Origin of the sequence: Streptomyces sp. H27-D2 (genome assembly GCF_035828615.1) — a bacterium.
Lineage (GTDB): Bacteria > Actinomycetota > Actinomycetes > Streptomycetales > Streptomycetaceae > Streptomyces.
The window spans coordinates 1-54894 of record NZ_JAYMZR010000044.1; the positions used below are offsets into that span (position 1 = coordinate 1).

Genomic DNA, 54894 nt, shown 5'->3' on the forward strand with positions numbered 1-54894 from the left:
TCCCTCAGGTCGGGAAGCGCACCGGAATGCTCCGCCGCACCGGCATCGCTGCCGCCGCGGGACCACGTCCACCGCCCCCGGAGGGGCTGCCCCGTAAGGGCTGGGACCGGGCCGCCTGATGACCCCTCATCAGGTCGGCGGCCCGGACCCGGCGCGCGGCGCGGACCTCCCGTCCACCCCGCGCGCGGTCTCTCGTCGGGTCGGTCAGTTGTCGCGCAGCGCGCGGACAGCCGCCTCGACCCGCTTGCCGTAGTCCTGGTCGGCCGCGTGGAAGTGGGCGAGGTTTTTCTCGACCACGTCGTCGCGGGTGACCTGGGAGAGCCCGCCCGCGATGTTCGCGACCAGCCGGCCCTTCTCGTCCTCCGACATGAGCCGGAACAGCTCGCCGGCCTGGAAGAAGTCGTCGTCCTTGGTGTGCGCCGGCGCCTCGTGGGTGCCGGTGTGGCCGTTGACGGCGTACGGCGACGCGAGCGGCCGGTCGCTCTGCACCGGACCGTCGTAGGAGTTCGGCTCGTAGTTCTTCGCCGCGCGGCCGCCGGTGCGGGTGGCCATCAGACCGTCCCGGCCGTAGTTGAGGGCCTCGGTCGCCTTCGGCGCGTTGACGGGGAGCAGCGTGTGGTTGACGCCCAGCCGGTAGCGCTGCGCGTCGGCGTAGGCGAACAGCCGGCCCTGGAGCATCTTGTCCGGCGAGGGGCCGATGCCGGGCACGAAGTTGTTCGGCGAGAACGCGGCCTGCTCGACCTCGGCGAAGACGTTGTCCGGGTTGCGGTCGAGCACCAGCCGGCCGACCCGCTGGAGCGGGTAGTCCTGGTGCGGCCACACCTTGGTGAGGTCGAACGGGTTGAAGCGGTAGTCGGCCGCCTCGGCCGCCGGCATGACCTGCGCGTGCAGCGTCCAGGACGGGTTCACGCCGCGCTCGATGGACTGCACGAGGTCGCGCTGGTGGCTGTTCGCGTCCCGGCCGACCTGCTCGGCGGCCTGGTCGGCGGAGAGGCTGCGCACGCCCTGGTTGGTCTTGAAGTGGTACTTGACGTAGAAGGCGTCGCCCTCGGCGTTCGTCCACAGGTAGGTGTGCGAGCCGTAGCCGTTCATGTGCCGGTACGAGGCGGGGATGCCGCGGTCGCCCATCAGCCAGGTGATCTGGTGGGTTGCCTCGGGGGCGTGCGCCCAGAAGTCCCACACGTTGTCCGGCTCCTGGATGCCGGTGAACGGGTCGCGCTTCTGCGAGTGGATGAAGTCCGGGAACTTCAGTGGGTCCTTGATGAAGAAGACCGGGGTGTTGTTGCCGACGAGGTCGTAGTTGCCCTCTTCGGTGTAGAACTTCAGCGCGAAACCGCGCGGGTCGCGGACGGCGTCCGCGCCGCCGGCGTTGTCGGCCACGGTCGAGAAGCGCAGGAACGTCTGGGTGCGCTTGCCGATCGTGCCCAGGAAGTCGGCGCTGGTGAACCCGGTGACGTCGTCCGTCACCTCGAAGTAGCCGTACGCGCCCGAGCCGCGGGCGTGCACCACGCGCTCCGGGATGCGCTCGCGGTTGAACCGGGCGAGCTTCTCCAGCAGGTGCTGGTCCTGGAGGAGGAGCGGACCACCGACGCCGGCGGTGGCGGAGTTCTGGTTGTCGGCGACAGGAGCGCCCGCCTCCGTGGTGAGACGGCGCGGCGTCGGCGTGGGCTTCGGCATGGTGACCTTCCGTACGAGGCTGCGGAATTCAACTTCCGCCAGGTGGAGCGTAGGGAGAGCTTCAATCAAACGTCAACAGTTTGTTGAAAACAAGGGGAGTCAAAAACAGGGAGAGATGATTCCGGGCGGCGGCGCCTGGGCGCGACAGGACAGGTTGTCAGCGCCGCCACCCGGAGAATGTGGGGAGGCTCGCGCCCCCCCGGAGCGCTGGGCTCCGGGGAACGCGGCACCTCGGTGGGGTCAGGCCCCGGGAGCGGGCTCAAACTCCTTGACGGCGTCGATGTTCGGGCCGTGCGGAGCGTTGGCCTCGCGCTCGATCATGATCTCGACGAGCACCGGGCGGGAGGTGGAGACCGCCTCCTTGCGGGCCCACTCGATGGCCGAGCGGATGTCGGCCGGGTCCACCACGCGGCGGCCGGAGCAGCCGTACGCCTCCATGAGCTTGACGTTGTCGGCGCCGGTCTCGTCGTAGTGGATGTCGACCTGGTAGTTCATGTCGTACCCGATGGAGGCCTGCCGGATGAGGCCCAGGTACTCGTTGTTCAGCATGATCAGGACGTACGGCACGTTGTACTGCGCCGCGACCGCGAGCTCCTCGACCATGTACTGGAAGCCGTAGTCGCCGACGATGCCGACGACCTCGGCGTCCTTCTGGCCCATGCCGTCGAGCGCCTTCTTGACGCCGATGGCGGCCGGGACCTCCCAGCCGAGCGGGCCGGCCTGGCCGCAGACCTGGTAGTGGCGCGGCTTGTACGCCTTCTGGTGCTGGCCGCCCCAGATCTGGTAGAGGCCGATGGCGGTGACGAAGTAGGTGTCCTCGTCGAACGCCTCGTTGATCTCCTTGTAGACCCGCGGGGCCTTGACCGGGATCTCGTCGAAGTCCTCACGGCGCACCAGGGTGCGCTTGAGCTCCTGGCAGCGCTCGATCCAGCTCGCGACCTCGGCCTTGGCCTTGCGCTTCTTCGCGACGGCCAGCAGGGCCTGCAGGAAGAGCTTGGCGTCGGAGACGATGCCCAGGTCCGGCTCGATGACCCGGCCGAGCTGACCCGGCTCGATGTCGACGTGCACGAACTTGCGGTCGCCCTTGTAGACGTCCACGTTCGCGCCGGTGTGCCGGTCGCCGAAGCGGGCGCCGACCGCGAGCACGAAGTCCGACTCCAGGAAGGAGGCGTTCGCGTACTTCTGCGAGGTCTGGACGCCGGTCGTGCCGAAGTTCAGCTCGTGGTCGTCCTCGATGGTGCCCTTGCCCATCAGGGTGACCTGGAACGGCACCCGCAGGTACTCGACGAGCTCGCGCAGCTCCTCGGAGGCGTTGGAGAGGATCACTCCGCCGCCGGCCAGGATCAGCGGCTTGTCGGCGTCGAGCAGCAGGTCGAGGGCGGCCTCGACGCGCGGCAGGTACGGCTCGACGACCTTGATCGGCAGCTTGGTGTCGATCGCGGCGTCGTACCAGATCTCCTTCTGCGCGATGTCGACCGGGATGTCGATCAGGACCGGGCCGGGACGGCCTTCCTGCGCTATCCGGAACGCCTCGCGGAAGGCCCACGGAATCTGCGCGGCCTCCTTGATCTGGACGGCCCACTTGGTGACCGGCTTGGCGATCTCGACGATGTCGACCGCCTGGAACGCCTCCTGGTGCAGCTTGGTGGAGACGGCCTGGCCGGAGATGCAGATCATCGGGATCGAGTCGGCCAGCGCCGTGTAGAGCCCGGTGATGAAGTTGGTGCCGCCGGGGCCCGAGGTGGCGATGGCGACGCCGACCTTGCCGTTGGTACGGGCCCAGCCGTCGGCCATGTGGGTCGCGCCCTCTTCGTGGCGGACCGTGAGGTGCTCGATGCCGCCGACGATCTCCATCGCCTTGTACAGCGGGAGGATCGCGGCGCCGGGACAGCCGAAGGCGGTGTCCACGCCCTCGTCGACCATGATCTTGACGGCCGCCTGCATGGCGGGAATCTTCTGTGCGGTCATGGCGCTCAGCCCTCGATCTTCTGTCCGGAGAGACGCTCGACGCCGCGCAGCAGCGCGGAGTGGTCCAGGCCGCCGTCGCCCTGCGCGCGCAGCGAGGCGACCAGGTTGGCGACGACGGAGCCGACGGGCAGCGCCGCGCCGACGTTGCGGGCGGCGTCGGTGACGATGCCCATGTCCTTGTGGTGCAGATCGATCCGGAAGCCCGGCGCGAAGTCGCGGGTCAGGAAGTTGTTCTTCTTACGGGTCAGCACGGTCGAGCCGGCCAGACCGCCGCCCAGCACGTCGAGCGCGGCGGCCAGGTCCACGCCGGACTTCTCCAGGAAGACCACGGCCTCGGCGCACGCCTGGATGTTGACCGCGACGATGAGCTGGTTGGCCGCCTTGACCGTCTGGCCCGAGCCGTGCGGGCCGCACAGCACGATGGTCTTGCCGAGCGCGTCCAGGATCGGCTTGGCGTTGTCGAAGTCGGCCTGCTCGCCGCCGACCATGATCGACAGCACCGCCTCGACGGCACCCGCCTCGCCGCCGGAGACCGGGGCGTCCAGGACCTTGATGCCCTTCGAGGCCGCGGCCTTCGCCAGGTCGACCGAGGTCTGCGGGGTGATCGAGGACATGTCGATCAGGAGCGCGCCGGACTTGGCGTTCTCCAGGATGCCGTCCTCGCCGTACGCGATGGCCTCGACCTGCGGAGAGGCCGGGACCATGGTGATGACGACGTCGGCGCCCTTGACGGCCTCGGCGATCGAGCCGGCGGCGGTGCCGCCGGCCGCGGCCAGCCGGTCGATCTTGGGCTGCTCAAGGGTGTAGCCGGTGACCTGGTAGCCGGCTTTGATCAGGTTCTCGGCCATGGGGGAGCCCATGATGCCGAGACCGATCCACGCGATCTTGGGGAGGTTGCTCATGAGAATGCCTCTTTCGGAACTGTGAAAACTCGGTGAGGGCGGCGCGGCTCAGCGCGCGGCGCGCGCCGCGGCGGGCAGCCACTCGAAGGCGTCCGCGCTGGGCGCGTCGCCCGGCTTGTACTCCAGGCCGACGAAGCCGTCGTAGCCGGCCTTCGCGAGCCGCCCCAGCAGCTCGCCCAGCGGCAGCGACCCGGTGCCGGGTGCGCCGCGGCCGGGGTTGTCCGCGATCTGCACATGGCCCGTCTTGTCGGCGTAGCGGTCGATGACCTCGTTGAGGTCCTCGCCGTTCATCGACAGGTGGTACAGGTCCAGCAGGAACTTGGCGTTGCCCAGTCCGCTCGCCGCGTTGACCTTGTCCACGACCTCGATCGCGGCCGGGGCGCTGACGATCGGGCACAGCGGGGACTCCGGCGCGTTGAGCGCCTCGATCAGCAGGATCGCGCCCACCCGGTCGGCGACGCGGGCGGCCAGTACGAGGTTCTCCAGGGCCAGTTCGTCCTGTACCTCGGGGGCGACGCCCTCGACCCGGTTGCCGTACAGCGCGTTGAGCGCCTTGCAGCCCAGGGAGTGCGCGAAGTCGGCCGCCACGTCGATGTTGGCGCGGACGCGGTCCGACTCGACTCCGGGGATGGAGAGCGCGCCGCGGTCCGGTCCCGGCAGCCGGCCGGCGTAGAAGTTGAGGCCCACCAGCTGGGTGCCGGCGTCGTTCAGCGCGTCCCGCAGGGCGTCCAGCTCGGCCTGCTCGGGGGTGGCGGAGTCGACCCAGGGCCACCACAGCTCGACCGCGGTGAAGCCGGCCGCGGCGGCTGCCGCGGGCCGCTCCAGCAGCGGGAGTTCCGTGAAGAGGATCGAGAGGTTGACATCGAAGCGCGTGTCGGTGCTGAGTTCCGGGAGGGCCACCTGGGTTGCACTCCTTCCGTATTGTGGAAGTTAATTTCTGTCTGATGGAAGAGTGCCTGTGGATCTCCTGAGCTGTCAAGAGGGGCCGGGGGCAATTTCCGTCGAGCGCAGTAAGTTGGCCGCGTGCGATTGAGAGTGGAGTTCACGACGGAACCGTTTGATCTGGACGAGGCGCCCGGCCACGCGGTGGTGGCACGGGAAGTCGTCCAGGCCGCCGGGCTGGACGCGGTCGACGTCGGCCCGTTCGGCAATACCGCGGAGGGGGACGCCGATGTGGTGCTGAGCGCGGTGGACGCGCTGCTGCGCAGATCCCTGGAGGCCGGCGCCACCCGGGTCTCGCTCCAGGTCAACGTCATCGGGGAGCCCGGGACGACCGGGGAGGGCGCGGCGTGACCGGGGCCGGTGAGCACCCGTTCGTGGCGGCGGTCAAGCCGCTGGTGGACGCGATGGGCGGCGAGATGGTCGCGCCCGAGCTGGCGCGCGGCGACGACGTCGTCCTCGCCTGGGAGGGCGAGGAGCTGATGGCCGTACGGCTGCCGCATCTGTCCGACTCGCTCGACCACATCCTGGTGGAGCTGGAGCGGCGGCACGGCACGCCGCTCTCGGAGCTCGACCGCAAGACCAAACAGTCGGTGGTGCGAATCCTGGAGGCGCGCGGCGCCTTCTCGGTCCGGCACGGCGTCGAGACGGTGGCGGGCGCGCTGGGCGTGAGCCGCTTCACCGTCTACAACTACCTGAACAGAGAGACCGCTCTGAGCAGGGAAAATGCCGCCAAGTCGGGCGAGTAGCCACCCGGGATCGCGTAACGGGACAAGCCGTCCTCCGAAGTTTCCGGAGGGCGGCTTCTTCATTGCATCAGTTTCAACAAAGTGTTGACGCAGTGTGTCGCAGGGACTTAGCTGTCCCGCAAGCAGGACCGTGGAGGTTCCGGAACGCTCCAGCAGGTTCCCGAACACCCGAGAGAGTCCGAGACCGTCCAGAAAGCAGCCACGGAGGATCCCGTGCCGTCGAGTCCGACACCGGGCCTGGCCCGTTTCAACACCGCCGACGACAGCGAGGCCACGGCCGCGCTGCACGAGGCGTGTGCCAGCACGGCCTGGGGGGCGAAACTGCTCGCCCTGCGTCCGTACGCCGACGTCGACGCCCTGTTCGCCGCGAGCGACGCCGCCATGGCCGAGCTGACCGCGGCGGACCTGGCCGAGGCGATGGCCGGGCACCCGCCGATCGGCCGCCCGAAGCCGGGCGACCCGACCTCGGCCCGCGAACAGCGGGGCATGGCGGACGCCTCCGAAGCGCTCAAGGCGGAACTGCTCGAACTGAACCTGGCCTACCAGGACCGGTTCGGACATGTCTTTCTGATCTGCGCCACCGGCCGTACCGGTGAACAGATGCTGGAGGCGGTACGCACCCGGATCGGCAATACGCCGGACCGGGAGCGGGAGATCGTCCGCGCCGAACTGGGCAAGATCAACCGCATCCGACTGACCCGCCTCGTCGCAGAAGAAGGAGCCGCCGCATGAGTGGCAACGCCGCTTCGGTGTCCACCCACATCCTGGACACCAGTGCCGGACTCCCCGCCGCCGGAGTCGCCGTCGAGCTGTCGGTCCGCAGCGGCGGCCACGCCGCCTGGACCGCGCACGGCGCGTCGAAGACCGACGCCGACGGACGCTGCAAAGACCTGCCGGCCCTGCCGGAAGGAACCACCCACGTACGGCTCCTCTTCGAGGTCGAGCCGTATTTCGCCGAAACCCCGCGCGACGACCAGCGCGACGGCCGGCGCCAGAGCAAGCAAGCCAGTCAGCAAGCCAGTCAGCAAGCCAGTCAGCAAGCCGAGGAACAGCAGGACGCCCCCCGCGTAAGGGACAGCGGAGCCTTCTTCCCGGAGGTGGCGGTGGCCTTCGCCGTCAAGCCGGGTGAGCACTACCACGTACCGCTGCTGCTCAACCCGTTCGGCTACTCCGTATACCGAGGGAGCTAGCACCGACATGCCCACCATTCTCGGCCAGAACCAGTACGGCAAAGCGGAGAACCGCGTCGTCAAGATCACCCGGGACGGCGACACCCACCACATCAAGGACCTCAACGTCTCGGTCGCCCTCTCCGGCGACATGGACGACGTCCACTACTCGGGTTCGAACGCCAACGTGCTGCCGACCGACACCACCAAGAACACCGTGTTCGCCTTCGCCAAGGAACACGGCATCGAGTCGGCCGAGCAGTTCGCCATCCACCTGGCACGCCACTTCGTGCACACCCAGGAGCCGATCCACCAGGCGCGCATCCGCATCCAGGAGTACTCCTGGGAGCGCATCGCGACCTCGGACGGCAACTCCCGCTTCATCGGCTCCGACCAGGTCAACCACTCCTTCGCCCGCACCGGCCAGGAGCTGCGGACCACCCAGATCACCTACGACGGCGAGAAGTGGGAGGTCATCTCCGGCCTCAAGGACCTCACCGTCATGAACTCCACCAACTCGGAGTTCTGGGGCTACGTCAAGGACAGGTACACGACGCTCAAGGAGGCGTACGACCGCATCCTGTGCACCGACGTCGCCGCCGCCTGGCGCTACACCTGGACCAGCGACGACGAGCGGATGCCCAACTGGAACCGTTCGTACGAGCAGGCCAAGAAGCACATGATGCAGGCCTTCGCCGAGACCTACAGCCTCTCGCTGCAGCAGACCCTCTACCAGATGGGTTCGCGGGTCATCAACAGCCGTTCGGAGATCGACGAGATCCGCTTCTCGCTGCCGAACAACCACCACTTCCTGGTGGACCTGGAGCCGTTCGGCCTCAAGAACGACAACGAGGTCTACTTCGCGGCGGACCGCCCGTACGGCCTCATCGAGGCCACGGTGCTGCGGGACGGCGTCGAGGCGCGCATCCCGCTCGACATGACCAACCTCTGACACCTCTGACACCTCTGACACCTCTGACACCAAGGATCTGACCAGGGATTCGCGTCCCCGGGCCGCGCCCGCCGAACAGGGCGCGGCCCGGGGGAGACGAGACCCGAGGGGAACGACGCATGGCACAGCCTTCGCATGGTGAGCACACCACCGGCCGGCCGGCGGTCGCCCGCAGCATGTTCTTCCACCCTCTCGGCACCCGGACCAGCGCGGGCGCGGCAGTACTCTCAGCGGCCGCGCCGGGCTCCGGCACTCAAATACCGTAGGGCCCTGCCGTGCCCAAACCGCCACCCAGAGAACGAGGCAGCACCATGGCAGCACCGGCAACCCCCGACAGCGCTGCCCAGCGCACTGTCAGCGAGGGCACAGTCATCGAGCGCACTGTCATCGAGAACTGCGCCATCGCGACCGTCGACGCCGACGACACGGAGTACGCGAGCGGCTACGTCGTCGTCGCCGGCAACCGCATCGAGTCCGTCGGGGCGGGCAAAGCGCCCGAGGGCCTCACCGGCGTCGTACGGCGGGTGGACGGCACCGGCCACCTGGTCACCCCCGGCCTGGTCAACACCCACCACCACTTCTACCAGTGGATCACCCGCGGACTCGCCCAGGACGCCAACCTCTTCGACTGGCTCGTCACGCTCTACCCCACCTGGTCACGCATCGACGAGCCGATGGTGCACGCCGCCGCGCAGGGCTCCCTCGCGATGATGGTCCGCGGCGGAGTGACCACCGCGATGGACCACCACTACGTCTTCCCGCAGGGAGCCGGCGACCTGCTCGGCGCCGAGATCCGCGCCGCCGCCGAGATGGGCGTCAGGTTCAGCCCCACCCGCGGCTCCATGGACCGCGGCAAGTCGGACGGCGGACTGCCGCCGGACTTCGCCGTCGAGACCACCGAAGCCGCGCTGCTCGCCACCGAAGCGGCCATCGACACCCACCACGACCCCTCCTTCGACTCGATGCTGCGCATCGGCGTCGCCCCCTGCTCGCCCTTCTCGGTCAGCACCGAACTGCTCCGCGAGGCCGCCGTACTGGCCCGCCGCAAGGGCGTACGGCTGCACACCCACGGCTCGGAGACCGTCGAGGAGGAGCAGTTCTGCAAGGACCTCTTCGGGATGGGCCCCACCGACTACTTCGAGTCCACCGGCTGGCTCGGCGACGACGTGTGGATGGCGCACTGCGTCCACATGAACGACTCCGACATCGCGGCGTTCGCCCGCACCGGCACCGGCGTCGCGCACTGCCCCTCCTCCAACGCCCGCCTCGCGGCCGGCACCGCCCGCGTCCCCGACATGCTCGAGGCCGGCGTGCCCGTCGGCCTCGGCGTGGACGGCACCGCCTCCAACGAGTCGGGCGAGCTGCACACCGAGCTGCGCAACGCGCTGCTGATCCACCGGCTGGCCGGCGGCGAGAAGGCGCTCAACGCCCGCCAGGCGCTGCGCCTGGGCACCTACGGCGGCGCGCAGGTGCTCGGCCGGCAGCAGGAGATCGGCTCGCTCGAAGCGGGCAAGCTCGCCGACCTGGTGATGTGGAAGGTGGACGGCCTCGGCCACTCCTCCATCGCCGACCCGGTGGCCGCCATCGTCTTCGGCGCGGCGGCCCCGGTGACGCTGTCCCTCATCAACGGCAGGCCCGTCGTCGAGGACAGCCACCTCAAGACCGTGGACGAGGACGCCATCGCGCGCAGCGCGCGCGACCAGGCACGCCGCCTCGCCCGAATCGTCGCCGCGGGCTGATCCCCGCGACCACCGCCGCCGCGGGCTGACCCCCGCGCGGCACATCCCGAAAACTCGGTTGGGGAGGACGGTCCCCAACCGGGCTTGTGGACCCGAGCGGGGTCCACAAGCGCCGTACCCAGGGGCGCGGGTCCATGCCCGCGCTCCTGGTTCGGTACAGGGGAGACCCCTCTGTGGCGATCCGTGCGGAGCACCCGCCGAGCCGCGCCGACCCCGCGCGGCCCGAGCCCGCTGCCTCGTCCAGCCCTGTCGGCCCAGTCAGCCCGGTCGCACCGGACCCCACGTACCGCACGCGACCGGAGCACCGCGCTCCCGCCCGGAACCCACAGCACTTCGTACCTGCACCGCGCACCATCCGCATCACGCACCACATCCCGCTACCTCCCTGAAGTCGCGTCGTTTCGAGTACGCGAAAATCGACAGGAGGAACCGTCGTGGCCGCAGCGCCCAGGTTTCTGAAGAACTCCCCGTCCTCGCCCAGGGATCAGTCGGCGGACGACCGGAAGCATCCGGTCGACGAGACTCTTCCGCCGCTCAAGATGTTCACCAGCGGGCTCCAGCACGTCGCCGCGATGTACGCGGGCGTGGTGGCCCCGCCGATGATCGTCGGGCCCGCTGTGGGCCTGACGCCCACCGAGACCGCCTTCCTGATGGGGGCGAGCCTGTTCACCGCGGGCATCGCCACTCTGTTGCAGACCATCGGCTTCTGGAAGGTCGGCGCCCGGCTCCCGTTCGTCAACGGCGTCTCGTTCGCGGGCGTCACCCCGATGGTCGCCATCGGCAAGGCGCAGAGCCCGGAGAACGCGCTGCCGATCATCTTCGGCGCGGTGATGGTCGCCGGTGTGCTCGGCTTCATCCTCGCCCCGTACTTCTGCAAGCTCGTCCGGTTCTTCCCGCCGGTCGTCACCGGCACCGTCATCACGCTGATCGGCGTGTCCCTGCTGCCGGTCGCCTTCAACTGGTCCCAGGGCGGCAACTCCACCGCCTCCGACTACGGTTCGATGAAATACATCGGCATGGCAGCGCTGACCTTCGCGATCGTGCTGCTTTTGCGCAAGGTGCTGCGCGGCTTCCTCCAGCAGATCGCCATCCTGCTCGGCCTGGTAGCGGGCACGCTGATCGCGATCCCGTTCGGGATGACGAACTTCGACCCGATCAAGGACGCGGACCTGATCGGCTTCCCGACCCCGTTCCACTTCGGGGCGCCGCAGTTCGAGATCGCGGCGATCATCTCCATGTGCATCGTGATGCTGGTGTGCATGACCGAGTCCACCGCCGACATGCTGGCCCTCGGCCGGATCGTCGACCGCCCGGCGGACGAGAAGACCATCGAGGGCGGCCTGCGCGCCGACACCCTCGGCACCGCCATCAGCCCGCTGTTCAACGGCTTCGCGTGCAGCGCCTTCGCGCAGAACATCGGCCTGGTCGCGATGACCAAGGTACGCAGCCGCTTCGTCGTCGCGACCGGCGGCGGCATCCTGATCCTGCTGGGCCTGTGTCCGGTCCTGGCGTCGGTCATCGCGCTGGTGCCGCTGCCGGTGCTGGGCGGCGCGGGCATCGTGCTGTTCGGGTCGGTCGCCGCGAGCGGCATCCAGACGCTGGCGTCGGCCGCGCTGGACAAGGGCGAGAACGCGCTGATCGTCGCCGCCGCGGTCGGCGTCGGCCTGATCCCGATCGCCGCGCCGACGTTCTACCACGCCTTCCCGAAGGACATGCTGGTCATCCTGGACTCGGGCATCAGCACCGGGTGCGTCGTCGCGATCGTCCTCAACCTGGTCTTCAACCACCTGGGCAACAAGGGCGGTGGGGCCGGTGAGGCCGGTGAGGGCACAGAGCCCGGCGAGAGCACCGTCGAGGGCGGCGGCCTGGTCGTCCACCAGCCGGCCCAGTCGGCGGGGGAGCAGGCTCCGGCGGCAGCCCACTGACCCCGGGGCGGGCTCTGACCCCGGCCGGGCTCTGACATCGGCCGGGCTCTGACATCGGCCACATCGAACCGACGCAGCCGACCGTAGCCGTTCACGGGCGAACCCCCGTGGGCGGCTGCGGTCTTTGACGTGCGGGTCCTGGACGGCCGATGGCTCAAACATCGGACGGATATCCTTGTCAGCGGCGTCAGTTGCGCGGAATCGTGGGGTCCTGTGGGCGGGTGGCGGACGAGGAGGTGGCCTTTCTCGCCGTTGAACTCGGCCCAGGCGGCCTCGAAGTCCAGGCACACGTCCCGCGTGACCTCTTCGCTACGCCGTCAGGGTCTCGCGGTCCTGAACAGCTCTGCCGCCCTTGAGACGGCACGTGCCGGCGCCTTCAGGGCGCCGGCACGATCCGTTCGGCCGCGGGCAGTCGGGCCACCGCCGACGCGGCGCAACTCTTCCTCGCAAGCTCGTCCGCGCCGCGCCGGCCGTAGGGGCGCTTCACTGCGGCGGACCTTGTCGTACACCCGCTGTCCGGCACCGCCCGGAGGGGCCCGGAGTCCCGTCGGCGGCAGGGATTCTCGGCTTCGGCGGGGCGGCCGGAGTGATGTCCATCGTGCTCGTGGTGCCGGCCTTGAGGGTGCTGGACCGACGCCATGCGTGGATCCGTGCGCGACCGCGCTCAGACTACGGGCGGCTGCGACTGTGCCTGCGGCTGGTTCGACGGGTCGAGGAACCCCGAGGACGCCGACGGGAGGTCACGGGGCGCGGGCGACGGGGCGGGGGCCGGCAGCACCGGCGGAATGACCGGTGCGGAGGAGCCCCAGTCCGAGGTCAGACTGGAATCCAGGTCCGCGAGCGGTGCGGGCTCCGGCGCCGGGGTGGGTGCGGCGACGGCCTTGGGCTGGCAAGTGAAGCCGAGCTGCGTCAGCGCGCGGACGATTTCGCCGGTGCTGAAGTCGCGGGGGTCCTGTCGGGTGACAAGGGCGCCCACCTGCTTCACCGGGTAATTCCGACGGCCGATCCGAACAGACTCGGTGGTGATCGTTTCTGGTTTGACGTTGCTCATCTTGCTTTCCACCTCACTTGCCTGGAGGTAGAAGAAAACGCCGGCGATGGTTACGCGCATCATGCCTCAGCAGGGGAGAGCAGAAATGGAGCCTGAACAGCAACGGTCTCACAGCCCCTCGCGTACGCAAAGACACAACAAAGACACGGCCCGGCCGCCGGCCCCGCCCCGGCCGGTGTCCGGGCGGGCTGAGGGACGCGCTCGAAGGGCGTCCGCGCGCCGGCCGGGAGCGGTCAGGGCCCGGCGCGGACCGGCCGGCCGGCGTCCGACGCGTCCACCTGCGCCTACCGGCGTCCGGGCGCGAGGCGAGGTGCGCCCTGTGGGCCCACCAGGGCGCGGTACAGGCCCCGCTCGCGCCCCCGGGGCGGCCGGTCGCGGCCCCGGCGGGAGGCGCGCTCCGGGCCCTGGTGAGGGGCCGCGCGGAGCGCCCCGTTCCGGAGAATCCACCGGCAGGTCGCCAGCACGGGCGCCCCGCTCCGGGGGGCGGGGCCGGGCCGCTGGTTTTCGCTGTAGCGTCGGACAAGTGGACGAAGAATCAGTAGTAGACGTCGGAGACGTGCGGCTGGCATACCGGACGTGGGGTGACGAGGACGCCCATCCCGTAGTGCTGCTGCACTCGCTCGGTGACAACGCGGCGGGCTGGGAGGAGACGGCGGTCATCCTGGCCGAGGAATGGCGGGTGTACGCCCCGGATCTGCGCGGTCACGGCGAGAGCGACTGGCCGGAGGACTACTCCTTCGAGCTGATGCGCGACGACGTCCTCGGCTTCCTGGACGCGTGCGACCTGCCCCGGGTCGGGCTGGTCGGGCATTCGATGGGCGGTGTGGTGGCGTACCTGCTGACCCAGGAGCACCCGGACCGGGTCGAGCGGCTGGTGCTGGAGGAGACCCCGCCGCCGTTCCCGCGCGAGCCGGTGACGCACGTGCGGCCCGATGAGCCGCTGACCTACGACTGGCCGGTGGTGCCCGCGATGAAGGGCCAGACCGACGACCCGGACCCGGACTGGCTGGAGCGGCTCGGCGAGATCACCGTGCCGACGCTTTTGATCGGCGGCGGTCCCGACAGCCATGTGCCGCAGCGGCAGATCTCGGACATGGCGGAGCGCATCCCCGACTCGCGGATGGTCATCATCCCGGCCGGGCACAGCGTGCATGAGGCGCAGCCGCGCCAGTTCGCGGAGCAGGTCACGGAGTTCTTCACGTCCTGAGGCGGGTTCTGGGACGGGTCCTGGGACCGGCTCCGCCGCCCGCCGCCCCATGACGAGGACCCCAGCGCGCGAAGGTCCCCCGGCCGCGCGGCCGGGGGACCTTTCCGTACGTCCGGTGCGGCGGGCGCATCCGGTGCGGCGGGTGCTCGGCCCAGCGGCTCAGCCCAGCAGCTCGTACGCGGGCAGCGTCAGGAAGTCCGCGTAGTCCTGGTCCAGGGAGACCGTCAGCAGCAGGTCGTGCGCCTGCTGCCACTTGCCCGCCGCGAACGCCTCCTCGCCGATCTCGGCGCGGATCGCGGCCAGCTCGCCGGCGGCCAGCGAGCGCGCGAGCTCGGCGGTGGCCGGCACGGTCTTCCCGTCGTGCTCGAACTCGACGCCCGCGTTGATCCACTGCCAGATCTGCGAGCGGGAGATCTCCGCGGTCGCGGCGTCCTCCATCAGGTTGAAGATGGCGACGGCGCCCATGCCGCGCAGCCACGCCTCGATGTAGCGGATGCCGACCTGGACGGCGTTGTGCAGCCCCTCGTAGGTGGGCCGGGCGTCCAGTGAGGCGATGTCGATCAGCTCGGCGCCGGTGACGTGGACGTCCTCGCGCAGCCGCTCCTTCTGGTTCGGCCGCTCGCCGAGCACCGCGTCGAACGAGGCGCGGGCGACCGGCACCAGGTCGGGGTGGGCGACCCAGGAGCCGTCGAAGCCGTCGCCGGCCTCGCGGTCCTTGTCCGCCTTGACCTTCTCGAAGGCGACCTTGTTGACCTCGGCGTCCTTGCGGGACGGGATGAAGGCCGCCATGCCGCCGATGGCGTGCGCGCCGCGCTTGTGGCAGGTGCGCACCAGCAGCTCGGTGTAGGCGCGCATGAAGGGCGCGGTCATGGTCACCAGATTGCGGTCCGGCAGCACGAACTTCGAGCCGCCGTCGCGGAAGTTCTTGACGATGGAGAAGAGGTAGTCCCAGCGGCCGGCGTTGAGGCCCGAGGCGTGCTCGCGCAGCTCGTAGAGGATCTCCTCCATCTCGTACGCGGCGGTGATCGTCTCGATCAGCACGGTGGCGCGGATCGTCCCCTGCGGGATGCCGACGTACTCCTGGGCGAAGACGAAGACCTCGTTCCAGAGGCGGGCCTCCAGGTGGCTCTCGGTCTTCGGCAGGTAGAAGTACGGGCCCTTGCCGAGGTCGATGAGCCGCTGCGCGTTGTGGAAGAAGTACAGCCCGAAGTCGACCAGGGCGCCGGGCACGGCGCGGCCGTCGACGCGCAGGTGGCGCTCGTCCAGGTGCCAGCCGCGCGGCCGCATGACGACGGTGGCCAGCTCATCGGCCGGGCGCAGTCCGTAGGTCTTGCCCTGCGGGCTGGTGAAGTCGATCCGGCGCTCGTAGGCGGCGGTCAGGTTGAGCTGGCCGCCGATGACGTTCTCCCAGGTGGGAGCGGAGGCGTCCTCGAAGTCGGCGAGCCAGACCTTGGCGCCCGAGTTGAGGGCGTTGATGGTCATCTTGCGGTCCGTGGGACCGGTGATCTCCACGCGGCGGTCGTTGAGCGCGGCCGGCGCCGGGGCGACCTGCCAGTCACCGTCACGGATGTGAGCGGTCTCCGGCAGGAAGTCCAGGGTGCTGGTGCGGGCGATCTGCGCGCGGCGCTCCTGGCGCAGCGCGAGCAGCTCGTCCCGGCGGGGTGTGAACCGGCGGTGCAGCTCGCCGAGGAAGGCCAGCGCGGCGTCGGTCAGCACCTCCTCCTGGCGCTCCAGCGGCTCGGCTTCAACGATGGCCAGCGGGGACGGCGCTGGTGCGGACATGAGCTGTCACTCCTTCAGCGGGGCGGTGCCCGAGCGGTCTGCGGCCGCCGGGTCGCTGACCGACGGCACGGGGTGCCGCAGAGCTCCGGGGTACGGTCGCGGGCACCATCGGCGGTGCCGGTGCTTCTGACCAGTGGATAGTAGTTTTCTCATGGTGGAAGTTCAATGGTTTGTTGATGTCGAGATAAATTTCGGTGCCCGGCCGGGTGATCAAGTGGCTCCGGGTGCCATCCCGCTCACGCTATGAGTCCCCGCGCCGGGCGTCGAGGCGGCGTGGGGCCGGCCGGTCGCGGGGGGTCAGTCCAGGAGACCCAGGTCCTCGGGGGTGTCGATGTCGTCGGGGGCCGCGATGTCCGCGCACTCCACGAGCGTCAGTTCCGCGCGGTGCGCCCGCAGGAAATCGCGGGCGCCGCGGTCGCCGGACGCGCCCGCGGCGACATCAGGCCAGTACTCGCGGGCGAACAGCACCGGATGGCCGCGCTGCCCGTCGTACGAGGCGGCCACCAGCGCCGCGCCGCCCCGGTGCGCGGCCAGCAGCCGGGCCACCGCCTCGGGCCCGATCCGCGGCTGGTCGACCAGCAGCACCAGCACGGCCGACGCCTCCAGGCCGTCCAGCGCCGCCAGGCCGACGCGCAGCGACGAGCCCATGCCCGACGCCCAGTGCGGATTGTCGACGAGCAGGCCGCCGTCCAGGGCCGCCTTGGCGCGTACGGATTCGGCCGCCGCGCCCAGCACCACCCGCAGCGGCGCGCAGCCGCCCGCGCGCAGCACGCCCGCCGCGTGTTCCACCAGCGGCCGGCCGCGGAAGTCCAGCAGCGCCTTGGGCCGCCCGCCCAGCCGCCGTCCGCCGCCCGCCGCCAGCAGCAGTCCGGCGACGGCTGTCCGGCCCCCGGCCCGCTCGTTCGGCGGCGGATTCCCCGCTCGGGTGGGTGGACTCGTGGGTGGATTCGTGGGTGGGCCCGCTTCGGCCGGTGCATCGGATCGCGCGTCAGACATGCGCCCTGCTTACCGCATGCCGCGCTGTACGCGGGGCTGCCGGGGGGCGGGGCGGCGGGGCGCGGCCTCGCCCGCGGCCGTCATCCGCTTGGTCAACATCACGCACGTCACCGTCCGGATTTCGCTCTCTGTGTGGCGCGTTGTGCGCACAGTGGCGTTAACTGATCCGCGGCCTTCCGCGCCCGGCCGGCGTTCGGCGAGGCCGGCGTGATGAGGTGCACGAGGGGGAACTGTGTTGCGAAGTGATCGGGCGGTCGACGGAGTGCCGCCGGGCGCCGTTGCCGTGGAGGTTGCCGTAGCCGTGAACCGAGGGCGAGAGTCCGGCGAGAGCGATGTCGAGGACCCCAGGGTCACGGAACTGCGCGCCGCTGTGAACCGGCTGCGCCGCGAACTGGCGGGTCACCCCACCGAGTTGTCGGACCGGGACGCCGCCGAGGACGAACTCGCCTCGCTGGACGCCATGGTGAGCGCCGGCCTGCCCGAAGTGCCCCGGCTGCGGCGTTCGCTGCTGCTGGTCGCGGGCGCGCTCGGTTCGGTGAGCGCGCTCGCGCCGGCGCTGTCCGAGGTACGGCAGGTGATCGACCTGTTCGGCGACCTGCCGGGCCCTCGCCGGGGGGACTGACCCCGGCGGGGCGGCGGCTCGTGGGCCGTCGGCGATCGAGGACGCCCGCCGGTTACGGCACTGGTACCGCGGCCGGCAATGTCTGCCGGGAGGGGCCCTAGTGGTTCTGCGCGGTCTGGTTGGCCAGCACGATGGAGAGCTCGCGCGCCACTTCCTGGAGCACCGGCACGATCTTGTCGGTGGATGCCTCGGTGACCCGGCCGGCCGGGCCCGAGATGGAGATGGCCGCGGCGGTGGGGGAGTTCGGGACCGACACCGCGATGCAGCGCACGCCGATCTCCTGCTCGTTGTCGTCCACCGCGTAGCCGACCTCACGGACGTGCTCCAGGGCCTCCAGGAAGCCCTCCGGGGTCGTGATGGTCTTCTCCGTCGCGGCGGGCATTCCGGTACGGCCCAGCAGGGCGCGGACCTCGTCGGGCGGGGTGTGCGCGAGCAGCACCTTGCCGACGCCCGTCGAGTGCGGCAGCACCCGGCGGCCGACCTCGGTGAACATCCGCATCGAGTGCCGCGAGGGCACCTGGGCGACGTAGACGATCTCGTCGCCGTCGAGCAGGGCCATGTTCGCGGTCTCGCCGGTCTCCTCGACCAGCCGGGCCAGATGCGGCCTGGCCCAGGTGCCGAGCAGCCGGGCCGCGTTCTCGCCGAGCCGGATCAGCCGGGGGCCGAGCGAGTAGCGGCGGTTCGTCTGCTGCCGGACGTAACCGCAGGCCACGAGCGTGCGCATCAGCCGGTGGATGGTGGGCAGCGGCAGTCCGCTGCTCGCGGACAGCTCGCTCAGGCCCACTTCGCCGCCCGCGTCGGCCATCCGTTCCAGCAGATCGAAGGCGCGTTCGAGGGACTGGACGCCGCCGCTCGCTGCGGCGGGCTTGGCGGCGTCGGAGGTGCTGGCGCTGGACGGCGGCACGTCGCGTTCCTTTCGGGGCTGAGGGGGTCGACCACCGCTCGGATGCGGATGCGGAGGCCGGCCCGTAGCAGCCTACCGGCCCGAACAGTTCGCCACACGAGCAATGGTCAAGGCGTTGTCGCCGGTCAGGGGCCGTTTGTCGGTGTGTCCACGGTTACGTCGAGTGATCGGAAATCGCCGCCAGTGGCGGTAGCTACATTCTGCATGGTGAAAATATCCTTCCATTTGGTGGAAACATCCAAACCGTGAGCGAGGGGGTGCGGCGGGGCGGCCCCGCCCGGCGAAACACCTTCCGGCGAGCCTTGACGCGTCGGAGCGGGGCGGGAAGACTCCGTCAACAGAACGTTGAATTCCGCTGGGTGGAAGTCTGAGGAGGGTCTGGGTGTCCAACGTGGAGCTAGTGCTGCGCTCGACGCGCGTCATCACGCCGGAGGGGGCGCGCGCCGCGTCCGTCGCGGTGGCCGACGGGAAGATCGCGGCCGTGCTGCCGTACGACGCCGAGGTGCCCGAGGGGGCCCGGCTGGAGGACTTCGGGGACGACGCGCTGCTCCCCGGCCTCGTCGACACCCATGTGCACGTCAACGATCCGGGGCGCACCGCGTGGGAGGGGTTCTGGACCGCCACCCGCGCCGCCGCGGCCGGCGGCGTCACCACCCTGCTGGACATGCCGCTCAACAGCCTGCCGCCGACCACCACCGTCGAACACCTCGACGTCAAGCGGGAGGTCGCGCGGAGCAAGGCGCACATCGACGTCGGCTTCTGGGGCGGCGCGGTCCCGGACAACCTCGCCGACCTCAAACCCCTGCACGACGCCGGGGTGTTCGGCTTCAAGTGCTTCCTGTCGCCCTCCGGCGTCGAGGAGTTCCCCGAGCTCGACCCGGCCGGACTCGAAGCCGCGATGGTCGCCATCGCCGCGTTCGACGGCCTGCTGATCGTGCACGCCGAGGACCCGCACCACCTGGCGGACGCCCCGCAGCGGGCCGGCCGCAGCTACGCAGACTTCCTGGCCTCTAGGCCGCGCGACGCCGAGAACACCGCGATCGAGGGCCTGATCGCGCTCGCCCGGCGGACCGGCGTCCGGGTGCACGTACTGCACCTCTCGTCCTGTGATGCGCTGCCGATGATCGCCGCCGCCAAGCGCGACGGCGTCCGGATCACGGTCGAGAGCTGCCCGCACTTCCTCACCCTCACCGCCGAGGAAGTCCCGGACGGCGCCACGGAGTTCAAGTGCTGCCCGCCGATCCGCGAGGCGGGCAACCAGGACGCGCTGTGGGAGGGGCTGGTTGACGGGACGATCGACTGCGTCGTCTCCGACCACTCGCCCTGCACCCCCGACCTCAAGCTCTTCGACAGCGGCGACTTCGCGGCGGCCTGGGGCGGCATCTCCTCGCTGCAACTGGGCCTGCCGGCGATCTGGACCGAGGCGCGGCTGCGCGGCCGTACGGTCGAGGACGTCGTCCGCTGGATGTCCACCGCCCCCGCCGAGCTCGCGGGCCTGCGGCAGAAGGGCGCCATCGAGGCCGGCCGCGACGCCGACTTCGCGGTGCTCGCCACGGACGAGACCTTCACCGTCGATCCGGCCGAACTGCACCACCGCAACCAGGTCACCGCCTACGCGGGCAAGACGCTGTACGGAGTCGTACGGTCCACCTGGCTGCGCGGGCAGCGGATCGTGGACGAGAGCGGCGTTTTCGGCGAGCCGAGCGGGCTGCTGTTGGACCGCCCCTGAGCGGCGGGCCCGCTCTCGGTTGCCCCGGCCGGGGAGCAGTCGGCCGGGGCGCGCTCCGGCTGCCGGGGATTCCGTCGGGGCGCGGGTTCGTCGGGAGGTGGGTTCCGTCGGGAGGCGGGTTCCGGGACGCGGGTTCCGTACGGATGAAGTCCGCCGCTCCAGCACGCCCGGATACGGTGTCGATCGCCGATCCTCGGTCCTCGCTTTCCGGGGCCGGGCCGACGGACACTTGACCTGAAGTTTGGTTGAGGTTCTACCTTCGTGTCATGTCGCCGGTCACCCACGACCGCCGGTCGCACGACATCACACGACATCACACGACGCCGGACGAAGCCCGGCCGGACGAAGCCCCAGGAGTACGCGATGGACATGGAAGTCACCGCTTGGACATCGCTGCACCACGCGATGAACGCCAAGGACGACCGGCGGCCGTTCTCCAAGGAGACGCTGCGCCGCATCGGCGTCTTCGCCCGCCCGCACAAGTCCCGCATCGTGCGCTTCCTGGTGCTCAGCGTCGTCACCGCGATGCTGGCGGTCGCGACACCGGTGCTCGCCGGCCGGGTCGTCAACGCGATCGTGGACGGCGCGGCGCTGAGCGTCGTCCTCAAGCTCGCGGCGCTCATCGCGCTGATCGCGCTGGCCGACGCCGGATTCGGCCTGCTGACCCGCTGGCTGTCGGCGCGCATCGGCGAAGGGCTGATCCTCGACCTGCGCACCGCGGTCTTCGACCATGTGCAGCGGATGCCGGTCGCCTTCTTCACCCGTACCCGCACCGGCGCGCTCGTCAGCCGGCTGAACAACGACGTCATCGGCGCCCAGCGCGCCTTCAGCGACACTCTCTCCGGGGTCGTCGGCAACCTCGTCACCCTGCTGCTCACCCTCGTCGTGATGATCGGCATCTCCTGGCAGATCACCCTGCTCGCGCTGTTCCTGCTGCCCCTGTTCGTCCTGCCGGCCCGCCGCATGGGGGCCAAGCTGGCCCGGCTCCAGCGTGAGGCCGCCGCGCACAACGCGGCCATGGGCACCCAGATGACCGAGCGCTTCTCCGCACCCGGCGCGACCCTCGTCAAGCTCTTCGGCCGCCCCTCGCAGGAGTCCGCCGAGTTCGCCGACCGGGCCCGCCGGGTCCGCGACATCGGAGTGCGCACCGCCATGGTGCAGACGGTCTTCATCACCGCCCTGACCCTCGTCTCGGCGCTCGCCCTCGCCCTGGTGTACGGCCTCGGCGGCTTCTACGCCCTGCGCGGCAGCCTGGACCCGGGCGCCGTCGTCGCTCTCGCCCTGCTGCTCACCCGGCTCTACGCCCCGCTGACCGCACTGGCCAGCGCCCGGGTCGAGGTGATGAGCGCGCTGGTCAGCTTCGAGCGGGTCTTCGAGGTGCTCGACCTCAAGCCGCTGATCGCCGAGAAGCCGGACGCCCGGCAGGTCCCCGAGGGCCCGGTCACCGTGGAGTTCGACTCCGTGAGCTTCGGCTACCCCTCGGCGGACAAGGTCTCCCTCGCCTCGCTGGAGGAGGTCGCGATCCTCGACACCCGCGGCGGCGTCGAGGTGCTGCACGAGGTGTCGTTCCGCGCCGAGCCGGGCCAGATGGTCGCCCTCGTCGGCTCGTCCGGAGCAGGCAAGTCCACGATCGCCCAGCTGCTGCCGAGGCTGTACGACGCCGATGGCGGCGCGGTACGGCTCAACGGGGTGGACGTCCGCGACCTGACCGCCGACTCCATCCGCGCGACGCTCGGCTGGGTCACCCAGGACGGCCACCTCTTCCCCGAGTCGGTCCGCTCGAACCTGCTGCTGGCCCGGCCCGAGGCGACCGAGGAGGAGCTGTGGGAGGCGCTGCGCCGCTCGCGCCTCGATGAGCTGATCGAGTCCCTGCCCGACGGCCTGGAGACCGTGGTCGGCGAGCGCGGCTACCGGCTCTCCGGCGGCGAGCGCCAGCGGCTGACCATCGCCCGGCTGCTGCTCGCCCGCCAGCGGGTCGTCATCCTGGACGAGGCCACCGCACACCTGGACTCCACCTCGGAGGCGGCGGTGCAGGAAGCGCTGGACGAGGCGCTGTCCGGACGGACCGCGGTGGTCATCGCGCACCGGCTCTCCACCGTCAGGGCCGCGAACCTCATCCTCGTCATCGAGGACGGCCGGGTCGTCGAACGCGGCACGCACACCGAGCTGTTGGCGGAGGGAGGACGCTACGAGGAGCTGTACCGGACGCAGTTCGACGAGCCCACGGGCGAGCCTTCGGGCGCATCGTCGGACCGGCCGACGGACCGGCTCGCGGGCCGGGACGCCGACGAGTCCGCCGCACCGGTCGTGGTCGGCTGAGCGGCGGCCCGTACGCCGGCCGAACCACGCGGGCCCCGCCCGGAGCGAAAGCCTCCGGCGGGGGCCCGCGTGCGTCCGGGGCCTCGGGCCGAGGGCTGGGTGCGTCAGGCGGGAGCCGCGTAGCAGTGCACGGTGACCGTCTCACCCGGCCCCCACCGCTCCTCGACGGTGGCGAGCCGCTGCCAGTTCAGCCGCTCGTACAGCGCCGCGGCGGCGGCGTCCGAGGCCAGGACGTCGAGGACGGGATGCAGCCCGCGCGCGCTCGCGCCGCGGGCGACCTCGGCCATCAGCAGGCCGCCGACGCCCAGGCCGCGCGCCGCGGGGGAGACGAACAACCGGCTCACCACTCCGGCCCGTTCGGGCCCGGCCCCGCTCCGGCCGGGCCGCTCCGCCCAGAGTCGGGCCGAGGCGTCCCCTTCGTCGCGGCAGAGCGCGACATGGCCGACGAGCCGTCCGCCGGACTCGGCGACCCAGGCCGCGAGCAGCGCCGGCGGGCTCAGCCAGCCGGCCGGCTCCGCGGGCCGGTTCCTCGGATAGCCGTCCTGGGCGTGCACCTCGCCGAGGAGCCGTCCGCAGGCGGCGAGATCGGCCTGCTCACGCGGGCGGACACGGGTGGTCGGGGCGTGGTCGGGGTCTGCCGTCATCCGGCCATCGAAGCACCCGGTACCGGGCGGGCACCAGCACTTTCAGGCGCCGCCCAGCTTGAACAGCAGGAACAGGAAGCCCACGAAGAAGTGGACGGCCACGAGATAGATGAACACCCGGACCGTGAGCCCCATCGGGGCCCGGTCCTCCTCGTTCATCACCCGCGCGGCGGGGGCGGGGGGCTCGGCTTCGGTCGCAGGGCCGGGGTCGGGGACGGCGGCTCCGGGTACGGCGGGGTCGGCGGCGGCGGGCTTGGACGTGGTGGGCTCGGGCATGGCGATCGGCGCCTTCCTTTCCGGGGTCACGGGCCTTGCCGGGGTCACAGGCCGCGGCCGTACGCGCGGTTCCCGAGACAGAGTTCGGACACTCCGCTCCGCAGCAGCGTGTGGACGAAGAGCAGATCCACCCCGCCCGGCGAGGCGGCCGCGATGCGGTGCGGGGTGAGCGAGTCGAAGTGCGCCGCGTCGCCCGGCTCCAGGGCGTACGAGGTGTCGCCCAGGGTGAGCTTGAGGCGGCCGGTGGTGACATACAGCCACTCCTCGCCCGGATGGACCCGTACGAGGTCGTCCTGCGGGACGTTCGGCCCCCGCGGCACATGCAGCCGCAGCGCCTGCATCGCCCGCCCCGGCGCGCCCGCCTGCCGGTACGTCCAGCCGTCGGCCTCGGAGGCGGAGGCCTCCTCGCCCCGGACGATCGGGTCCCGTTCCGGAGGCACTTCGCCGAGCAGGTCGGATACCGTTGTCCCGTAGGTACGGGCCAGCGCGAGCAGCATCGGCAACGAGGGCTGCCGCCGCCCCGTCTCCAGCCGGGACAGGTGCGCGGGTGAGAGGCCCACCCGCTGCGAAGCGGCTTCCAGCGTGAGGCCGCTGCGCCGCCGCAGGGCGCGCAGCCGAGGCGCGACGGCGGGCAGGTCGCCGGACGGTTCGGGGGACGGTTCGGCGGGGGACGAGGTCATGTCTTCCGGTATAGCCGCGTTGTGCCTCAGAGGCAAAACTTTTGCCTCTGAGGCAATTTCCGCGACTCCCGCGCATTCGCGGATCCTGTGAACTCCTGGGAAGCTTCCGTGACTTGGCATTGACATGACAGGGTCTACGCGCGTCATGCTGACCCGCATGAGAATCCCCCCACGGATCGCACGCATCGGCGCCCTCGGCGCGCTCGCCTCGTCCCTGCTCCTCGCCGGCCCCGCGATGGCCGCCACCCCCGCCGCGCCGGCGGCCCCGGTGAGCTCGGTGGCTTCGGTTGCCTCGGTGAACCACACCGCGGTGTGGAGCGCGGCCGCCGTCGGCGACATCTGCTACTCGAAGCTGCCGTCCCAGGCGCACGACACCCTCGACCTGATCAAGGCGGGCGGCCCCTACCCGTACCCGCAGGACGGCACCGTCTTCCAGAACCGGGAGCAGGTGCTGCCCTCGCAGAGCACCGGCTACTACCACGAGTTCACGGTCAAGACCCCGGGCTCCGAGGACCGCGGCGCGCGCCGCGTCGTCACCGGCGACAAGGCCCAGGAGGACTACTACACCGCCGACCACTACGCCTCGTTCGACCTGGTCGACCGCGGCTGCTGACCCGACCGGAGCCCGCCGCGCCGCCGATCGGCCGCGCGGCGGGCTCCGTCGTGACCGCCTGCGGTGACCGCCTGCGGTGACTCCGGCCACCCCGGCCCTCCCGGCGGCCTCCGGGCCGGTCGCGCCCCGGCGTGCGACCGGGCCCGGCCGGGTAACCGTTGTGAACCGGAGCCGCCCCCGGCGGGGACGTTGTCAGTGGCTGCCGATAACGTTTCGGTAGAAACTCACGTTCGGGGGAGGCAACAGTGACAAACGACCCGGAGGCGGTCACCTGCGGTGAGGCGATGCTGCTCCTGCTCGCCGAGCCAGGCGTTCCGCTGGACCGCGCCGTGAGTTTCCGGCGCTCCATCGCGGGCGCCGAGTCCAACGTCGCCGCCGGGCTGGCCCGGCTCGGGCACCGGGCCCGCTGGATCGGCCGCGTCGGCGCGGACCCGGCGGGCGAGGCGGTGCTGCGCGAGCTGCGCGCCGACGGGGTGGACGTCAGCCATGTAGAGGTGGACGAACAGGCGCCGACCGGTCTGCTGCTGCGTGACAGCCATCCGCAGCGCGCCATCGACATGCAGTACTACCGCGCCGGTTCGGCCGCCGCCCATCTCGCGCCCGGTCAGCTGCGGGCCGAGTCATTGGCGGGCGCCCGGCTGCTGCACATATCGGGGATCACCCCGATGCTCTCCTCCTCCGCCTCCGACGCCACCTGGCGGCTGATAGAGCTGGCCCGCGAAGCCGGGCTGATCGTCTGCTTCGACCCCAACGTACGGAGCAAGCTCGGCGGCGCGGCCCAGTGGGCGCAGGCGGTGGGGCCGCTGCTCCGCGAGGCGGACCTGATCCTCGCGGGTGAGGACGAACTGCGACTGCTGACCGCCAGGGACGCGGACGAGGCAGCCGCCGAGCTGCTGAGCGGCCGGGCCCGTACCGTCGTGATCAAGCGCAACGACCACTCGGCGACCGCCGTCACCGAGGCGGGCGAATGGACGCAGCCGCCGTTCCGGGTGTCGGTGGTCGACCCGGTCGGCGCGGGCGACGCCTTCGCCGCCGGCTATCTCTCCGGGTGGCTGCGCGGGCTGAGCGAGCCGGAGGCGCTCGCCGAGGCCGCGTGCGTCGCGGCGCTCGTCGTCCAGGCCCCCACCGACACGGACGGGCTGGCGACGGCCGAGGCGCGGGACCGCGCGCTCGCCGCCTTCCGGAACGGCGGCGAATCCGTGCACCGCTGAGCCGCGCGGCGAGGCAAGCCGGTCGCGGCCGGCGGCCCGGCAGCGCGCGACAGCAGACTTGACGCCCCGGCCCCCGCCGGAGCGGGCGACCGAAGACAGCTCGAAGACAAGATCGAAGAAAGGCGGCGAACTGCCGTGTTCCGCTGGGAGATCACCCAGGCCGCGCTGGCACAGCGGGTCTTCGCCATTGTCCGCAGTGGCAGCTACGACCAGGCGACCGCGACGGCCGACACCCTGCTCGCCGCCGGGATCACCAGTCTGGAGATCTCGCTGACCACGCCCTTCGCGCTGGAGGTCGTCACCACCCTGCGGCGCGAGGTGGGCGACGACGCCGTCATCGGCGCGGGCACCGTACTCGACGCCACGTCCGCCCGGATGGCCATCGACGCGGGAGCCCGTTTCCTCGTCGCGCCGAACCTCGACGCCGAGGTGATCCGCACCGCGCACCGCTACGGCATACCGGTCTTCCCCGGCGTCTCGTCCCCCACCGAGATGGTCCGGGCGATGGAGCTGGGCGCGGACGCGCTCAAGCTCTTCCCGGCCTCCTCCTACCGGCCCGAGTGGCTCAAGGACGTACGGGCGGCCCTGCCGCAGGCGGCGCTGCTGCCGACCGGGGGCGTCACCCTGGAGAACGCGCCGGCCTGGATCGCCGCCGGAGCGGTCGCCTGCGGCATGGGCTCCGCGCTGATGGAGGGCGACCGGGACACCGTCGCCAAGCGCGTCGCCGACCTCCTCGCCCGGCTCGCGGACGCCGCCCCCGAGTAGCCGCGCCGGCCCCTTCGCAGGGCGTCCCGGTCGTCCGCAAGGCTGAGGCGCGGGCGCGGCTCACCGGGTTACCGTCCGGGGACGACGACCGGAGGGCGGTAGACGTATGACGGACCGTACGACATCCCAATCCCAGCAGATAGTGGACCTGACGCCGTACGGAGCGGAGTTCACCGCCGACCCCTATCCCTGGTACGAGAAACTCCGGGCGCAGGGCCCGGTGCACCGGGTCCGCACCCCCGACGCCGGAGAGCTGTGGCTCGTCGTCGGCCATGAGGCGTCCCGCTCGGCCCTCACCGACGACCGGCTGAGCAAGGACTGGCAGTTCGCGAACATCACGGACACCACCAGCGGCGCAGCGATCAACGCCAACATGCTGGAGGCCGACCCGCCGGAGCACACCCGGCTGCGGAGGCTGGTGGCCAAGGAGTTCACCTCCCGCCGGGTCGAGGCGCTGCGGCCGCGTGTACGGGAGATCGCCGAGGAACTGCTCGACGCGATGTCGGCAGGGTCCGCGACCGGGGGCGGAGTCGCAGCTGACAGTGGCGGTGCGGCGGCGGGCCTTGTTCCCGGAGCCCGTACTCCCGGAGCCCGTACTTTCGGGAGCCGTGCCCCCGAAGCCCGGCGCGCCGACCTCGTCGACGCGTTCTGCTTCCCGCTGCCGATGACCGTCATCTGCGAACTGCTCGGCGTCCCCTCGCTGGATCGCGAAGCCTTCCGCGGCTGGTCCAACGAAATCGTCGCCCGTACCAGCCCGGAGGCCGAGGCCGAAGCCGTCCGGGAGATGGGCGCCTACCTCGTCGAACTCATCGAGGACAAGCGGTGCTCCCCGGGCGAGGACCTGATCAGCGCCCTGATCCGCACCATGGACGAGGACGGCGACCGGCTGTCGTCCGACGAACTGGTCGGCATGGCCTTCCTGCTGCTGGTCGCGGGACACGAGACGACGGTCAACCTCATCTCCAACACCGTCCGGGCGCTGCTCCAGCACCCGGAGCAACTCGCCGCGCTGCGGGCCGATATGTCGCTGGTGGACGGCGCGGTCGAGGAGACGCTGCGCTACGACGGGCCGGTCGAGACCTCGACCTACCGCTTCGCCAGGGAGCCCGTGGAGATCGGCGGCACGACCATTCCCGCCGGTGAAGCAGTCCTCGTCGCCCTCGCCTCGGCGGGCCGGGACCCGAACCGCTTCCCGGACCCCGACCGGTTCGACATCCGCCGCCCCGCCCAGGGCCATGTCGCCTTCGGCCACGGCCTGCACTTCTGCCTCGGCGCGCCGCTCGCCCGGATGGAGGCCCGCATCGCGGTCCGCGCGCTCCTGGAGCGCTGCCCCGAGCTGGCCCTCGACCTCGACCCGGCCGAGCTGGAGTGGGTGCCCGGCATGCTGATGCGCGGTGTCCGCCGACTGCCGATCCGCTGGTGAGCGCCCCCACGACGGTCGGCCTGGCCGCGCTGGGCTTACGGAGTCCGCCGTGACTGCCTCGGTGGACCGCTCGCCCGGATGGCGGCCCGCACCGCGATTCGCACGCTGCCGGAGCGCCGCCCGGACCTGACACTGGACGCGCACCCGGCCGCCCTCATCCGGCGGCCGGGCCCGCTCATCCGCGGCCCGCACGCACTGCCGGTCCGCTCCGCACCGGAGGCACGATGACCATTCGCCGCGTCGTACCCGACATCGCTTCCGACGACCTCGACGGCAGCCGGGACTTCTACGGCCTGCTGGGTTTCCAGGAGGTCATGAACCTGGGCTGGGTCATCACCCTCGCTTCGCCCGACAACCCGACGGCGCAGCTCACCCTGCTGGGCCCGGACGCCACCTCCGCCGTCCAGCCCGACCTGAGCGTCGAAGTGGACGACGTGGACGCGGTGTACGCGGCGGTGGCGGCGAGCGGCGCGGAGATCGTGCACGCGCTGCGGGACGAGCCCTGGGGCGTACGCCGGTTCTTCGTCCGGGACCCGAACGGGAAGGTGGTCAATGTCGTCAGCCACCAACGCTGACCGCAGCCGTCAGGGCTGACCGCAGCCACCAACGCTGACCGCTCCCCGCCCGGGTCAGCCCGTCGCCTTTCCGCTCACCGGGGCCAGCACGCGGGTGATCTCGGCGGTGGTCGCGCCGTGTTCGGCGAGCACGTCGGACACCACACCAGGCTGGCCGGCGAGCGCGAGCAGCAGATGCTCGCTGTCGATGGTCTTGTCGCCGCGCCCGACAGCGATCCGCAGGGTGCGCGCCAGCAGCTGCTTCGACCCCGGCGTGAACGGGCGGTGCGCCGAGCCCACCCCGAACGGCCACGGCCGCCCCGGCTTCCCGCACCCGGCCAACGCGCCCTCGCCGTGCACCTCCTCGACCCGCTGCACCACCTCCGCGACGTCGATGCCGAGGCCGGCCAGCGCCTCCGTGTCCGACAGCGACAGGCCGCCCCTGCGCTGAGCGTCGGCGAGCGCGCGCTCGATCGAGGCCCGCCGCCCGGTGACGCCGAGCGCTGTGAGCGCGGCGGTGCCCCGGGCGCCCCCGTCGTCGAGCAGCGCGAGGAGGAGGTGATCCTCCCGAACGGTGGAGTCGCCCGCCCGCTCGGCCTGCCCGACGGCGGCTTGTACGACGCGGCGAGCGTCCTTGGTGAACCTCTCGAACATCAATTCCTCCCGTGCTTCTTGTGCACTGCCTGCCTGCTGACCCCGAGTTCGTTGGCGATCTCCTGCCACGACCAGCCCTGGGCGCGTGCGCTGCGTACCTGCACGGCTTCGAGCTGCTCCACCAGACGGCGGAGCGCGGCTACGGAACGAAGTCCGACTCTGGGGTCCTGGTCTCCCGCCCGCGCGGCGAGATCGGTTGCTTCGGTCATGCTGTCAACGTACGTTGACGATCGGGAGGCGTCAACCCCAGTTGACATGTCGTGACCGGCCGGCCTGGGTAACGGCAGCAGGGGCCGCCGGCGCATCGCCGTCGGCCCCTGGGTTCGGACGCGACCCGCGGACGCGACCCGCGGACGCGACCCCGCGGACGCGACCCCGCGGGCACGGGCCCGCGGAATCGCGCGGACTACGCGGCGAAGCCCCCGTCCACGGCGATGGCCGCGCCGCTGATGTACCGCCCGCCGTCCCCCACCAGGTGGGCGACGGTGGCCGCTATGTCGGAGGGCGTGCCGTAGCGGCCGAGCGCCGTGAAGCCGTGCTGCGTCTCGGCGCTCTCGCCGTCGGCGGGGTTCATGTCGGTGTCGATGGGACCGGGGTGGATGAGGTTGACGGTGATGCCGCGCGGCCCCAGCTCGCGGGCCAGCGCGTTGGTCAGCCCGATCAGCGCGGTCTTGCTGGTCGCGTAGAGGGCGCCGCCGGGGAAGGCGACGCGCTGGGCCATGCAGCTGCCGATGTTGATGATCCGGCCGCCCTCGGTCAGGTGCGGGACGGCGGCCTGAGCGGCGATGAACGGGGCCCGCACATTGACGTCGAGGACCCGGTCCACATCCTCGGGCCCGATCCCTTCGATCGGTCCGATGACGCCCGCGCCCGCGTTGTTGACGAGGATGTCGAGCCGCCCGAACTCCGCCGCGGCCCCGTCCACGGAGGCGCGTACGGCGGCCGGATCGGCGCTGTCGGCCTGTACGGCCCACGCCCGGCGGCCCAACGCCTTGACCCGGTCGACGAGGTCGGCGGCGCGGTCCGCGCTGTGCTGATAGGTGAAGGCGACATCGGCTCCGGCCGCGGCGAGCCGCAGGACGATCGCCTCGCCGATGCCGCGGCTGCCGCCGGTCACGAGTGCGGCTCTGCCGTCGAGTACCGCGGTCATGTCGGTCTGATTCATGTGTTTGCTCGGGTGCTGGGACATGACTCGATGTTCGTTCCTCACGGGACGGGAGTCCGGCGGCAATCGGACCTCGCGTTTGCGCCGGGGGCGCGCGCTCGGAAAGGCGCGCCCCCGGCTCGCGAAAAGCGCCTCAGCCGGCCGGCGAGCCCTCAGCGCGCCCCGGCGCCCGACCCGCTCGCGCCGAGCGCGACGATCTCCGCGATCCGCACCGGCCGGTGCTCCCGCCGGGAGAGTTCGCAGGCTTCGGCGATCCGCAGCGCCGCGAGCGCTTCGTGGCCGTCGCAGGGGTTCGCCAGCTCGCCGCGCGCGACTTGGAGGAACGCCGCCAGCTCCGCTTCGTACGCGGGCGCGAACCGCTCCAGGAAGCCGGGCCAGGGCTTCTCGGGCGGGGTAGGGCCGGCGGGCTCGGCGGAGGTGATCGGGGTGCGGTCGTCGAGACCGACCGCGAGCTGGTCCAGGTCCCCGGCGAGTTCCATCCGTACGTCGTAGCCCGCGCCGTTGCAGCGGGTCGAGGTGGCGGTGGCGAGGGTGCCGTCGTCGAGGGTGAGCAGGGCCGCCGCGGTGTCCACGTCGCCCGCCGCGCGGAACATCGACGGGCCGCGGTCCGAGCCGAGCGCGTAGACCTCGACGACCTCACGCCCGGTGACCCAGCGCAGGATGTCGAAGTCGTGGACCAGGCAGTCCCGGTAGAGGCCGCCGGAGAGCGGGAGGTACGCGGCCGGGGGCGGGGCCGGGTCGGAGGTGATGGCCCGTACGGTGTGCAGCCGGCCGAGCCGGCCGGAGCGCACCGCCTCGCGGGCCGCGGTGTACCCCGCGTCGAAGCGGCGCATGAAGCCGAGCTGGAGCACGGTCCCGGCGGCCTCGACCTCGCCCAGCGCGGCGATGGTGCCCGGCAGGTCCAGCGCGATGGGTTTCTCGCAGAAGACGGGCAGCCCGGCCCGCGCGGCGAGCCCGATCAGCTCGGCGTGCGCGGAGGTCGCCGCCGCGATCACCACGGCGTCGAGTCCCAGGGGGTCGGCCGCGCCGGGCCGGTCGGGGGAGGCGAAGAGCGCCTCGACGTCGGGCGCGGCGGTCGCGCCGATGAGGGAGGCGACCTCCGCCGCCCGCGAGGTGTCCGCGTCCGCGACGACGAGGCCGGTCACGTCTGGGTGACGGAGCAACGCTTCCGCGTGGAAAGAGCCGATCCGTCCGGTTCCGATGAGTCCGATACGCATAGCGACAAACTTCGCCGCAGGACCGGCATCCTGTCAATGGTTTGTCCTGACAACCTGACTACTGGACTTTCCGTCATCAGCCCATGCCGATACGCTCACGGCGTGGTGAAGCACGGGAACGGCACAGACTCCCTCGGCTCCGCGCGGCCTTCCGGCTCCGCGGGGGCCCTCCGGCTCGGCGTGGACCGCAGCAGCCCGGTGCCGCTGTACTTCCAGCTGTCCCAACAGCTCGAAGCCGCGATCGAACAGGGCGAGCTCGCCCCCGGCAGCCTGCTCGGCAACGAGATCGATCTCGCCGGCCGGCTCGGACTGTCCCGTCCCACCGTCCGGCAGGCCATCCAGTCGCTGGTCGACAAGGGCCTGCTGGTGCGCCGCCGGGGCGTCGGCACCCAGGTGGTGCACAGCCAGGTCAAGCGTCCGCTCGAACTCTCCAGCCTTTACGACGACCTCGAATCCGCAGGCCAGCGCCCCACCACTCGGGTGCTGCGGAACACCACCGAAGCGGCGGGCGCCGAGATCGCCGCCGCGCTCGGCGTCACGGAGGGCGCGGAGGTGGCGCTGATCGAGCGGCTGCGGATGGCCCACGGCGAGCCGATGGCGTTCCTGCGCAACCACCTGCCGGTCGGGCTGATCCCGCTCGACGCCGGGGAGCTGGAGGCGACCGGCCTCTACCGGCTGATGCGCCACGCGGGCATCACCCTGCACAGCGCCCGGCAGACGGTCGGGGCCCGCGCCGCCGGCGCCGACGAGGGCGAGCGGCTGGGCGAACCGGCCGGCGCGCCGCTGCTGACGATGCAGCGCGTGACCTTCGACGACACCGGTCGCGCGGTCGAGTTCGGCTCGCACGTCTACCGCGCTTCGCGCTACTCCTTCGAGTTCCAGCTGCTCGTACGCCCCTGAGCTTCGCCCTGATACGCCCCGGTATCGACCGGTTTTCAGGGGCGCTCCGGGCCTTGGTTCGTCATAATGTTCGGACAAAGTCTTGACGGCGTACCGCACGCCCGGTTAGAACTCCCCCAGTCGCAATCCGGCGGCTCGGGAGAGGAGGTGGTCCACCATGGCCACCATCACGCGCAGGCGCACAGCTGGTGTGGTTCGCACGGCCCGGCCGGCCCGTACGGCAGCGGTGCTCGCGCTGGCGTTCGCGCTGGCCGCCGCCGGGTGCAGCGGCTCCGGCGGCAAGGACTCCGAGGACAAAGCGGACGGCGGCGGCGCCAAGGGCAAGGGCGTCGGCACGCCCCGGATGACCATCGCGATGGTCACCCACTCGGGTGAGGGCGACACCTTCTGGGACATCGTCCAGAACGGCGCGGAGCAGGCCGCCGCGAAGGACAACGCGAAGTTCCTGTACTCCAACGACAAGGAGGCGCAGCAGCAGGCGCAGCTCGTCCAGGCGGCGATCGACCAGAAGGTCGACGGGCTGATCGTCACGCTCGCCAAGCCCGGCGCGATGAAGGCCGTCGTCGCCAAGGCGGTGAAGGCCGGCATCCCGGTGGTCACGGTCAACTCCGGCGGCCAGTACTCCAAGGGGTTCGGCGCGCTGACCCACATCGGCCAGGACGAGGCGGTGGCCGGCGAGGCGGTCGGCGCGGAGCTGGACGCCCGGGGCCGCAAGAAGGCGCTGTGCGTCATCCACGAGCAGGGCAACGTCTCGCTGGAGGACCGCTGCGCGGGCGTGAAGAAGGGCTTCGACGGGTCCACCCAGATCCTCAACGTCGAGGGCACCGACATGCCCTCGGCCCAGTCCTCCATCGAGGCGAAGCTCCAGGCGGACAAGTCGATCGACGCCGTCGTCACCCTCGGCGCGCCGTTCGCCGCCGCGTCCGTCAAGGCGAAGAACGGGGCCGGCAGCAAGGCCGAGATCGACACCTTCGACCTCAACGCCGAGGTGGTCAAGGGGCTCAAGGCCAAGGAGGTCGGCTTCGCCGTCGACCAGCAGCCGTATCTGCAGGGCTATGAGGCGGTCGACCTCCTCTGGCTCCAGAAGTACAACGCCAATGTCATCGGCGGTGGCAAACCGGTGCTCACCGGTCCCGCGATCGTCACGGAGAAGGATGTGCCGAAGCTTGAGAAGTACACCGCCCGAGGAACCCGATGAGTTCCCGGCGAACAGCGGTGACGGATACTTGGGCGGCCGGGCCCGGTCTTCCGCCGCCCACCCGTACCGAAACGCACAGCCGTACCGATCACAGCCGTACCGATACGCACGGCCGTACCGAAACGCGCAGTCAGAAGGGCAAGTCCTCGTGGCAAGGGTTCGAACAGGGGTACGCGCCGTGAGCGCCGTGCTGGCAGCGGTGGTCGTCACGTCCCTGGCGGGGTGCAGCAGCACCGGCGGCAAGCGCGCCGAGGAACGGGCGGAGCAGGCCACCCAGGGGCGGGCCGCGGTGAACACGCCGAAGTGGACGGTGGCCATGGTCACCCACTCGGGCGACGGGGACACCTTCTGGGACATCGTGCAGAAGGGCGCCAAGCAGGCCGCCGCCAAGGACAACATCAACTTCTTGTACGCGCATGACAAGGAGGCACAGCAGCAGGCGCAGCTCGTCCAGTCGTACATCGACCAGAAGGTCGACGGGCTGATCGTCACGCTCGCCAAGCCCGGCGCGATGAAGGCCGTCGTCGCCAAGGCCGAGAAGGCCGGCATCCCGGTGATCACGGTCAACTCCGGCTCCGCGGAGTCCAAGGAGTTCGGCGCGCTCAGCCACATCGGCCAGGACGAGACCATCGCGGGCGAGGCGGTCGGCGACGAGCTGAACAAGCGCGGCAAGAAGAAGGCCGTGTGCGTGCTGCACGAGCAGGGCAACGTCGGCCACGAGCAGCGCTGCGACGGGGCGAAGAAGACCTTCAAGGGCACGATGCAGAACCTCTACGTCGAGGGCACCAACATGCCCGACGTCGAGGCGTCCATCGAGTCCAAGCTCCAGTCCGACAAGTCGATCGACGCCGTCGTCACCCTCGGCGCGCCGTTCGCCCCCACCGCCGTCAAGGCCAAGGAGCAGGCGGGCAGCAAGGCCGAGATCGACACCTTCGACCTCAACGAGCAGGTCGCCCAGGACCTCGACGCGGGCGATCTCGGCTTCGCCGTCGACCAGCAGCCGTACCTCCAGGGATACGAGGCGGTCGACCTGCTCTGGCTCCACAAGTACAACTCGGACGTCCTCGGCGGCGGCAAGCCGGTCCTCACCGGCCCGCAGGTCATCACCGAGAAGGACGCCTCCGAGCTGGCGAAGTACACGAAGCGGGGCACCCGATGAGCGCCGACGCGACGCTGCTGGACGAACGGCTGCTGCACCGCTCGTACCTGCACCGCCTGATGGGCCGCCCGGAACTGGCCTCGATCGTCGGCGCCGCGGCCGTCTTCATCTTCTTCTCGATCATCGCGGACAGCTTCCTGCAGGCCTCCAGCCTCAGCACCGTGCTCTACGCGGCCTCGACGTACGGGATCATGGCCGTCCCCGTCGCGCTGCTGATGATCGGCGGCGAGTTCGACCTCTCCACCGGCGTGATGGTCACCTCGTCCGCGCTGATCTCCTCGATGATCAGCTACCAGATGACGGCGAACGTCTGGGTGGGCGTGGCGCTCTCGCTGCTCATCACGCTGGCCATCGGCTTCTTCAACGGCCTGCTGCTGACCCGCACCAAGCTGCCGAGCTTCATCATCACCCTCGCCACCTTCCTGATGCTGACCGGTCTGAACCTGGGCTTCACCAAGCTCATCAGCGGCACGGTCTCCACCAAGAGCATCGGCGACATGGAGGGCTTCGACTCGGCCCGCTCGCTGTTCGCCTCGCATCTGACCATCGGCGGCGTCGACCTCCAGATCACCATCCTGTGGTGGGCGGTGCTCGTCGCGGTCGCCACCTGGGTCCTGCTGCGCACCCGCGCGGGCAACTGGATCTTCGCGGTCGGCGGCGGCTCGGAGGCGGCCCGCGCGGTCGGCGTCCCGGTCAACAAGACCAAGATCGGGCTCTATCTGGCGGTGGCCTTCGCCGCCTGGGTCTCCGGCCAGCACCTGCTGTTCTCGTACGACTCGATCCAGTCGGGCGGCGGCGTCGGCAACGAGCTGCTCTACATCATCGCGGCCGTCATCGGCGGCTGTCTGATGACCGGCGGGTACGGCTCGGCGATCGGGTCGGCCGTCGGCGCGTTCATCTTCGGCATGACCAGCAAGGGCATCGTGTACGCGCAGTGGAACCCGGACTGGTTCAAGTTCTTCCTCGGGGCGATGCTGCTGCTCGCCACGCTGCTCAACGCATGGGTCCGCAAGCGTGCGGAGGCATCCAAGTGACCACATCCCCGGACACCGTCCCGGAAGCCGCCCCGGCCGCGCCGCCGCTGGTCGAGCTGAGCGGCGTCAGCAAGTTCTACGGCAACATCAAGGCCCTCGAAGACGTCAGCCTGGAGGTGCACGCGGGCGAGATCACCTGCGTGCTCGGTGACAACGGCGCGGGCAAGTCCACCCTCATCAAGATCATCTCTGGGCTGCACCGGAACGACACCGGCAGCTTCACCATCGAGGGCGAGGAGGCCAAGCTCGGCTCCCCCCGCGCGGCGCTCAACCGGGGCATCGCCACCGTCTACCAGGACCTCGCGGTCGTCGCCCTGATGCCGGTCTGGCGCAACTTCTTCCTGGGCTCCGAACCCACCAAGGGCAAGGGACCGCTGCGCCGGCTCGACGTCGACAGGATGCGCAGGACCACCCGGAGCGAGCTGCTCCGGATGGGCATCGACCTGCGTGACGTCGACCAGCCGATCGGCACCCTCTCCGGCGGCGAGCGGCAGTGCGTGGCCATCGCCCGCGCCGTCTACTTCGGCGCCAAGGTGCTGGTCCTGGACGAGCCCACGGCCGCGCTCGGCGTCAAGCAGTCGGGCGTCGTGCTCAAGTACGTCGCGGCGGCCCGGGACGCGGGTCTCGGCGTGGTGCTGATCACCCACAACCCGCACCACGCCTACCTCGTCGGCGACCGCTTCATCCTGCTCAAGCGCGGCGCGATGGCCGGCAGCCACGCCAAGTCCGAGATCACCCTGGACGAGCTGACCCGGCAGATGGCGGGCGGCAGCGAGCTGGAGGAGCTGAGCCACGAACTGGCGCGGGCACCGGCCCCCGACCACCTCGGAGGACACCCCGAGAGCTGAGGGCGGGGGGCGCGGAGGGGACGGAGGGGACGGAAGGGGCGGGCGGAGCGGAGCCGACAAGCGGCTGCCGCAGCGGGCCGCCGCCCCCTCCGTCCCCTCCGGTCACTCCCTCCGCGCTTCGCCCCACCCGCCACCGCCGTGCGCCCGAGCACACCAGTGGGGCACAATCGGCCGTGACGACCGCCCCCCGAGGCCCTCCGCGGCCTCCCGAGATCCACCAGGGACCGATGAGTACGTACCGCGAGCTGGCTCACCGGGGATCCGCCCGGGCCACCGTCCTGCGCACGATCGGCACCCGCGAGCGCCGCTCGCACCTCACCGCACCCCGGGTGCCCACCGTCGGCATCGACATCGGCGGCACCAAGGTCGCCGCGGGAGTCGTCGACGCCGACGGCAACATCCTGGAACAGCTGCGCACCGAGACGCCCGACAAGTCCAAGAGCCCCAAGGTCGTCGAGGACACCATCGTCGAGCTGGTCCTGGACCTCTCGGACCGGCACGACGTGCACGCCGTGGGCATCGGCGCGGCCGGTTGGGTCGACGCGGACCGCTCCCGGGTGCTGTTCGCCCCGCACCTGTCCTGGCGCGACGAGCCGCTGCGGGACGCGCTGGCGGCCCGGCTCGCGGTGCCCGTGCTGGTCGACAACGACGCCAACAGCGCGGCCTGGGCCGAGTGGCGCTTCGGCGCCGGGCGTGACGAGGAGGACCTCGTCATGATCACCCTCGGTACCGGCATCGGCGGCGCCATCCTGGAGGACGGCCAGGTCAAACGCGGTCGCTTCGGCGTCGCGGGCGAGTTCGGCCATATGCAGGTCGTCCCCGGCGGCCACCGCTGCCCGTGCGGCAACCGCGGCTGCTGGGAGCAGTACAGCTCCGGCAACGCCCTGGTGCGCGAGGCCCGCGAGCTGGCCGCGGCCGACTCCCCGGTCGCCTACGAGCTCATCAAGCAGGTCAACGGCAACATCTCGGAGATCACCGGACCGCTGATCACCGAACTCGCCCGCAAGGGCGACCCGATGTGCATCGAACTGCTCCAGGACATCGGCCAGTGGCTCGGCATCGGCATCGCCAACCTCGCCGCCGCCCTCGATCCCGCCTGCTTCGTCATCGGCGGCGGCGTCAGCGCGGCCGACGACCTGCTGATCGGCCCGGCCAGGGAGGCCTTCCGGCGCAATCTCACCGGCCGCGGCTACCGGCCCGAAGCCCGCATCCTCAAGGCCGAACTCGGCAACGAGGCCGGCCTCGTCGGCGCCGCCGACCTGGCCAGGCTCGTCGCCCGCCGCTTCCGCCGCGCCAACCGCCGCCGGGTCGAGCGCTACGAGCGCTACGCGCAGGCGGGCCGCCGATGACCCCGGCCGACCACACCTCCGACAACGGCGCGCCGGACGGCCCCGACGCCGGCGACGGCTCCGCGGGCCGCGACTCCGGCGGCCGCGGCGGGGGCGAGCGCAACGGCTCCGCCTCCGACGGCTCCGGTGGCGCGGAGCGCCCCGCCGTGCCCAGGCAGCCGCAGCGCGCGGACAGCCCCGACGCACTGCCGCCGGGCGAGGAGCCGCAGCGCCCGCCCCGCCGCTGGCTCACCGCGCTGATCATCTTCCTGCTGATCGCGGTGCCGGCCGGCTATCTGCTGATCTCCGTCCAGCAGAGCCGCGACAGCGGCCGGGACAAGGAGACCAAGGCGTCCGCCGACGGCCTCGCCCCGGGCTGGCCCACCAAGGTCCAGCGCCGCATCTACGACATGCCGATCCCGCGCTACTCCGACGACGTCGCGTTCTACGAGACGAACTCCTGGGCCGACAGCTCGCTGTACGTGCAGTTCATCACGTCCCCGGTGGGCCTCGACCGCTTCCTGCGGCTGTCCGGCGCCGACGCTTCCACGCTGAAGCGGGGCGGGAACACCATCACCGCGAAGCAGGCCGCGGCGGTCGGCTGGAAGCTCGGCTCGGGCAAGGACTGGAAGGGTACGGTCTTCCGGCAGAAGGGCGCCGAGCCCGACCTCCAGATCACCGTGGACTACCACAACCCCCGGCACCCCAAGGCCTACATCATCTCGACGGCCGCGTTCTGACGCACAGCCGCCCGGCGCCGCCCGAAGCCCGCTCCGGGCACCCCCGGGCGGCCCCGGGACGCCGCCCCGGCCCCCGGCGGCCCGCACCGCGCCCGCCGCCCGAGCACGGCGCGCGCGCACCCGTACGCGCCCCCCGCGGCCGGCCCCAGGGGAGGCGTCCGGCCGACCCGGATGCGGAACCCCCGCCCGAAGGCGGTTACCGTGACCCGGTGAGCGAGCAGAAGACCCTTCAGCACCGGATAGACGGCCCCGACGACGCGCCCGTCCTCGTCCTCGGCGCCTCGCTGGGCACCACCTGGCACATGTAGGCGGAACCGTCTTCTGACGTCCACGGGGTCCGAAACAGTGCTGTTTGCGTAGACGGGGTCCTTGTGGTCCGGGTGCGTCAATGGTGTTCGTGACTCGCATGTGACAGATCAGGCGATGCAGAACCCCCGCTGGCTCGCCCCAGCAGGGGGTTCTGTGACGTGCGGAGTCGGGTTCGCCCGGTGGCCTTGGGGTCTGCCAGGGGCGGGTGCGATCGGGGCGCGGCCAGGAAGTCGATGGTCGGGTCGAGCGTCGCGGATGCGCATGCCGGGCGGAGGTCTCGCCGTACCGGACGGCGGCCTCCTCGTCCCGTCAGTCGCTTTTCGTCACTGCGACCCAGCGGCCACGAGCGTCGCGGTGATGGGTTTGAGCTCGGTGACCAGCTCGTCGAGTTCGGCTGCTGAGGCGCGAGCGGGCTGTTCCTTGGCGTTGCCCTCACGTGAAGTGCGCAAGTTAGATCAACGCCGCAATCTTCGCCACACAGTGATCTCGCTGCGCTCCTGAGCAACCCACACCGGGGCCCCGAACGTCTTGTCCTGTATCCATCTCAGCGCCGCAACAGGGCTGAGCATCCTCAAGGCCGATCGCCACTTCGACGTTTGACGGGCCTGCCAGTACTCGTTCTGCCGACGTACTGTCCCCAGCTTCCCTGCGGGTGCTGGTGCGAGCAGGGGGACCAGATCACGTTGGCTCGGATTTCTGAAAGTTGGCAGAATGTAGACCATCCCCCCTCCCGCCTGGCTGGCCTGCGGCGAAGGGTGAGAATTGATCCGAGCGCCATTGCAGCACAAGCTCACCTTCACCTCTTCGAGCCTCAGCCGGACAGATTGCAACGCCCGAAATAGGTCGTCACCATCCGCCTCGAAAGACCCTTCGGTGCTCCCGATCACTGCCACACGCCATGGCGGTTCCGTCGAAGTATGGACAACCCACTCATCCACTCCGCTAGGCGTACACACTGTCACCAGAGTCTTATCCATTGGGTCTGCGTCCTGAATTCTCGATCACTTCTCCAGTTGGCTGACCCCACTCCCAGCGCCTTGCCTTAGTGATCATTGATGGGTCGATTCCATTCGGGAAGATGATCTCCCTCTCGGCCCGGAATACGTAACTCCAGGGAAGAACCTTATTGACTCTGATCCCCGGTCCCGGGTTGCTGATCTCGTAGACCCAGGTCTTTCCCTTGGCGTGCTGGGGAACATCGCTCCGAGGGACTCTCGATCGCTCGTTCCAACCCAGGCGGACGGAGTATTGTTTCGCCCATAGTCGTGAATGTCGGCATTGCTTCCCTTTGACTTAAATCCCTCAGGGAACACCGCACTAGGATGCCTGTCATCTCCGCGGTAGACCCGACGCAGATTAACGATAGCTCGTGGGTCGACATCAATATTGGAGAAGGGGTTGACCTTTGGAGCTTTGAGCGCGCCCAGGCCAGGGATCACGCTACCGAGTGCGCCCCCTGCGGCTCCGAGGAGAAGGTCTGCTGGGCTGGTGGGTTGGCACTGGACCGACAGATGCGCGGCGTTCTCCGCGCCGACGTGGCCGTCCGGCCAGATCTCGGGGTCGGAGTTGGCCGCCGCGAGGCCGAGGACGACGCAGTCGCCGGGCCGGATCTGCCGCCCGCCGAGCGTGGTGTCCCGGGTGGCCCAGCGGCCGATGAAGGTCTGGGTCGGGGTGTCGCGCCACAGCACCTCGTTGAGCGCCTGGTCGACGCTGAGGCGGCCCCCGGAGACGTTCAGGGCGAAGCGCTCGTCGGTCAGGAGCAGCCGCAGCGAGTTGCAGATCCAATTGGCGGTCGGCTGCTGGGCGGCGGCGATCACGGAGATGAGGTCCTGCACGATCTCCTCGTCGGCCAGGCCCGCCGGGTGGTCGAGCATCCGCGAGGTGACGTCCGAACCGGGCTGCTCCTTCTTCTCCCGGAGCAGCGCGTGCACCCGCTCGCCCAGCCGACCGTTCCGCGTGCGCCGTCGCCCACGCACGCGGTGCCACCCGGGCCATTCTGGAATCCCTCGGGCAGCCGCAGATCGCGCTCGAGGACGCCGAGACCGTCTTCTGGTCGTCTCCGAACTCGTCACCAACGCCGCGCGTCACGGCGGCCGTACCTTCACGCTCCGCCTGACCGCCGACCCCGACACCATCGAGGTCGCCGTCGTCGACGCCAGTCCGCAGGCACCGCGCATGCGCACCCCCGACCGTTGCGGCGGCACGGGAGGCTTCGGCTGGCACATGGTCAACCACCTCGCCCGCGCCACCTCGGTAACCCGTCGGCCCTCCGGCGGAAAGACGGTAAGTGCCTTCCCCGTCCGGCACCGCTAAGCCGGCAGTGCCGGTGGCCAGGAGTAGTAATCACTCAGCGTTGAGAGGAGCCGTGCGGACGGCAGCAGGCACCCTTACGCGGCTTGGGTGAGTGCGTAGCCCGGTGAGGGCTGTTGCCAAGTCCCATGCGTTGGGACCGTACCTTACGCGAGAAATGCACTAATTTACCCTTACGGGGGGTGTTGCCCAACCTATATGAGTCAACGTCAAGAGACCTGCTGGTCAAGCGTATTGAGGGGCTCCGGCAGTCCCGCCGCCGAATTTCAGCTGCGATTGACGTCACTACCGCTGGGGCTCCTTGCTCGGGTCCTTCCCATTTGTGGGGCCTGCGCGGTGCGCCACGGTGGCTGCGACGCACGGGAGTACTGCCGCCGGACGCCTTCCAACGGGCCACGACCGCACCGCCGAGGTAGTCCGGGATCTCGTTCTCGCCGAAGCTGTCATCCGCATCTGAGGGGGCGTTTGTTTCCGCTGTGCCAGCTTCCGTCGCCCACCCAGAAGGACTTGTCGCCGTCGGTAGTCAGAGGCCCCTGTGCAGAGACGCCGAAGAGGGAGGGGTTGCCCCGTCGCCGCCTGTCACGCCGGAGAACGCCACCACTGCGTGGTCCTTGTTGCTCTTCGACGTCATCAGCAGCTCCGTCACCCCGTCCACGGTGGCGTCCTGACCCGACGTCGGGAGCTTGACCCGCGCCCCGGTCAAGGTCACGGCACCGGTCTTCAGGTCGCGGGCGACGACTTGGGTGGACTTCCGTCCTCGGCGTCCTTGCGGAAGAGCACCGCCTTGGCGTGCGGTGCGTAGACCGGGTCGCTCAGTCCTTCCGATTCCTTGGCCCAGCCGTTGGTGGCGTCGTACACAGGGGGCAGTTTCTGCTTGTGTGCCGCGGGTGCTGTGCCGTTGGGATCCTTGCCGTTGGCGTCGCCCCAGCCGCAGCCCGCTACACCCAGCAGCAGCGACAACACCGCCGCCCTGAAGCGGATCACGGCCGAATGGGGGTGGCCCGGCCGAACCCTCGTCGGCGCCGAGGCCGCCGAGGCGGCATGGCTCCTGGTACAGCACGCCGACGGCGACCCGGACTTCCAGGCGCACGCCCTCGACCTGCTCGACGACGCCGTGTACCTCGGCGAGGCCGAACCCCGCCACTTCGCACACCTCACCGACCGCACCCGCATCGCCCAAGGCCAACCACAGCTCTACGGCACGCAGTACAGAAACGACGAACAGGGCTTACGCCCCCACACCGTTGCAGCGACCGCCACGGCCAGTCGTCACCAGACCAATCCCCACGGGCCTGACAACGCAGTGCGCGGCCTTATCGGCCACGCAGTCGCAGACTGACACCGCTACAGAGTTGGTTGTCTCGGCAAACTCCGTGGCGCCGAAGAGCCGCGGACCGCGGCGCCTGGGCAGCAGGAGGTCCCGTGCAGCGCCGACCCGGCGTACTCCATCGTCGGCAGGCTGGGATGGGCTGGACGTCGCGGTTGGGTTCCGATCTGGGCTCCGGTGTGCAAACGTCTTCATCTCCAGTACCACATGCCGTCAACGGAAGTCACCTCTCCGCTTCTTCGCCATGGCTGGTTATGATCGGCACCCCACACCCCGCCAAAGCCGAATCAGACTTCCCCCAGTCCGTACCCCCGGACTGCGTCCGGTCCGGCTGTTGGGCCGTTCCCGCTGCTTTCCCCGTTCCCGAGGGCTGATGTCTCCCATAGAACCCGAAGACCCACGAGGGCAGTCGACGACTCGTCGGCGGCGTACCGTGCACCTGCGCACTATGCTCATTTGGCTGGCAATCGTCCCTATTCTGGCGATGAGTGCCCAAGTGGCCGTGACCGTACAGCGGTTGCTGGACCAGTCGGAGCACCTGCGCGCCGATGTGGCAGCTGGTGAGCACATCGACGTACCCCTGTCCAGGCTGATGGCCGACGTACAAGCTGAGCGGACGGCGACCGCCGCACGGTGGGCGGGTGGCTCCGTGTCCCACGACGAGCTGCGCGACCAGCGCGCAGCCACGGACCGGGCCGCGGACGACTTCCTCCGGTCGGCGGACAGAGCTCTGGCGACGACCGAGCACGAGGAGGAGCGTTACCTCTCGGAGCTGAAGAGCAGCCTCACGGACCTGGCCGCGTACCGCGAGCGCACGGACGCCCACAGCGGAGGCGCGGAACGGACGATTGGCTACTACTCCGAACTCATCGAAGCCATGATCCGGGTGTACCAGAACGAGTTCAGCCACGCGGAAGACGCCGAGCTCATCCAGCAGAGCGGCACGGTCGTCACGGTGTTCACGGTGTCCGAGATGGTGGCGCGCGAGACCACCCTCCTTGAGTTGGCCGGGCCGTCCAGGCGGCTGAGCCCCTCCGGGTTCGCCGAATTCGTCAACTCCGTCGGATCCCAGCGGTACCAGTACGACGAGTGGGTCGCGCCGTATCTGACGGCCAAGGACAAAGCGGCCTACGACCAGATCATCGCCTCGGACGCCTGGAAGACGAAGGTCCGCATCGAGGACGCGGTCATCTCCGACCACCAGAACATCGAGTCCGGCATCAAGCTACCCAAGGAGACCGACGCCTGGCGGCCCGCGTATGACAAGTTCGCGGCGCGCCTTGACGCGCTCAACGTGGAACAGTCGCGGGCACTACTCGCGCACGCCGACGCCAAGGCCACGCAGCTGGAGACCGAGGTCATCTGGCTGATCGTCGGAAACGGCGCCGCCCTCCTCGCCGTCGCGGCCGTCATCGTGCTCACCACGCGCTCCGTGCTCCGCCGCCTGCGCGGTCTGCACCAACGCACGGTGGTCATCGCTGAGGACACGCTGCCGGATGTCGTGTCCCGACTCCAGCGCGGACAGCCCGTCGACGACGACGCGCTGCCCGCGGTGAGCGGAGAGCAGGACGAGGTCGGACGTATCAGCGACGCGTTCGCCCGGGTCGTATCCGTATCCGTCGACGGGCATGCGCAGCTCGCGGCCGAGCGTCATGGCTTCGGGATGTTCGCCGCGGGCATCGCCTCGCGCACCGGAAACCTGGTCAGCCGCCAGTTGACCCTCACCGACGAACTGCAGGACACCTTCGGTCACGACAAGGAGCTGCTCGCCCAGTTGATGCGATCTGACCAATTGACGGTGGGTATGCGTCGCCAGATCGAGAACCTGCTCATCCTGGCGGGTGGCGAGATCCCCGATCCGCACATCGAGCCCATGCGCGTCGCCGACCTGCTGCGCGAAGCCGCCGCGGAAGTCGAGGACTTCCGGCGGATCGAGCGCCAGGCCCTGGACGAGATCAGCGTGGCACCGCGGGTGATCAGCGAGATCAGCCACCTCCTCGCGGAGCTGCTTGACAACGCCACCCGGTTCTCCCCGCCGAAGTCGAAGGTGGTCGTACGGGCTGAACTGGTGACAGACGGCCTTTCGATCGAGGTCGAGGACCGCGGGCCTCGGGTGACCGCCGCAACCTACGAGGAGATGAACGGGCGTCTGCACTCGGCGCCGCCGTACTCCGTCCTCGCGGAGAACGCGCACCGGCTCGGACTCTTCGTGGTCGGCCACCTCACCGAACAGCTCCGCGCCAAGGTGACGCTGCGCCGCTCGGTATACGGGGGTACGTCGGCCGTGGTGATCCTTCCCAAGGACCTCCTGATACCAACCGAACCGGTCCGGGCGGGAAAGGCAGCGCCGCGCATGTCGGCGCCGTCCACCCCGGCGCCGAGCCCCCGCGAAGAGGGCAAACCCGAGCTGGTCCTGCACACGAAGACCGAGCTGCCCAACCGTAGAACGCGAGAGGGCTCGCCCGAGCGGCCGGTGGAGAGTAAGTCTCCGGTCCCTCCCTTGACACGGGACGGTGACGCGAAGCCGGCCCTCCCCGAGCGGGTCCCGCAGGCCCACATCGCCGAGCAGCTCCGCGCGCCCCGCGCACCGGAGACTGCCGTTGATCAGGACGCGGCGACACCCGAAGAGGTGGCCGACGCCTGGGCGGACTACGAGCACGGGACCCAGTCAGTGGAAGAAGAGCTGCGACAGGATCAGCCATGACGACAACGAACGACATGATCTACAGCGTCCTGGACAACAACCTGAACAGGATCGCCGGCATCCAGGGAGCCGTACTCCTGTCCAACGACGGGATCAAGCTCAGCTCGTACCAGCTGGAGCGGGACCAGGCGGAGCGCATAGCCGCCGCGTCCTCCGGCATCGCGGCCACCATGAAGGCGATATCCAGGGAGGTCGACGGCGGCCGGGTAATCCGCCAGCTGGTCGAGATGGACGACAGCTATCTCTGCATCGTCGGGTGCGGGGAGGGCAGCACGCTCATCGTGGTGACCTCCCGCAAGGCGCGGCTCGGGGAACTGGGCGGCGAGGCCGTGCGAACCGCCCAGGCGCTCGGTGAGTGGCTGAGTACGCCTGACCGCAGCCAGGCGCAGCCGTCGTAATGGCGGACGAGCCCGGTCCGCGACAGGACGGCCGCCGCCGTACGCGCCTGTACGCCCTGACCGATGGTCGTACGGCGGCTATCCACACCGTCCTCACCATGGACACCACGATCACGGCGGTGGCCGTCCCGGACGGCCACGACGGTCTGCCCACCGAGTGGCAGGCCATCCTCGCCATGTGCCCGCCGCCGGGCGGCCTGGCGGTCGCCGAGATCGCGGCGCGCATGCGCATCCGCCTCACTCCGATGACGCTTCTTCTCGGCGAACTCGCGGATCGGGGGCTGATCGAACACCGGCCGCCCCTGGAAGGGGCCGAGACCACCAATGTCCACCTGCTCATGAAAATCAGGGACAACCTTGCCCGGATATGACACCCCTGCCCAGGAAGCGGACCCCGTCAAGATCCTCATCGCTGGGGGATTCGGCGTCGGCAAGACGACCCTGGTCGAGACGGTCTCCGAGATCGAGCCTTTGCGCACCGAGGAACGGCTGACGAGCGCGGGCGTCGGCGTCGACGACCTCGACGGCATCGAGTCCAAGGCGGTCACGACCGTCGCGATGGACTTTGGCCGCCTCACCCTCACCGACGCACAGGTCGTCCTCTACCTGTTCGGCACACCAGGCCAGGAGCGCTTCTGGTTCATGTGGGACGACTTGCTGAACGGGGCACTCGGGGCGATCGTCCTTGTCGACACACGACGCCTCGACCGCGGCTTCCCAGCCGTCGACTTCTTCGAGAACCGAGGGCTTCCGTTCGTGGTCGGCGCGAACTGCTTCCACGGCGAACAGCCGTACACCGCCGAGGAGATCGGGGCGGCACTGCATCTGCGTGACCCGAACACACCCGTCCTCATGCTCGATGCTCGCTCCCGTGACGACGCGCGCGGTGCGCTGCTCTCGCTTCTGGACCTGCTCATTGCCAAGGCGGGGGCCGTGGCGACCGGCTGACACAGGCGATGCGCGCGAGGCGCTGTGGCGAAGCGCTCGGCGGTACGGCGGGACAGATCTTGTTCACCGTGTGGTGCTCAAGCTCTGTTGTTGGGCGGGACCTAGGAAGGTTTCCCGGTGAGTCACGCCGAACCTCGTACGTGCCATCACACTCGATGCTGTATCCCGAATCGCCCGGGGGCGTGATCAAGGGGGCAAGCCTTGATCCTAGCGACTGAGGGAGAGCACAGCCCGGAGGACCTACTGTCCATACGGTCACGAGTGCACGCCGCGTCTCGGCAGCGCCGGAGCGGGGCGAGGCCCGCTAGTTCCACCCCGGCGATGTGACATCTCGTGACAGATGAGAGGATCAGGCGAGTGAGTGAGACACCGAAGAGCACCCTGCAATACCGCTTTGACGGGCCAGAAGACGCCCCAGTCCTGATCCTGGGTCCCTCGCTGGGCACCACCTGGCACATGTGGGACCGGCAGATCCCCGAGCTGACCCGCCACTGGCGGGTCCTGCGCTACGACCTGCCCGGCCACGGCGGCGCGCCCGCGCACCCGGCCGCGGCCGTCGGCGGCCTCGCCGACCGGCTGCTCGCCACGCTCGACTCGCTCGGCATCGAGCGCTTCGGCTACGCGGGCTGCTCGATCGGCGGCGCGATCGGCGCGGAACTGGCACTGCGCCACCCCCACAGGGTCGCCTCGCTCGCCCTGATCTCCACCTCCGCCCGCTTCGGCACCGCCGACTCCTTCCGGCAGCGCGGCGTGGTCGTGCGGACGAACGGACTCGACCCGATCGCGCGCAGCGCGCCCGAACGCTGGTTCACCACCGCGTTCGCCGCCGCCCAGCCCGCCATCGTCGAGTGGTCCGTGCAGATGGTGCGCACCACCGACCCCGGCTGCTACATCGCAGCCTGCGAGGCGCTCGCCGCCTACGACATACGCAACGAGCTGAGCCGGATCAGCGTGCCGACCTTGGTCCTGGTCGGCGCGGACGACCCGGTGACCCCGCCCGCCGACGCCCGGGTGCTCGTCGCCGGCATCCCCGACGCCCGGCTGGCACTCGTCCCCGCGACCTCGCACCTGGCCCCCGTCGAGCAGCCCGCGGCAGTCACCGACCTGCTCATCCGGCACCTCACCACCGCCTGGCAGGCCGCCCCCGTAAACGTCGGCCCGCCGCCGGCCGCGATCACCGCGCCGGCCCCCAAGCCCGTACTGAGCCCGCCGCCGCCCCCCGCCGCGCCCCCCGCCGAGATCGAGGCGCGGCCCGTCGCCGTCGGGGCGGCCCGCCCCGACGCGTACGAGCAGGGCATGAAGGTACGCCGCGAGGTGCTCGGCGACGCACACGTGGACCTCGCCGTCGCGGACGCCGACGACTTCACCGACGGCTTCCAGGACTTCATCACCCGCTACGCGTGGGGCGAGGTCTGGAGCAGACCGGGGCTCGACCGGCGGACCCGCAGCGTCATCACCATCACCGCGCTCGTCGCCCGCGGACACCTCGACGAGTTGGCCTTCCACACCCGCGCCGCGCTGCGCAACGGCCTGACGCCCGCCGAGATCCAGGAAATCCTGATGCAGAGCGCCGTGTACTGCGGGGTGCCGGCCGCCAACTCGGCGTTCGTGGTGGCCCAGCGCGTCATCCGGGAAGAGACCACACCCGAGGCGTAACCGGGTGCCGGGGGTGAAGAATGGGGCGTGCACGGATCCGCGGCGGACCGTCGCCCCAGCGGGGTGACGTCCGGCCGGGCCGCGCGCCACCGGCCACCGACGGAAGGACCCCGCATGAAGCTCACCAAGAAGGGCCACGCCTGCATCCGGCTGGAGAAGGACGGGCAGGTCCTGGTCATCGACCCGGGCGGGTTCAGCGAAGAGGACGCCGCCGTCGGCGCGGACGCCGTCCTGATCACGCACGAGCACATGGACCACTTCAAGGAGGACCGGCTGCGCGCCGCGCTGGAGGCCAACCCGGCCGCTGAGATCTGGACCCTGCGCAGCGTCGCCGACCAGCTCACCGCGGCCTTCCCCGGCCGGGTGCACACCGTCGGCCACGGCGACGCGTTCACAGCGGCCGGCTTCGAGATCGAGGCGCACGGCGAGCTGCACGCGGTCATCCACCCGGACATCCCCCGGATCACCAACGTCGGCTACGTCGTGGACGGCTCGCTGTTCCACCCCGGCGACGCGCTGACCGTCCCGGACCGCCCCGTCGAGACCCTGATGCTGCCGGTGCACGCCCCGTGGAGCAAGGTCGGCGAGATCATCGACTACGTCCGCGAGGTCAAGCCGCGGCGGGCCATCGACATCCACGACATCCTGCTCACCGACATCGGCCGCCCCATCTACGACATGATGCTCGGCCCCAACGGCCCCGGCGTCGGCGGCGCGGAACACTCCCGGCTGATCCCCGGCGAGAGCGTGACACTGTGAGCCGGAGCGCCGGTACCGCTGCCGCTGTCAGTGCCGCCCGGTAGGTTGTCGGACATGCGCATCGCCACATGGAACGTCAACTCGATCACCGCCCGGCTGCCCCGGCTGCTCGCCTGGCTGGAGAGCAGCGGCACGGACGTGCTGTGCGTCCAGGAGACCAAGTGCTCCGAGGCGCAGTTCCCCTTCGGCGAGCTGCGCGAGCTGGGCTACGAAGCCGCGGTCCACGCCACAGGCCGCTGGAACGGCGTCGCGCTGCTCTCCAAGGTCGGCCTGGAGGACATCGTGGCCGGCCTGCCCGGCGGCCCCGAGTACGACGGCGCGCAGGAGCCGCGCGCCATCTCGGCGACCTGCGGCGGGGTCCGCCTCTGGTCGGTCTACGTCCCCAACGGGCGCGAGGTCGACCACGAGCACTACGCCTACAAGCTCCGCTGGTTCGAGGCGCTGAGCGCGGCGGTCGCCGCCGACACGACGGGCGAGCGGCCCTTCGCCGTCCTCGGCGACTTCAACGTCGCGCCGACCGACGAGGACGTCTACGACCCGGCCGTCTTCGCCGGCCTCACCCACGTCACCCCGGCCGAGCGGGCAGCCCTGGCCAAGCTCCGCGACGCGGGTCTCACTGACGTGATGCCCCGCCCCCTGAAGTACGACCGCCCGTACACCTACTGGGACTACCGCCAGCTCGCGTTCCCGAAGAACCGGGGCATGCGGATCGACTTGGTCTACGGCAACGAGCCGTTCGCCAAGGCGGTCAAGGACAGCTACGTGGACCGCGAGGAGCGCAAGGGCAAGGGCGGCTCGGACCACGCGCCGGTCGTCGTGGACTTGGATCTCTGAGTCGCGGCAGGCAAGTTACCCGGCCCTTCGGCCGCGCTGTCCTCAATCGCCGGACGGGCTGAATTCAGCCCGTCCGGCGATTGAGGACACTCGTCCACCGGGCGAATCTGGTCAACCGTCGCGGTCACCGCGCTAGCGCACCAGCTTCGCCAGATCGATCGACTCCCCGATCGCCCGCAACCCCGCATCGCCCGGATGCAAGTGATCGCCGCTGTCGTAGACCGGCAGAATCCGCTGCGGGCGCTCCGGATCCCGCACCACCGCGTCGAAGTCGAGGACCGCGTCGAACACCCCGCCGGCGGCGCGGATATACGCGTTCACCGCGCTGCGCCGGGCCTCCACCGCAGGCGTGCAGTCGGCGTAGCCCTCGCACGGGGCGACGGTCGCCACGACCACCCGCAGCCCCCGGGCACGCGCCCGCTCCGCGATGGCGCGCAGCCCCGCGTTCACCTGGTCCGCCGAGGTGCCCGAGCGGACATCGTTGATGCCCTCGAAGATGATGACCGTACGGGCCGAGGTCTGCGCGAGCACGTCCCGGTCCAGCCGGTGCTGGGCGCTCACCCCGCCGGTGTCGGTGCTGACCCCGTCGCCCGGGTAGCGGTCGGTCACGATGCGGTTCGCCGAGACGCCGTGGTTGAGCACGCCGTACTTCGGCACCGCGCTCTGGCCGCGCAGCCGCCGCGCCAGCACGTCCGGCCAGCGCCGGTTGGCGTCGGGCGTGGACCGGGTGCCGTCGGTGATCGAGTCGCCGAGGGTCAGCACCGATCCCGGCCCGCCCGCGACGTCGACGCCGGTGAGCAGTGGCCAGGTCGTCAGCGTTCCGGTGAAGGCGTCACCGGCGCTGTCGCCGCTGCGGTCCCCGCTGCCCGGCGCGCTGAGATAGGACCGCTGGGTGGCCTGGGCGTGCACCGGCACGGCGGCGACGGTGCCCGGCAGATGGATGCTGACCAGCAGGTTCGCGTCGGCCGGTACCGCGAAGCCGACCGGATCGCTGAAGGCCTGCGCGCCGGCCGGAATCTCGGCCCCGGAACCGCCGCCGAAGCTGAGCCGGACCGGGAGCCCGGCTGCCGCCGCGCCCGCGCCCTGGAGCGCGACGGAGGCGTGACCGATCCGGACGGGGGCCGCGGCGAAGGTGTTGTCGAGCCGTATTCGGGCCCGCGGCCCGCCCGCGCTGGTGTGCACGACGAGCCGCAGGGTCTGGTCCGTCCACGGCCCGACGGCGGTGTACCCGGCGGTGGAAGCGGCCCAGCTCCCGGTCCAGCCGGTAGCCGGCCGGCGCACCGAGGCGGCGAAGACGTGCAGGTCGGCGGTGTGGCCCGGGTCTTTGGGCAGCACCACCGAGGCGATCTCGCGGTCCTGCCGCACCGGAACGCTGACCGCGTACAGCCGGACCTTCTCCGCGCGTTGCCCGCCCGGCGAGTTGAGATGCGGCAGCGCCACGGCCTTGGTGGCGAGCGGGCCGCCGCGCCAGTCCGGGGCGGTCAGGGTGTAGCCGCTGCGGGAGCCGTCGCGGTAGCGCACCGTCCCGCTGCCGGCCGCCCCCGCGCCGGGGCCGTCCGGGGAGCTGCTCGCGACGAGGAACGATATCGCCTCGCCGCGCCCGCGCAGCCGTACCGACTGCCCGTCGGCCCGTATGTTGTCGGGCCGCCCGGCGGCCGAGCGCGGCCAGCTCAGCCGGGCCCCGTCGATGGCGAGCGTACGGCCGGGGGCCCATCCCGCGGCGGCGAGGTCGCGCGCGGACAGCGAGTTTCCGCCGCCGTCGAAGTCGGCGTCGCCGGGGGCGGCGTCGTCGCTGACCGCGGTGTTGTCGAAGAGCCGCTCCAGCGGCCGTGGTTCACGCGGGACCGGCCGGGCCTCGGCCGCCGCGGGGACGGCCGTCACGACGAGGGCGCCGACCAGCGCCCCGACGACGGCTGGGAAGGTACCGGAACTCCAGGGGTGCGCGTGCATGAACGACCCTTCCCGTGTCGTGGCGACAGGTGCGGACTGAAGCTAGGGAGACGGACGAGGAACGTCAAGCAGGTCCATCCGGCCACCCGGCGTGTCGTGGCGCGCCGCGCGCCTGTGGTGCGGTGGCCCGCCCGGATGGGACGCTGAGCGGTATGAACATCCCTTTCTTGGACAACTGGCGCAAGCGGCGCGACGCGCAGTCCGGCGCGGCGCTGATCAGCGCGGTCGAGGAGGACCCGGAAGGCGTCGCCGAACTGCTGGCCGAGTGCGATCTGCTGCGCGCCCAGGCGGCCTCGGCAGGGCTTGAACTCGATGACTCGGTCGCCTCGTTGGCCGCGCTGGACCAACTGCTGCCCAGCTGGCGCGACGACCCCGAGGCGCTCCCCTGGCTCGGGAACGACGCGGGCCTGTACCTGGGCTCGGTCATTCTGCGGACGGTGCCCGGCGCGGTCTGGCAGGTCTGGCCGAACGGCCGGCCGGTCGTACGGCTGGTCTCCGGCCGGGAGATCAACGTGGTGCAGATCGGTCTCGACTGGGCGGTGAGCGGCGCGCCGGAGCTGTCGCAGGTCTACGCGGAGACCTCCGAGGCGTGAAGCGCGGGGCGCGTCCGCGCGGCGGCCCCGGCGCGACTCGAAGGTGAACGCCGCGCCGGGTCGCTGCCGCCGGGTCGCTGACGCCGGGCCGGGCACGCCGCTGCCGGGTGCGAAGTAGCGCCCGGCAGCGTGGAGCGGCCCCATCCGAGAGTCAGCGCTGCTCGCCGAGCGGCACAGAGACATACGACGGGTCGTCGGCGGGGGAGGAGAGGCTGAGCTTCGCCCCGCGCGGGTTGTGCTCGTTGTAGAGCGGGTCGACGGTGTCGACGACCAGCGCCAGCCGGTGCCCGGCCGGGACGTCGTACGCCGTCGAGAACAGCTCCAGGTCGACGCCGAAGGCCTGGCCAGGGGTCTTGCCGTGGAAGCTGAAGGGGGCGTTGGTGACCAGCTTGCCGATGCCCAGCGGGCCGACGTCGTAGAGGTAGGCGATGCCGGTGCCGCTCTCGGCGGTGCTCGACACCGTGGTGTGCAGCTTGGCGGTGCCGCGCACCCGCTGCTCGGCCGGGTAGCGCTCGGACTGCCAGACGGCGGACACCGAGCGCGGCAGCAGCGGGATCGAGGCGAGCGGTGGGATCTTGAGGAACTGGTCGAGTGCGTTGGTCAGCAGCACGATGCCGCCGTTGGCGCCCGAGTCGATATTGGTGTTGATCGTCTTGTTCCCGGCTAGGGCGAGCCGGTCGGTCTTGGCGCCGACGGCGGACCAGGTCGGGTAGCCCTCGTAGCCGCCGGTCGAGCGGGACTTGAGCTGCACGGGCTGCTCGCGGTCGACGCCGTTGTCGTCGCCCTTGAGGTAGTGGTCGAACCAGCGGTGGGCGTTGCTCCAGGTGTCATTGGGCAGGCCCAGCAGCCCCAGGCCCTCGGCGGTGGCGTGGTCGCCGGGCCGGAACTCCAGCCGCTTGGGGCCGGTGAGCTTCTCGTAGAACTTCGCGTACTGGTTCGGCGGGAAGATGGTGTCGCCCCACGCGTTGCCCATCATGATCGCCGCGCCGTTGGCGTTGATGTCGTTCAGGTAGGTGGCGGGGGAGCGCTTCTTCCCCCAGGCGATCATCTCGTCCTCCTGGTCCAGGTTGGAGGCGAGGAAGTCGTCGAGGGTCCGGGTGAGTTCGGCGCTCGGCCGGCCGGTGAGCGCGCCGAGGCCGCCGAGCAGCCCGGCGGCCTGGCGGTGCTGGGTGCGGCCGCTGTAGATCGATTCGATCAGATCCGCCCAGCCGCTCAGCGCGACGACGGCCTTGATCCGCTTGTCGAAGCCGGCCGCCAGCAGGCTGATCCCGGCCCCGTAGGACACCCCGGCCATACCGATCCGCGCCGGGTCGGCAGCGGTGTTGGCCAGCGTCCAGTCCAGCACGGCGGAGACGTCGGCGACGTCCGGCGGCCCGGCCGTCTCGATCTCGCCACCGGAGCGCCAGAAGCCGCGCGAGGTGTAACTGACCACGACGTAGCCGGAGTCCGCAAGCTTCTTGGCCTGCGCGATGTACTCGATCTGCGGCATCGCCCAGCTGGTGGGCAGCACGATGACGGGGTACTTCCGGGAGCCGTCGTAGCCGCCGGGCGTGAAGACGTTGCCCTTCAAGGTGATGCCGCCGGAGCCGGGTATGTCGACGAACTCGACGCTCGCGGCCCCGGACTCCGCGCCGGCCGTATACGACGGCGCCCGGCCGGGGGCGGCGGGTGCGGCGCTCGCGGCGGGTGCGGCGCTCAGTGCGCCGCCCGCGAGCAGCGCCGCCGAGAGGGCGCCGGCCGCGGCGCGGAGCGCCGGGCGGGAGTGCGGGTCGTGCGCGCTTCGGGGTATTCGGGCAGGTCGCATGAGCGGCTCCAGTCAGCGATGTGGGGAACACCGATTGGGCCTTACGGCGTTGGGTGGTGCCGGGCTGCCCAAGGTGACTGGAGAGTAACCACTGCGGTTTACCCGGGGTAACCCGTTGGTAGGTTACGGACGGGTAACGTGGCGGTGGGCGGGCTCGTTTCTGGTCCGGGTCCGGGTCGGGGGCCGGGGCGGGGCTTTGTGCGGGTGTGAGTGTGGTGCGGGGTCGGGGCCTGCGGGGCGGTAGGTCCTGGACCGTGTATTTA

54 protein-coding genes and 3 pseudogenes are annotated in these 54894 nt (G+C 70.8%); 35 read left to right on the plus strand and 22 right to left on the minus strand.

Features of this window, described 5'->3' with window-relative positions:
- Positions 1 to 204: 204 nt before the first annotated feature.
- The 4 genes from QMK28_RS18050 to QMK28_RS18065 form a co-directional block, all read right to left on the minus strand.
- Entirely contained in the window at positions 205 to 1677 is a 1473-nt protein-coding gene (locus QMK28_RS18050) for a catalase (protein WP_326439119.1), read from the minus strand.
- A 240-nt stretch (positions 1678 to 1917) separates the two neighbouring features.
- Complete coding sequence (gcl, locus tag QMK28_RS18055; RefSeq protein ID WP_326439121.1) at positions 1918 to 3645, minus strand: glyoxylate carboligase; 1728 nt, start codon at positions 3643 to 3645, stop codon at positions 1918 to 1920.
- 5 nt (positions 3646 to 3650) lie between these two features.
- Entirely contained in the window at positions 3651 to 4547 is an 897-nt protein-coding gene (locus QMK28_RS18060; protein WP_326439123.1) for a 2-hydroxy-3-oxopropionate reductase, read from the minus strand.
- A 48-nt stretch (positions 4548 to 4595) separates the two neighbouring features.
- The gene (locus tag QMK28_RS18065; RefSeq protein WP_326439125.1) at positions 4596 to 5447 is read right to left on the minus strand and encodes a TIM barrel protein; all 852 of its coding nucleotides are present in this window, start codon (positions 5445 to 5447) and stop codon (positions 4596 to 4598) included.
- A gap of 123 nt (positions 5448 to 5570) precedes the next feature.
- Here QMK28_RS18065 and QMK28_RS18070 point away from each other — a divergent pair, with 123 nt between their 5' ends.
- The 7 genes from QMK28_RS18070 (at position 5571) to QMK28_RS18100 (ending at position 12020) form a co-directional block, all read left to right on the plus strand.
- On the plus strand, positions 5571 to 5840 hold the full coding sequence (locus QMK28_RS18070) for a thiamine-binding protein (RefSeq protein WP_326439127.1): 270 nt from the start codon (positions 5571 to 5573) through the stop codon (positions 5838 to 5840).
- Between the two features lie 53 nt (positions 5841 to 5893).
- A complete protein-coding gene (locus tag QMK28_RS18075; RefSeq protein WP_443050761.1) occupies positions 5894 to 6235 on the plus strand; it encodes a helix-turn-helix domain-containing protein in 342 nt (113 codons plus the stop codon).
- Positions 6236 to 6448: 213 nt separating this feature from the next.
- Complete coding sequence (gene uraD, locus QMK28_RS18080; protein WP_326439131.1) at positions 6449 to 6967, plus strand: 2-oxo-4-hydroxy-4-carboxy-5-ureidoimidazoline decarboxylase; 519 nt, start codon at positions 6449 to 6451, stop codon at positions 6965 to 6967.
- Positions 6964 to 7425 carry a hydroxyisourate hydrolase gene (locus QMK28_RS18085; protein ID WP_326439133.1) on the plus strand — a complete coding sequence of 154 codons (462 nt, stop codon included), beginning with the start codon at positions 6964 to 6966 and terminating at the stop codon, positions 7423 to 7425. Before uraD ends, QMK28_RS18085 begins: the two co-directional genes overlap by 4 nt.
- Positions 7426 to 7432: 7 nt before the next feature.
- Positions 7433 to 8356 (plus strand): factor-independent urate hydroxylase, encoded by a 924-nt coding sequence (pucL, locus tag QMK28_RS18090; protein ID WP_326439135.1) that lies wholly within the window; start codon positions 7433 to 7435, stop codon positions 8354 to 8356.
- Between the two features lie 311 nt (positions 8357 to 8667).
- The gene (locus QMK28_RS18095) at positions 8668 to 10095 is read left to right on the plus strand and encodes an 8-oxoguanine deaminase (RefSeq protein ID WP_326439137.1); all 1428 of its coding nucleotides are present in this window, start codon (positions 8668 to 8670) and stop codon (positions 10093 to 10095) included.
- Positions 10096 to 10529: 434 nt separating this feature from the next.
- Entirely contained in the window at positions 10530 to 12020 is a 1491-nt protein-coding gene (locus QMK28_RS18100; protein WP_443050759.1) for a nucleobase:cation symporter-2 family protein, read from the plus strand.
- A 664-nt stretch (positions 12021 to 12684) separates the two neighbouring features.
- On the opposite strand, the gene QMK28_RS18110 is transcribed toward QMK28_RS18100, so the two are convergent.
- Positions 12685 to 13134: an SCO5918 family protein gene (locus QMK28_RS18110; RefSeq protein WP_326439139.1), complete on the minus strand. Its 450-nt coding sequence runs from the start codon at positions 13132 to 13134 to the stop codon at positions 12685 to 12687.
- 460 nt (positions 13135 to 13594) lie between these two features.
- On the opposite strand from QMK28_RS18110, the gene QMK28_RS18115 reads away from it, so the two are divergent.
- The gene (locus QMK28_RS18115; RefSeq protein WP_326439141.1) at positions 13595 to 14278 is read left to right on the plus strand and encodes an alpha/beta fold hydrolase; all 684 of its coding nucleotides are present in this window, start codon (positions 13595 to 13597) and stop codon (positions 14276 to 14278) included.
- 159 nt (positions 14279 to 14437) lie between these two features.
- Here QMK28_RS18115 and aceB read toward each other — a convergent pair whose 3' ends face one another.
- Positions 14438 to 16060: a malate synthase A gene (gene aceB, locus QMK28_RS18120; RefSeq protein WP_326439143.1), complete on the minus strand. Its 1623-nt coding sequence runs from the start codon at positions 16058 to 16060 to the stop codon at positions 14438 to 14440.
- A gap of 297 nt (positions 16061 to 16357) precedes the next feature.
- Entirely contained in the window at positions 16358 to 17056 is a 699-nt protein-coding gene (locus QMK28_RS18125) for a nucleotidyltransferase family protein (protein ID WP_326439144.1), read from the minus strand.
- A 301-nt stretch (positions 17057 to 17357) separates the two neighbouring features.
- On the opposite strand from QMK28_RS18125, the gene QMK28_RS18130 reads away from it, so the two are divergent.
- Complete coding sequence (locus tag QMK28_RS18130) at positions 17358 to 17678, plus strand: DUF5955 family protein (RefSeq protein WP_326439146.1); 321 nt, start codon at positions 17358 to 17360, stop codon at positions 17676 to 17678.
- A 97-nt stretch (positions 17679 to 17775) separates the two neighbouring features.
- Here the strand turns inward: QMK28_RS18130 and QMK28_RS18135 are convergent, their stop codons facing one another.
- Positions 17776 to 18582: an IclR family transcriptional regulator gene (locus QMK28_RS18135; protein WP_326439148.1), complete on the minus strand. Its 807-nt coding sequence runs from the start codon at positions 18580 to 18582 to the stop codon at positions 17776 to 17778.
- 382 nt (positions 18583 to 18964) lie between these two features.
- Here QMK28_RS18135 and allB point away from each other — a divergent pair, with 382 nt between their 5' ends.
- On the plus strand, positions 18965 to 20311 hold the full coding sequence (allB, locus tag QMK28_RS18140; protein ID WP_326439150.1) for an allantoinase AllB: 1347 nt from the start codon (positions 18965 to 18967) through the stop codon (positions 20309 to 20311).
- A 363-nt stretch (positions 20312 to 20674) separates the two neighbouring features.
- Positions 20675 to 22630 carry an ABC transporter ATP-binding protein gene (locus QMK28_RS18145; protein ID WP_326439152.1) on the plus strand — a complete coding sequence of 652 codons (1956 nt, stop codon included), beginning with the start codon at positions 20675 to 20677 and terminating at the stop codon, positions 22628 to 22630.
- 104 nt (positions 22631 to 22734) lie between these two features.
- Here the strand turns inward: QMK28_RS18145 and QMK28_RS18150 are convergent, their stop codons facing one another.
- The 3 genes from QMK28_RS18150 to QMK28_RS18160 are packed head-to-tail and all read right to left on the minus strand — an operon-like array spanning position 22735 to position 24230.
- Positions 22735 to 23274 carry a GNAT family N-acetyltransferase gene (locus QMK28_RS18150; RefSeq protein ID WP_326439154.1) on the minus strand — a complete coding sequence of 180 codons (540 nt, stop codon included), beginning with the start codon at positions 23272 to 23274 and terminating at the stop codon, positions 22735 to 22737.
- Positions 23275 to 23316: 42 nt separating this feature from the next.
- The gene (locus QMK28_RS18155) at positions 23317 to 23550 is read right to left on the minus strand and encodes a DUF6126 family protein (protein WP_326439156.1); all 234 of its coding nucleotides are present in this window, start codon (positions 23548 to 23550) and stop codon (positions 23317 to 23319) included.
- Between the two features lie 44 nt (positions 23551 to 23594).
- Positions 23595 to 24230 carry a helix-turn-helix domain-containing protein gene (locus QMK28_RS18160; protein WP_326439158.1) on the minus strand — a complete coding sequence of 212 codons (636 nt, stop codon included), beginning with the start codon at positions 24228 to 24230 and terminating at the stop codon, positions 23595 to 23597.
- Positions 24231 to 24387: 157 nt separating this feature from the next.
- Here QMK28_RS18160 and QMK28_RS18165 point away from each other — a divergent pair, with 157 nt between their 5' ends.
- From QMK28_RS18165 to QMK28_RS18190, 6 genes are all read left to right on the plus strand, one after another.
- Entirely contained in the window at positions 24388 to 24843 is a 456-nt protein-coding gene (locus QMK28_RS18165) for a ribonuclease (protein WP_326439160.1), read from the plus strand.
- Positions 24844 to 25127: 284 nt separating this feature from the next.
- Positions 25128 to 26054, plus strand: a complete 927-nt coding sequence (locus QMK28_RS18170) for a sugar kinase (protein ID WP_326439215.1) — start codon at positions 25128 to 25130, stop codon at positions 26052 to 26054.
- 135 nt (positions 26055 to 26189) lie between these two features.
- Positions 26190 to 26819 carry a bifunctional 4-hydroxy-2-oxoglutarate aldolase/2-dehydro-3-deoxy-phosphogluconate aldolase gene (locus QMK28_RS18175; RefSeq protein ID WP_326439162.1) on the plus strand — a complete coding sequence of 210 codons (630 nt, stop codon included), beginning with the start codon at positions 26190 to 26192 and terminating at the stop codon, positions 26817 to 26819.
- Positions 26820 to 26925: 106 nt separating this feature from the next.
- Positions 26926 to 28242: a cytochrome P450 family protein gene (locus QMK28_RS18180; protein ID WP_326439164.1), complete on the plus strand. Its 1317-nt coding sequence runs from the start codon at positions 26926 to 26928 to the stop codon at positions 28240 to 28242.
- A gap of 78 nt (positions 28243 to 28320) precedes the next feature.
- Positions 28321 to 28470 (plus strand): hypothetical protein, encoded by a 150-nt coding sequence (locus QMK28_RS18185; protein WP_326439166.1) that lies wholly within the window; start codon positions 28321 to 28323, stop codon positions 28468 to 28470.
- A complete protein-coding gene (locus QMK28_RS18190) occupies positions 28467 to 28817 on the plus strand; it encodes a VOC family protein (protein WP_326439168.1) in 351 nt (116 codons plus the stop codon). Before QMK28_RS18185 ends, QMK28_RS18190 begins: the two co-directional genes overlap by 4 nt.
- 54 nt (positions 28818 to 28871) lie before the next feature.
- Here the strand turns inward: QMK28_RS18190 and QMK28_RS18195 are convergent, their stop codons facing one another.
- From QMK28_RS18195 to QMK28_RS18210, 4 genes are all read right to left on the minus strand, one after another.
- A complete protein-coding gene (locus QMK28_RS18195) occupies positions 28872 to 29450 on the minus strand; it encodes a Clp protease N-terminal domain-containing protein (protein ID WP_326439170.1) in 579 nt (192 codons plus the stop codon).
- Positions 29450 to 29659, minus strand: coding sequence for an HTH domain-containing protein (locus QMK28_RS18200; RefSeq protein WP_326439172.1), 210 nt, complete (start codon positions 29657 to 29659; stop codon positions 29450 to 29452). Before QMK28_RS18200 ends, QMK28_RS18195 begins: the two co-directional genes overlap by 1 nt.
- A 197-nt stretch (positions 29660 to 29856) precedes the next feature.
- Positions 29857 to 30639, minus strand: a complete 783-nt coding sequence (locus QMK28_RS18205) for an SDR family NAD(P)-dependent oxidoreductase (RefSeq protein WP_326439174.1) — start codon at positions 30637 to 30639, stop codon at positions 29857 to 29859.
- Between the two features lie 128 nt (positions 30640 to 30767).
- A complete protein-coding gene (locus tag QMK28_RS18210) occupies positions 30768 to 31832 on the minus strand; it encodes a Gfo/Idh/MocA family protein (protein WP_326439176.1) in 1065 nt (354 codons plus the stop codon).
- Positions 31833 to 32012: 180 nt separating this feature from the next.
- Here QMK28_RS18210 and QMK28_RS18215 point away from each other — a divergent pair, with 180 nt between their 5' ends.
- From QMK28_RS18215 to QMK28_RS18250, 8 genes are all read left to right on the plus strand, one after another.
- Positions 32013 to 32732 carry a GntR family transcriptional regulator gene (locus tag QMK28_RS18215; RefSeq protein WP_326439216.1) on the plus strand — a complete coding sequence of 240 codons (720 nt, stop codon included), beginning with the start codon at positions 32013 to 32015 and terminating at the stop codon, positions 32730 to 32732.
- Between the two features lie 157 nt (positions 32733 to 32889).
- The gene (locus QMK28_RS18220; RefSeq protein WP_326439178.1) at positions 32890 to 33930 is read left to right on the plus strand and encodes a substrate-binding domain-containing protein; all 1041 of its coding nucleotides are present in this window, start codon (positions 32890 to 32892) and stop codon (positions 33928 to 33930) included.
- 148 nt (positions 33931 to 34078) lie between these two features.
- Positions 34079 to 35089: a sugar ABC transporter substrate-binding protein gene (locus QMK28_RS18225; RefSeq protein WP_443050760.1), complete on the plus strand. Its 1011-nt coding sequence runs from the start codon at positions 34079 to 34081 to the stop codon at positions 35087 to 35089.
- Complete coding sequence (locus tag QMK28_RS18230) at positions 35086 to 36123, plus strand: ABC transporter permease (RefSeq protein WP_326439182.1); 1038 nt, start codon at positions 35086 to 35088, stop codon at positions 36121 to 36123. The genes QMK28_RS18225 and QMK28_RS18230 overlap by 4 nt, the downstream gene beginning before the upstream one ends.
- Entirely contained in the window at positions 36090 to 36971 is an 882-nt protein-coding gene (locus QMK28_RS18235; RefSeq protein ID WP_326439184.1) for an ATP-binding cassette domain-containing protein, read from the plus strand. The genes QMK28_RS18230 and QMK28_RS18235 overlap by 34 nt, the downstream gene beginning before the upstream one ends.
- A gap of 227 nt (positions 36972 to 37198) precedes the next feature.
- Positions 37199 to 38320, plus strand: a complete 1122-nt coding sequence (locus QMK28_RS18240; RefSeq protein ID WP_326439186.1) for an ROK family glucokinase — start codon at positions 37199 to 37201, stop codon at positions 38318 to 38320.
- Positions 38317 to 39039, plus strand: coding sequence for a hypothetical protein (locus QMK28_RS18245; protein WP_326439188.1), 723 nt, complete (start codon positions 38317 to 38319; stop codon positions 39037 to 39039). Before QMK28_RS18240 ends, QMK28_RS18245 begins: the two co-directional genes overlap by 4 nt.
- A gap of 209 nt (positions 39040 to 39248) precedes the next feature.
- A complete protein-coding gene (locus QMK28_RS18250; RefSeq protein ID WP_326439189.1) occupies positions 39249 to 39347 on the plus strand; it encodes a 3-oxoadipate enol-lactone hydrolase in 99 nt (32 codons plus the stop codon).
- 324 nt (positions 39348 to 39671) lie between these two features.
- On the opposite strand, the gene QMK28_RS18255 is transcribed toward QMK28_RS18250, so the two are convergent.
- The 4 genes and pseudogenes from QMK28_RS18255 to QMK28_RS18260 form a co-directional block, all read right to left on the minus strand.
- Positions 39672 to 39797, minus strand: coding sequence for a hypothetical protein (locus QMK28_RS18255; RefSeq protein WP_326439190.1), 126 nt, complete (start codon positions 39795 to 39797; stop codon positions 39672 to 39674).
- 520 nt (positions 39798 to 40317) lie between these two features.
- Entirely contained in the window at positions 40318 to 40584 is a 267-nt protein-coding gene (locus QMK28_RS34315; protein WP_443050762.1) for a scabin-related ADP-ribosyltransferase, read from the minus strand.
- Positions 40566 to 40787 (minus strand): annotated as a pseudogene (locus tag QMK28_RS34320) (scabin-related ADP-ribosyltransferase); the annotation flags it as partial. The gene QMK28_RS34315 and the pseudogene QMK28_RS34320, both read right to left, overlap by 19 nt.
- 66 nt (positions 40788 to 40853) lie before the next feature.
- Positions 40854 to 41294: pseudogene (locus QMK28_RS18260) on the minus strand (cytochrome P450); the annotation flags it as partial.
- Positions 41295 to 41296: 2 nt separating this feature from the next.
- Between QMK28_RS18260 and QMK28_RS18265 the strand changes: the two are divergent.
- Positions 41297 to 41661, plus strand: a pseudogene (locus QMK28_RS18265) (ATP-binding protein); the annotation flags it as partial.
- A gap of 717 nt (positions 41662 to 42378) precedes the next feature.
- On the opposite strand, the gene QMK28_RS18270 reads toward QMK28_RS18265, so the two are convergent.
- Positions 42379 to 42516, minus strand: coding sequence for a hypothetical protein (locus QMK28_RS18270; protein ID WP_326439191.1), 138 nt, complete (start codon positions 42514 to 42516; stop codon positions 42379 to 42381).
- Positions 42517 to 42571: 55 nt separating this feature from the next.
- On the opposite strand from QMK28_RS18270, the gene QMK28_RS18275 reads away from it, so the two are divergent.
- The 8 genes from QMK28_RS18275 (at position 42572) to QMK28_RS18310 (ending at position 50284) form a co-directional block, all read left to right on the plus strand.
- Positions 42572 to 42997: a DUF6624 domain-containing protein gene (locus tag QMK28_RS18275; RefSeq protein ID WP_326439193.1), complete on the plus strand. Its 426-nt coding sequence runs from the start codon at positions 42572 to 42574 to the stop codon at positions 42995 to 42997.
- 472 nt (positions 42998 to 43469) lie between these two features.
- A complete protein-coding gene (locus tag QMK28_RS18280) occupies positions 43470 to 45689 on the plus strand; it encodes a sensor histidine kinase (RefSeq protein WP_326439195.1) in 2220 nt (739 codons plus the stop codon).
- Positions 45686 to 46087 carry a roadblock/LC7 domain-containing protein gene (locus QMK28_RS18285; protein ID WP_326439197.1) on the plus strand — a complete coding sequence of 134 codons (402 nt, stop codon included), beginning with the start codon at positions 45686 to 45688 and terminating at the stop codon, positions 46085 to 46087. Before QMK28_RS18280 ends, QMK28_RS18285 begins: the two co-directional genes overlap by 4 nt.
- On the plus strand, positions 46087 to 46458 hold the full coding sequence (locus tag QMK28_RS18290; protein WP_326439199.1) for a DUF742 domain-containing protein: 372 nt from the start codon (positions 46087 to 46089) through the stop codon (positions 46456 to 46458). Before QMK28_RS18285 ends, QMK28_RS18290 begins: the two co-directional genes overlap by 1 nt.
- A complete protein-coding gene (locus QMK28_RS18295; protein ID WP_326439201.1) occupies positions 46445 to 47035 on the plus strand; it encodes a GTP-binding protein in 591 nt (196 codons plus the stop codon). Before QMK28_RS18290 ends, QMK28_RS18295 begins: the two co-directional genes overlap by 14 nt.
- Positions 47036 to 47392: 357 nt before the next feature.
- A complete protein-coding gene (gene pcaDC, locus QMK28_RS18300) occupies positions 47393 to 48691 on the plus strand; it encodes a bifunctional 3-oxoadipate enol-lactonase/4-carboxymuconolactone decarboxylase PcaDC (RefSeq protein ID WP_326439203.1) in 1299 nt (432 codons plus the stop codon).
- 114 nt (positions 48692 to 48805) lie between these two features.
- Positions 48806 to 49450 carry an MBL fold metallo-hydrolase gene (locus QMK28_RS18305; RefSeq protein ID WP_326439205.1) on the plus strand — a complete coding sequence of 215 codons (645 nt, stop codon included), beginning with the start codon at positions 48806 to 48808 and terminating at the stop codon, positions 49448 to 49450.
- Positions 49451 to 49504: 54 nt separating this feature from the next.
- Entirely contained in the window at positions 49505 to 50284 is a 780-nt protein-coding gene (locus QMK28_RS18310) for an exodeoxyribonuclease III (RefSeq protein ID WP_326439207.1), read from the plus strand.
- A 132-nt stretch (positions 50285 to 50416) separates the two neighbouring features.
- On the opposite strand, the gene QMK28_RS18315 is transcribed toward QMK28_RS18310, so the two are convergent.
- On the minus strand, positions 50417 to 52234 hold the full coding sequence (locus tag QMK28_RS18315) for an SGNH/GDSL hydrolase family protein (protein ID WP_326439209.1): 1818 nt from the start codon (positions 52232 to 52234) through the stop codon (positions 50417 to 50419).
- A gap of 152 nt (positions 52235 to 52386) precedes the next feature.
- Between QMK28_RS18315 and QMK28_RS18320 the strand changes: the two genes are divergently transcribed.
- A complete protein-coding gene (locus tag QMK28_RS18320; protein WP_326439211.1) occupies positions 52387 to 52827 on the plus strand; it encodes a DUF6278 family protein in 441 nt (146 codons plus the stop codon).
- Positions 52828 to 52978: 151 nt separating this feature from the next.
- On the opposite strand, the gene QMK28_RS18325 is transcribed toward QMK28_RS18320, so the two are convergent.
- Positions 52979 to 54631, minus strand: a complete 1653-nt coding sequence (locus QMK28_RS18325) for a CocE/NonD family hydrolase (protein WP_326439213.1) — start codon at positions 54629 to 54631, stop codon at positions 52979 to 52981.
- Positions 54632 to 54894: the final 263 nt, after the last annotated feature.

Coding starts and splice junctions, on each gene's coding strand:
- aceB (WP_326439143.1), bottom strand. CDS start 16,060: ATGTCCGCACCAGCGCCGTCCCCGCTGGCCATCGTTGAAGCCGAGCCG.
- QMK28_RS18170 (WP_326439215.1), top strand. CDS start 25,128: ATGCTGCTCCTGCTCGCCGAGCCAGGCGTTCCGCTGGACCGCGCCGTG.
- QMK28_RS18145 (WP_326439152.1), top strand. CDS start 20,675: ATGGACATGGAAGTCACCGCTTGGACATCGCTGCACCACGCGATGAAC.
- gcl (WP_326439121.1), bottom strand. CDS start 3,645: ATGACCGCACAGAAGATTCCCGCCATGCAGGCGGCCGTCAAGATCATG.
- QMK28_RS18195 (WP_326439170.1), bottom strand. CDS start 29,450: ATGTTCGAGAGGTTCACCAAGGACGCTCGCCGCGTCGTACAAGCCGCC.
- QMK28_RS18310 (WP_326439207.1), top strand. CDS start 49,505: ATGCGCATCGCCACATGGAACGTCAACTCGATCACCGCCCGGCTGCCC.
- QMK28_RS18285 (WP_326439197.1), top strand. CDS start 45,686: ATGACGACAACGAACGACATGATCTACAGCGTCCTGGACAACAACCTG.
- QMK28_RS18315 (WP_326439209.1), bottom strand. CDS start 52,234: ATGCACGCGCACCCCTGGAGTTCCGGTACCTTCCCAGCCGTCGTCGGG.
- QMK28_RS18245 (WP_326439188.1), top strand. CDS start 38,317: ATGACCCCGGCCGACCACACCTCCGACAACGGCGCGCCGGACGGCCCC.
- QMK28_RS18320 (WP_326439211.1), top strand. CDS start 52,387: ATGAACATCCCTTTCTTGGACAACTGGCGCAAGCGGCGCGACGCGCAG.
- pucL (WP_326439135.1), top strand. CDS start 7,433: ATGCCCACCATTCTCGGCCAGAACCAGTACGGCAAAGCGGAGAACCGC.
- QMK28_RS18160 (WP_326439158.1), bottom strand. CDS start 24,230: ATGACCTCGTCCCCCGCCGAACCGTCCCCCGAACCGTCCGGCGACCTG.
- QMK28_RS18075 (WP_443050761.1), top strand. CDS start 5,894: ATGGGCGGCGAGATGGTCGCGCCCGAGCTGGCGCGCGGCGACGACGTC.
- QMK28_RS18095 (WP_326439137.1), top strand. CDS start 8,668: ATGGCAGCACCGGCAACCCCCGACAGCGCTGCCCAGCGCACTGTCAGC.
- QMK28_RS18150 (WP_326439154.1), bottom strand. CDS start 23,274: ATGACGGCAGACCCCGACCACGCCCCGACCACCCGTGTCCGCCCGCGT.
- QMK28_RS18305 (WP_326439205.1), top strand. CDS start 48,806: ATGAAGCTCACCAAGAAGGGCCACGCCTGCATCCGGCTGGAGAAGGAC.
- QMK28_RS18125 (WP_326439144.1), bottom strand. CDS start 17,056: ATGTCTGACGCGCGATCCGATGCACCGGCCGAAGCGGGCCCACCCACG.
- QMK28_RS18280 (WP_326439195.1), top strand. CDS start 43,470: ATGAGTGCCCAAGTGGCCGTGACCGTACAGCGGTTGCTGGACCAGTCG.
- QMK28_RS18290 (WP_326439199.1), top strand. CDS start 46,087: ATGGCGGACGAGCCCGGTCCGCGACAGGACGGCCGCCGCCGTACGCGC.
- QMK28_RS18050 (WP_326439119.1), bottom strand. CDS start 1,677: ATGCCGAAGCCCACGCCGACGCCGCGCCGTCTCACCACGGAGGCGGGC.
- QMK28_RS18155 (WP_326439156.1), bottom strand. CDS start 23,550: ATGCCCGAGCCCACCACGTCCAAGCCCGCCGCCGCCGACCCCGCCGTA.
- QMK28_RS18190 (WP_326439168.1), top strand. CDS start 28,467: ATGACCATTCGCCGCGTCGTACCCGACATCGCTTCCGACGACCTCGAC.
- QMK28_RS18200 (WP_326439172.1), bottom strand. CDS start 29,659: ATGACCGAAGCAACCGATCTCGCCGCGCGGGCGGGAGACCAGGACCCC.
- QMK28_RS18325 (WP_326439213.1), bottom strand. CDS start 54,631: ATGCGACCTGCCCGAATACCCCGAAGCGCGCACGACCCGCACTCCCGC.
- QMK28_RS18205 (WP_326439174.1), bottom strand. CDS start 30,639: ATGTCCCAGCACCCGAGCAAACACATGAATCAGACCGACATGACCGCG.
- QMK28_RS18210 (WP_326439176.1), bottom strand. CDS start 31,832: ATGCGTATCGGACTCATCGGAACCGGACGGATCGGCTCTTTCCACGCG.
- QMK28_RS18230 (WP_326439182.1), top strand. CDS start 35,086: ATGAGCGCCGACGCGACGCTGCTGGACGAACGGCTGCTGCACCGCTCG.
- QMK28_RS18165 (WP_326439160.1), top strand. CDS start 24,388: ATGAGAATCCCCCCACGGATCGCACGCATCGGCGCCCTCGGCGCGCTC.
- QMK28_RS18240 (WP_326439186.1), top strand. CDS start 37,199: ATGAGTACGTACCGCGAGCTGGCTCACCGGGGATCCGCCCGGGCCACC.
- QMK28_RS18110 (WP_326439139.1), bottom strand. CDS start 13,134: ATGATGCGCGTAACCATCGCCGGCGTTTTCTTCTACCTCCAGGCAAGT.
- QMK28_RS18085 (WP_326439133.1), top strand. CDS start 6,964: ATGAGTGGCAACGCCGCTTCGGTGTCCACCCACATCCTGGACACCAGT.
- QMK28_RS18185 (WP_326439166.1), top strand. CDS start 28,321: ATGGCGGCCCGCACCGCGATTCGCACGCTGCCGGAGCGCCGCCCGGAC.
- QMK28_RS18180 (WP_326439164.1), top strand. CDS start 26,926: ATGACGGACCGTACGACATCCCAATCCCAGCAGATAGTGGACCTGACG.
- QMK28_RS18060 (WP_326439123.1), bottom strand. CDS start 4,547: ATGAGCAACCTCCCCAAGATCGCGTGGATCGGTCTCGGCATCATGGGC.
- QMK28_RS18220 (WP_326439178.1), top strand. CDS start 32,890: ATGGCCACCATCACGCGCAGGCGCACAGCTGGTGTGGTTCGCACGGCC.
- QMK28_RS18235 (WP_326439184.1), top strand. CDS start 36,090: ATGGGTCCGCAAGCGTGCGGAGGCATCCAAGTGACCACATCCCCGGAC.